Here is a 57,671-nt window from a genome sequence, read left to right on the forward strand (position 1 = left end):
TACGCATGCGTCTTCTCCGAAGACACCCCCCTCGAGATCATCAGCGCTCTTGTTCCGGATGTGCTTGTCAAGGGCGCAGACTGGAAAATTGACGATATCGTGGGGAAGGACGTCGTCGAGAGGGCCGGCGGAAAGGTTTCGGCCATCGAGGTCGTGCCCGACCGCTCTTCCTCGGGCCTCATCGCGCGCATTCTCGAGAGGTTCTCGCGATCGGGGGTTTGAGCATGAAGATGATCCTCAAACGCGCGCTCAGAATCGTCGCCTACGCCGCCGCGCTGACGACCGTCATGCTTCTGTTCGTCGCGGGAATGTCGCAGACGGATTTCTTCAGGGAGCGATTCAGGATCCTTCTCGTCTCCGCCCTCTCCAGCAAGCTGAACGGCTCGGTGCGCCTCGGAACTCTCGGCGGGAATTTCATCACCAGCTTTACGCTCGATTCGGTCGAGGTCTACTACCGGGACAAGTTGTTCGTCAAGACCGCGAAGGTCACCGTCCAGTACGATCCGCTGACGCTCCTGCAGAAGAAGCTGACCTTCAAATACTTCATCGTCGAGCAGCCGCGGATTCACTTCATCCGATCGGCGAAGGGCGACTGGAATTACGAGAAGCTGGTAAAGCCGAGCACCGACACCTCCAAGGGCACGTTCGGCTGGAACATCTACCTGACCGATCTCGAATTGAAGAACGGCATCCTCACGCTCTTCGATTCGACCTCGGCGACCGCGATGAGAGGCGAGCTTCCGGACACGCTGAAGCACTTTGATTACGGCCGTTTCTCTCTCAAAGACATCAATGTCCAACTTAAGGCTTCGATCCTGAAAGAGGATATCCAGACTCACCTGGTCCATTCGAGCTTCTACTCCGACCGGCCAGCATTCGAGCTGACGCATATCACCGGGGATTTCGCTCTCTCCCACGCTGGAGTCTTTGCGAACAACGTCATCGCGCAAACGAGCCGCTCCTACATCGAGCTGGACGGCGGGGTCCACCTGCTCAACCTGTTCGAGCCCCAAAAGACCGACGACCTCCGCCGCGACTCGACAAAAGTGACGTTGAAGGCCCGGAACATCGATCTTTCCGAGTTGAGAACCCTCGTTCCCCCACTCGATTTCCTTGCGGGCTCAGCCTACGTCGATCTCGCTGTCGACGGAGTATTCGGGGACCTGACGATCCGGCGTCTGAACGTGAAGGCGTACGACAACGCCATCAACGTCTCCGGGACGGTGCGAAACCTGCAAAAGGCGGAGCATCTCGATCTGGACGTCTTCGTCGGGGCTCCCTCGATCAACCCCTCCGACGCGTCCCGGTTGCTGCCCGGATTGAACCTGCCCCGTTACAGCAAAGTCGGCCGCTCCTCGCTCTTCGTTCAGTTCGTCGGAAAACCGCTTAATTTCCGGACCCGAACCATCCTCAGAGGGGGATTCGGCAATTGCGAGGTGGCGGGAACAATCAATCTTGAAAAAAAGGAGCCCTCCTACGGCCTGAAGTTCACCACAAGCCGGCTCGACATTGCCGCGCTCACAACGAACCCGGACCTGAAGGCGGTCCTCTCCTCGTCGGGGGGACTGAAGGGCGAAGGCATTTCGCTCAACGGGCTTAATTCGACGCTCACCATTCGGATCGATTCCTCCAGAGTCAGGAACATCACTCTCGATTCCGCCCGGATGACCGTCTCTGCCCGCTCCCGCAAGCTGGAGGGCGCGGTCATGCTCGCCGCCCAGAAGATGAAGGCAACGATATCGGCTCATGCCGACCTCTCCGCGCCGGCGCACCCCGAGTTCGGCGGCGACGTGGCACTCCGGGGAATCAACCTCGCGCGGCTTCTCGACAATCCCCGGTATGAGAGCGATATCACGATGGAGGGAACCGTCTCCGGATCGGGCCGCACGATCGACGACCTCAACAGCGACACGAAATTGACCCTCTACCCTTCGATATTCCAGGGACACAATGTTTCGGAGCAGGAGATCCGGGTGTTTCTCGATCAGCACAATATCGAGAGCAAACGGCTGTCGCTCCAATCTTCGATCCTCGACCTTGACCTGAACGGAAAGTTCGATCTCGATCTGACCGAGGCGGTCCTCGTCCACCAGACGGCCAACCTTCTCGAAACAATTCAGGAACACGCCCTCCCCGCGGAATCGATCAGGGTGAAACAGCCGGGGCTTGCCATTCCTCCGCACACCCCCGCGCAGCGGAGGATGGATTTCGATTACACGCTCCGGGTCAAAGACCTCGAGCCCGTCGCCACGCTCATCGAGGGAAAGCGGTTCGACGGGCGGGGAACCCTGACCGGCTCCCTCCACGGCACCGACGAACAACTGTCGTTTTCCTGCAACGGCTCAGTCGACGAGTTCTTCCTCGGTTCCTACGAGCAGGGCTTCCTCCTCAACCGGACCACCGTCGCGCTCAAGCTCGATTCCCTGGCCGACACCCGGACGTTCGATCAGCTCTCCGCGGGGTTGAAACTGGGCGTCGGAAACGCCCTGGTGAACGGGATGACCATCGACAGCTTCTCCCTCCGCCTTGAGTACCACAATTACAAGGGGACTATCGCGATCAACGGGTTCGTCGACTCCCTCTACTCCATCGTGATGGCGGGGCAAACGGCGGTTCAACCCCACACGTACGCGTTCGACTTCGACAGCCTGACGTTCAAGTCGGGCGAGTACCGCTGGAAGAACGACCAGGACGTCCAGTTCCGCCTGAATTCCGACGGGACCCGGGTCATGCACGCCCTGATGGTGAGGAACGGGGAGCAGTTTTCCCTGACGGGCGTCCTTCATCACAACGGGGAGTTCGATTTCGACGCGCTCCTGAACAACTATGACGTCGCTTCGCTCGGCTTCCTGACGCGCAACCCCGTCCTCCTGCGCCCGGACCAGGCGTTCCACGGCCACACGAGCGCGAAGCTCCACCTCGAGGGATCGACTTCGCACCCGGTCATCACCTTCACCGCCACGAGCGACAGCATTTTCTACAGGCAGACCCGGATCGGATCGATCGATGCCGGCGTCCGGTACCGCGACTCGATCGCGACGATCGACTTCGTGGTCAAGAAATCGCAGAAGGATTCGGTGCCGAGCCTCAGCGTGAAGGGAACCCTCCCCATCAACCTCGCGTTCGGAGGGGTGAAAGAGCGGTTCCCGGACGAGCCGCAGAACATTCAGGTCGTCTCCCAGGGGTTCGATTTGAGCGTGCTCGATCCGCTCCACAGCGAGTTTCAGAACGTCCATGGGACGTTGCACGCCGACATCTCGGTCGCGGGCACCCCCCGGGATCCCGAGTACTCGGGATCGATCACGCTCAAGGACGTCGATTTTACGTTCGCGCCGAACAATGTCCCGTACGCGCTCGCCGCCGATCTGGAAGCGACACGGAACAAGATCGTGGTGAAGAACCTTGCGGTACGGAGTCTCCAGCGGGCCGTCGCTCCCGAGGACATGCAGGTGACCGGATCGCTGAGCATCAAGAACTACCAGATCGACTCGCTCGACCTGACCGCAAACGGGCAGATCCTGCTGATGAGCGACGCCACGAAAAAGACCCGCGCGGCAATTTACGGCACGCTCCCGACCGCGACCGGTCCGGAAGGCCTCCATCTCGTCGGGACCATCAGCCATCCTTATCTGAGCGGTAATCTCTACCTCCAGGGCGCAAATCTGACCTCACCGCCGACCTACGAAGCGGAAGGATCGAGCTCCCAGCTCTCCCTCAACTACGTCGTCGTCGACGACACCTCCAAGCCGGTCGCGCAGACCACCCGGCCCTCGAAGTTCTATGCCGGGAATGAGATCAAGCCGATCGCCCGGCCGGTCGACGACCATGTCGTGAAGACGACGTTCCTGGACCGCCTCCGGTACGATCTCAGCATCGAGACGCGCGGGAACAACTCGATCAAGATGATCTTTACCCCGAGCACGAACGAAGAACTCTACGCCGAGCTCGAGGGGAGGGTCAGCCTTGTCAATAACCGGGGATACATGAGCCTCACCGGCGAGATCACCGTCTCTCCCAATTCCTACTACAATTTCTTCAAGCGGTTCGACGCGTCGGGAAAACTGAAGTTTGTGGGACAGTGGGACAATCCGGAACTTGAGATCGAGGCCAACTATGTGGGATACCGGGCCGATCCGGCCCACGATTCGCTGCTGCAGAAGGTCATCGTCCAGCTCAACATCACCGGCACCCGGAACGAGCCGAAGCTCGCCATGTCGATGAAAGTTCAGCTCCAGCCCGGCGAGGAGCCGGTCGACTGGTCCTCGGAGGCGCGCGGAGGCGACGTGCAGTCCGATGCGATCTCCTTCATCCTGACCGGAAGGTTCCGCGACGACCTCTCCTCGAGGGAACGGGGCGACATTGCGACGAGCGTGGGAGCCACCGCTGGATCGGGGTTCACCACGGGCTTGCTTTCCGGAGCCCTCTCGGATTTCCTTCGCGAGGAATTCCCGTTCATCAGGAGCGCGGAGGTGAACTACCAGGGCGGGAACGTCGGCCAGGGCGCGAACGTCCGTCTCAGCGGCGAGGCGTTCAAGGGGTACTGGCAGGTCGGCGGCAAGATTCTTAACGACATCGGGAACGCGAACGTCAGCTACTCGATGAGCCTCGGAGACGTGTTGAAAGCGTCTTCAATCCACAATCTCTTCCTGGAAATACAGCGGCGGGTCGAGGGAGACCTCTCGGAGGAGCGAAAACTAACGAACGAAGCCCGCCTGTTCTATCGATTCTCTTTCTAAACCGGAAACCAATGCCATCATACGATCTCGCATCAATCAAGGAATCCGTCGTCCGGTTCCTTGCGAAGCACCCGAACGAACTGTTCAAGTCGAGAGTCCTTGCCCGCCGGCTCTCGATGACCGGAGAGGCGGAGTACCGCCTTCTCCAGAAGGCCCTGAACGAACTGCATATGTCGAAGACGATCCAGCGCGGCGCCCACCGGCAGTACGGCCACGGCGTGGCCCCCACGGGAGAAACCGCCCGGGGCCGCCGGATGGTCGGAACGCTCTCGATGAATAAAAAGGGGGCGGGGTTCGTGAAACTGCTTCCGCCTCTCACGGGGGAACTCTCCATCCCCTCGAATTTCATCGGCACCGGGCTTGACGGCGACACCGTCGCGGTCGTTCCCCTCGCGCTCGAGTCCGAGCGCCTGAAGGAGGCGGGGGCGAACGCGATCCCGGAGGGAGAAATCGTCGAAGTGATCGAACGGAGCCGCCAGCCGGTCGTGGGCGTTTTCCAGAAGAGCAGAAACTTTTTCGTGGTCGTGCCCGACAACAGGAAGGTGCCGCGGGACGTCTATATCGCCCAGGGCAAGACGAAAGGAGCCCGGCCAGGCTCGAAGGTCGTCGCCGTGATCGACGAGTGGGAATCTCCGAACGTCAACCCCGAGGGGCATGTCGTCGAGATCCTGGGAAAATCGGGCGAGGTGGGCGCCGAGATGACCGCCGTTGCGCGCGAGTTTCAGCTTCCGCTTCACTTCCCACGCGAAGTCGACAGCGAGGCGGCTGCCATCCCGCACATCATCCCGAAAGAGGAGTATAAGAAGCGCCTCGACCTGCGAGCGTCCGATTGCATCACGATCGATCCGGAGGACGCGAAGGATTTCGACGATTCGGTTTCCATCGAGAGCCTCCCCGGAGGGAATTTCCGCGTGGGGGTGCACATCGCCGACGTGAGCCACTACGTGCGGGAGGGGTCGGTGCTGGATGCGGAGGCGCTCAAAAGGGGGACGAGCGTCTACCTGGCGGATGAGGTGATCCCGATGCTTCCCGAGCGGCTTTCAAACGACATTTGCAGCCTCCGGCCGGGCGAGGACCGCCTGACCTACTCCACGATCATGGACATCACGCCCAAAGGAACCGTCGAGAGCTACCGGATCGAGAAAAGCGTCATCCACAGCAAGCGCCGGTTCTCATACGAGGAGGTACAGAAGATTATCGAAACGCGCAGGGGCGATTTCGCCGCTCAGATCGGGCTTTTGCACGGCCTCAGCCAGACGCTTCTGAAGAAGCGTCTGAAGGAAGGAAGCATCGACTTCGAAACGGTCGAAACGAAGTTCCGGTTCGACGAGACGGGAAAGCCGGCGGAGATTCTCAAGAAAGTCCGGCTCGACGCCCATCGGCTGATCGAAGAGTTCATGCTCCTCGCCAACCAGGTGGTCGCGAAGCATATCGGGCTCGCGAAGAAGGAAGGGGATATCAACCCCTTCGTCTACCGCATCCACGATCAGCCGCCTCCCGAAAAGCTGAAGGACCTGGGATCGTTCGTCGATCATCTCGGATACAGCTTCAACCTCCATGGCGGGGTGACGAGCAAGGCGCTCCAGAAGCTGTTGAACGACGTGAAGGGGAAGGAGGAGGAAAACGTCATCAACGAAGTGGCGATCCGTTCGATGGCGAAGGCGATCTATTCCGAAACGAACATCGGCCACTTCGGGCTCGGTTTCCGCTACTATACGCATTTCACCTCGCCCATCCGCCGTTACCCCGACCTGATCGTGCACCGTCTTCTCAGCGAATACGCGGCGAAGATGCCGCACCGGAGAAGGCTCGAGGTTGCGGAGCAGCTTCCCCAGATCTGCAAGCAGGCCTCGGACAGGGAACGCGTCGCGACGGACGCCGAGCGCGCATCGGTGAAAGTCATGCAGGTGGAGTACATGAAGCGGCACATCGGGGATGTGTTCCATGCGATCATCTCCGGGGTCACCAATTTCGGAATGTTCGTCCAGATCGCCGACCTGCTCGTGGAGGGGCTCATCCGCATGCGCGACCTGGAGGACGATTACTACGTCTACGACGAGAAGCGTTACTCCCTCATCGGACGCCGGACGAAGAAGAGATACCGGCTGGGCGACAAGGTCACCGTGAAGGTGATCCGGGTCGATCCGGAAGAACGCCAGATGGACTTCGCTCTGGTGGACGAGAAGCCGGGCCGCTAGCCGCGTGGAATTCCTACATACAGTCGTCGATTTTCTCCTCCACCTCGACGTCCATCTCAACGAGCTGATCGCCGCCTACGGGCTCTGGACGTACGGGATTTTGTTCGCGATCATCTTCAGCGAAACCGGGCTGGTGGTGGCGCCTTTTCTCCCGGGAGACTCGCTTCTCTTTGCGGCGGGGGCGATCTCGGCCACCGGGGGCCTCGATCCGTTCTGGCTGTTCATGGCGCTTTCGGCCGCCGCGATCGCGGGAAATACGACGAACTACTGGATCGGTTACCTGGTCGGGCCCACCCTCCAGCAGAAACGAACAATCCGCTGGATCAACATGGCCTACCTGGAGAAGGCCCGCCGGTTCTTCGAACAATACGGCGCCAAGACCATCGTCTTCGCGAGGTTCCTGCCGATCATCCGGACGTTCGCACCGTTCGTCGCCGGGATCGCCTCGATGAAATACGGCCGCTTCATGACGTACAACATTGCGGCGGGGATAGCGTGGGTGGGTTTGTTTGTGTGGGGCGGGTACCTGTTCGGGAACATACCCGTCATCAAGAATAATTTTTCCCTGGTGATCGCCGCCATCATCGTGGTCTCGACGATCCCGGCGGTGGTGGAGTACCTGAAGCACCGGAGGGAGAGGAAGAAGTAGTTGTCATCCTGAGGGAGCGTAGCGACCGAAGGATCCCGTTCGTTCGGCCGGGAAGATCCTTCGCTTCGCTCAGGATGACAAGGGAGGCATCAGGATGACATTGTCGACTTCCACACCCCGTACGCAATCCAGATCCAGCCTCCGAGAAAGCAGAGACCTCCGAACGGGGTGATGATTCCCAGCGACCTGCTTCCCGTCACGCTCATCGCGTAGAGGCTCCCCGAGAAAAGAATAATCCCCGCCACGAAGAGCCATCCCGCCGCGTCCATATTCGATCCCGGGAACTGCGAACCCACCCATGCGACGACGAAGAGGGCGAGCGAGTGATAGAGGTGGTAGCGGACTCCCACTTCGAAGACGGCGAGCATATCGGCGGGAAGCTTCTCCTTGAGCGCGTGCGCGGCAAACGCCCCGAGCGCCACCGCGAGGAAGGCGGACAACGACCCGAGGATGAGGAAGGTTTTCATCCTCCCTTCCTCCCCGTTTCCGCGGTCGCGATCGAATGGACCCCTCCGCGGATCCTGTAATCGGCGACGACCTCCATCCACTTCGGTTTGCAGCAAGCCGCAAGATCGTTCAGGATCCTGTTGACAACGTGCTCCTGGAAGATGCCGACATTGCGGTACGAGAGGAGGTAATATTTCACCGAACGCAGCTCCAGCAGGCGCGTGCCCGGGATGTAATTGATCCGGACTGTCGCGAAGTCGGGCAGGCCGGAATAAGGGCAGACCGCCGTAAATTCGTCGGTGTCGATGTTGACGACGATCCTTCTCCCGGGGTATTCGTAGGGAAACGTCTCGAGAACCGCGACATCGATCGCGGCGACATCCTGGACGTCGTACCGCCGGTCGAGTCCGCGAAACGGACCGCGATTTGCGGGCGGGGTTTTCCGGGGGCGGCTATTTTTCGGCATCCTTTTTTATCACTCTGTTCGGTTATGAATGCGACCAATATAACAGAATTCCGGTCAAAATCCGACGATGTCGCTCAATCCGGTGCGAAGCGCGTACCACGCGAAGGCGAGAAACGCCTCGTCTTTTTTCCTCTCGTACTTTACCCTGCCGATCTTCATAGAGCCCGATTCATCCGGCAGATTGGTCGTCCGCAGCTTTATGTTATTCCCGATGAATGAGACGATCTTATTTCCTACGCCTCCTTCGTCCCCCGTGCGGTCCGAGATTGCGGCGATTTTCAGGTCCTTATAGATTGCGGTGACCGTGCCTCTCGCCCTTCCCGCCTCCGAATCGATATCGAACGTCGAGCCATGGAGGATTCCGGTCTTGAGCCTCTTCTGTTCGGAGATTTCGATGAACGGATTGAAATCGCTCAGCTCCATTTTGCCGAGGCGGCCCGAGTAATGGAACGAGAACCCCGGGGATGCGATGGGCATCGAAATACTCACATCGAGCCGGCCTGCGTTCATCAGCCGTCCGTCGGCCTGAAGGGTCGCGGTGTCCTGGCCTCCCTTTCCTTCGATCCATGCCAGTGTAAGTTGAGTGTCCTCGAGGGTCAAGATGGCGGGCTTCGAACCGGGTTGATACCGCTCCCCGTACTTCAAATGCCCGTTCGCGAGGTGGAGACTGTCGACTTGAAACGTCTTCCGTATCGAAGAGAGAATCTCATTTGGCGGGCTTGCGATTTCAGTCTCGGCGGGCCTGTCCCTGTTGATGAGGACGTCGAGGGAGCCCGATTCGATGTACGCCGTCCGCGTGCACCGGACTTCTCCTTCCAGAAGCCGGAGGCAGGCCGAGCCCATGACGTTGCACCTCGGGAGGAGAAGGCGGTAACGGGTTCTCCTCGTCTTGCTCGATGCGAAGAACTCCTCGTCGCTTCCGAGCGGACGATACTCGAGCTTTTCGAGGACCACCACCGAGTCCGGGACCGACACGCGAATGCGGTCGCAACTCAGCTTGTATCCCGACATCGGAAAGATCATCAGAATTCGTTCCACCCCCGCCGTGGAGCTCACGAGGTTGTCCGGAGCGACCCCCCCGCCCCAGAGGAGCTGTCTCCTGGTGATCCCGGCCACAAAAAACCTGCCGACGCTGCAGGAAATGGTGGAATCACGCTTCCCGATCAGGACGGAATCGCATTCGAGGCGATTGTTCAGAAGGGAGTAATGCAGCTTGCCGATCGCCAGCGTGTAATCCGGATAGGCCTCGTCAAAAGCACGGATGATCCGGCGGGCGACAAAACCGTCGAGATAGGCGTCCGGCACGAAAAGAAAAATCGACATGCAGACGAGTGCGACCCCCGCGACGGCGATACCCGCGTACCAAGCGACCTTCCGGGCAAACGGTGTTTTCGGGAATGATTTCAGCGGCATACTGATCCCGTGCACGGGGGAACCGCCGCGCTCGTCATGGCCCGGCCTCTATGGGGTCTTTTTCTCCCCCTCGTTCTTGTCGTCATCGTCCTTCAAGCCCTCGCCGACTCTATGGGCCACCTTTTTTGTTTTTTTCCAACCCTTCTTGGCAGCTTTCTCCGTCCACTTCGCGCCTTTCTTGACGCCTTTTTTCCCTTCATGGTACGCCGACTTCGCCCCCTCCTTCGTTTTCTCCCAGCCCTTCTCAGTTCCCTCCACGCCCTTGTTGGTTACTTCCTTTGTCTTCTCCCAACCCTCCTTTGTTCCCTCCTTCGTTTTCTGCCACCCTTCCTTTGTCCCCTCCTTTCCCTTCTCCAATGCTCTGGCGGCTTTTGCCACGGCCGTGTCCTGCTTCGATTGGCTCATGCCGAATGCCGGAGTCAGATAGAGGAAGACTGCCAGCCCGATGAGATAGCTTGATTGCTTGATCATGTGCGCTTCTCCTTTCTGTCGGTAATGGTGATTGAGTTGAAACAGAGATTGCATTGCGTACCTCAATTGATAATTATTCTCAGCGTGAGCGGATACGGGGAAGACAACCCGATGCGGCTCTCCTGCTGTTCATGAAGGTCGACCACCCATGTCGCGACGAAAAATCCGACCGCCGCGCCGAGGAGATTGTCGGACACCCAGTGCTGGTCCTGATAGATCCTGGAGACCGGAGTGAGGACGGCGGGCAGATAGACCAGAATCTTCAGCCAGAGCGGATGAACGTTCCTTGAAATGACGGTCGAGAGCGTGAATGCGACTGTGGCGTGCCCGCTTGAAAGCGAATGATAGTCGTCGTCAGAAATCGAGAAGGGATGATAGCTCCCGGCGCCCTCGCCGGTGTACGGTCTCGCCCTTCCGAACGCAAACTTCATCGTGTAGGTGATTGCCGCGGCATAGAGGGAGGCCTGGCCGATCTCATAGCCGATTTTTCGCGTCCCGATGTCGTCTTCGACCAGAGAATGGATTGCAAAACCCGTGAAGAGCGCGATCGGCATGTAGACCTCGCCCCAGACTCTGCCGGCCTCGATCGGAGCGCTGTTGTAATATCTCTGATCTCTCAGAACCCCGTCGCGGATGGGTTGGTCCGCCGCCATTGCGAGAATCGTCGCGGCGCCCGTCAATCCGAATTTGAGCCAGTCCGTTCCCTTCCAGCGAAGAGGCTGCGTGAAGAAGATCTGCGATTCGGCGCCGAACTGGGGAAAGTCGTACTTGTTCTGAGCATGGAGGGCCGATTGACAGGCAACCACGATGGAGACCGTCAACCAGAACTTGCGCCGGAAGGATCGGGAGCGGGGCTTCGAGGACGAGGCGACAATCATTCCGTGATTCCGAAGTTCTCCAGGTTGAGCATCACGTACACCTTCTCCTCGGAGTGGACCGAAAAGAATCCGGGAAACTCGTCGAAGTCGGCTGTTCGATGGTACAGGAGGTATTCAAATCCCGCGCTGATATTTCTGTGAAGCAGGACCGTGAGTCTCGGCTTGAAGATGCCGATCAGATTATTTCCGGACGCTCCGACGTAGGTATGGATCCAATATAAGAAATAGTCCGTTGTGAGGCTTCCCCACCCCAGGTCGAGAATATTCTCGACCTTCGCCTGCATGCCGCCTCCGTACACATACCGTCTGTCGCCGACATTGACATAGGGGGAGCTGACCGCTCCCAACGGTATGACCGCAAGATGGAGGGCCGATTCCAGCCGGGAGTTCATCATGAACGGCAACTGCGACATGATTCCTCCCCCGAAACCGAACGAGCTCACCTGGTAGGTGGTATTATTCCAGTAGTCAAAATGCTGGAACCCCCCGGCGATGATATTGAGATGCCCCGCCCGTGTGTTCGATCCGAACAGGAGTCCATATCCGATGATATTGTCGATCAGCGTCGGACCCGGCCCGAAGTCCATGTCGAATCGAAGCTTGAAGAAATCAAACGGCTTCCTCGACCTGAGTTCAAACGGATTTCCGTACACGAATTGGGCGGTCGTGGTCAGGTTCGTGATTCCCGTTCCGAAGATGGACCCCACATCGATGTTATGCGCCCCGAGGGAAAAGGTGACGTTCAGGGGCTCTTTCTGGTAGACCTCTTTCGAGCTCAACCGGAACAATCTTCCCTCGGTCAGCCTGCTGAATCCCCTTCTCGGGTTGATCACCGTCCCGAGCAACTCGCGAAAGAACCTCGCCGCCCCCGTCGCCCGGTCGTCCAGAATATTCGAACTCAACCGGTAGAGCACTTCTCCCCCGAACGCGCCGCTCACCGTCGTGTTGATCAGGTCATTATACGACGGCTGCGTATTCTCTCCGACCATCTCCCACATCAGACTGCTCCCGAATGCGAAAGGGACAGATTCGTAGAAACCATACCCGTTCGCCCGGCCGCCGGTAAACGCCATCGCCCCGCCGTACGGATGGAAAAAGTGGTTCATCTCGAATCCGTCCGAATCCCATTCGAACCCCTCCTGGAAGTTCTTTCTCCAGGATTGAAACCCGACCCTCGAGTAATCGGCATTTGAGATATACCTGTCCACCGCCCATGTGAAGACGTTGCCTCCGACCACCCCGAGAACAGGAATCCACACCGGGGATCGCGGGTTGGCCGCCGGATCGTCGTCGAGGAGGTCTCCATAGATATTTGAGACCGCGGGGTCCCTGTACGATACGTTCGGAGGCTTCGTGCTGACTCCCTCCGTATGCTGGGGAAGAGTGTCCGGCCGCGCGGCCGAAGGCGCGGTCACGCCGGAGCCCGCGCCACGGTTCTGCGCTCTCCCCGGGTGAACGGCGAGGAACACGACGAGAGAGACGATCGGATAAGTGGAATGCCTCGTAATTTTTATTTCCCGATCGGGTTGCGTCCCTGAATCACTCTGACCAGGACGATCACGATGGCAATGACAAGAAGGATGTGGATGAAACCGCCCATCGTGTAGGAGCTGATGAACCCGAGGAGCCACAATACGATCAAAACGAAGGCGATTGTGTATAACATAGGGGCACTCCTTTCTGCCGGAAGGCGTAAAGATCGGATTACGGATTTCACCAAACGCCGGGCATCTGCCGAACCCCCTACCATAATATACGACTTTGCCCCTCCGAGAATCAATCCCTTTTGAATGCAGGATCGCCTGCGCGGGTCGGGAAATCCCCGAAATTATGCTACAATTCTATTAAATGAAATTAATGCCTCGCTATTCATCCGGGTATGATCCTTATTGGTATGTCAGCTCACGGTGACCGGGATTCGCGCCATCCCAAGGGCGATGTTCACCGAGGATGTTTGGTCAATCAACGTTCGCTGCACTCCTACCCGGTTCGATTTCGTTCCTTCGCCTTTTCGCTGTTCCTCAGTTTGGTAAGCCGTCATATTGATTGGTTCGATAGCAGGTAACGTAGAGCGGCCGTCAGAACACATCATGAAAAGGAGATCATTATGTCAGTACTCTTAATCACATACGATTACGCAAGCCAGGGCGCAAAGACTGAATCCGTCCTTAACATCGTTAATCAATACAAGCATATTCAGCTTGCCGAAGGTTCCTATGCCATCGAAACGGATGAAAAGACACGGACGATTTTCAATAAGATCCTCCCGTTCCTGAGCAAGAACGTTCACCTCCTCGTCGTAACACTCATCAAACCTTTCGCCGGACCTGTCCTTGCTCCTGTGAGCGAGTGGCTCACGAAGCATCTTCCAGAAGATTGAGTGGGTGGGAGCCGCCACGGCTCCCACTATTATTCTCGATTTGCCGCGCCGGTGGCCGATTTACCCGTTTTTGAGGCATGACGCCCGATACCGCCTTATTGACATTAGGAGGTCATTTCTCTATATTTTGCCTGTTTCTTATTAGTCCACGACGAGAGGGTGATTTGGTGCCGGACCAGGGGGAAACGCAATTCAGGGAAGAGCTTCAGCGCAAAGCTGAAGAGACGAAGCGTCGCACCTTCGAGGAGGAATCGCGCAAAATCGCAAGGGAGGCGGACGAGCGCGCCCGCGAACACACCAAGAACCGTCTGGCAGAAGACTCCCAGGCCTACGCCAAGAAGCTTCGCGAGGCGCAGGAAGAGCGCCAGCGGCTGGAGGCATCGCTCAAGACTCAAGAAGAGGCAATTCTCGGCAGGATCCGGAAAGAGGCTTCGAAGAAGATCGAGGCCCGCCAGCGGCAGGAACAGGAACTCCGCCGCAAGGAGCAGGAAGAGAAGAGGGCGGTAGAAGAGGCCGAACGTAAACGGAGGGAAGAAGAGCTCCGTGCCGCCGCGGAGAAGGACCGGGCGCGCCGCGAGGAAGAGCGGGCGAAAATCCTCGAAGCCGAGAAAAAGCGGAGCGAGGAAGAACGCGCGCGCAAAGAAAACGAGATTAAGCGCAAAGAGGAGGCGCGCCGTCAGAAGGAAGAAGAAGCCCGGGCCCAGGGCCGCGAGCGCGAGGAACGGATCCAGTCGCTGATCGCCCGCGCCGAGGTATTCTTCGCAGACGGAGACCTCGAGCACGCTTCCGTTGAGGTGGCGAAGGCCCTCGTCAACGACCCCGCGAACGCAAAGGCCCTCGAGATCGAGCGCCAGATCAAAGAGGCGCAGGGAAAGAAAACCGGAGGAAAAGAGGGAGCCGAAAAACCAGCAAAGAAAGAACGCCCCCTCCACCTCGCAGGCTCCCCCATCACGGCGAAGAAAAAGGCTTACGCGTCCGCCATGATGGTCGTGGCCGTCATTGCCATCCTCGTCGTGAGCATACTGGTCATCCTCGAGCTCCGGAGAAGCAGTCCGACCAAGACAATTTCGATCGCCGTGCTGCCCTTGACCAGCCCGTCGGATGTCCCCGAAGACAGGGCGCTCGGATCTTCGCTCGGCGAGGTGACGGCTGCAGGGCTCCGGGGCTACAAATCGTTCATCGTCATGGATTTCGCCTCCGCCTATCAGCTTGCGCGGAAGTCCCCGGAACCGGATCAGGCCGCCTTCCGTCTCGGTTTCCGCTACGCGCTCCGGGGGTCGATCTTCCGGACTGCCACCGGATACGCCATCAACGTCAAGATGATCGATTCTCTCCGCAACCCTGTCTGGGAACAACATTTTGAGACACCCGCGGAAAGCCTGGCAGTCGTCGGAGAACAGATTCCGATGCAACTCGCCTCCGCGATGGGCTCGGAGCTCGCCGAGAGGCCCTCGGGGTTCGCCTCACGAAGAGGCCGGCCGAACAATGTGGCGTATGAGTTGTACATGCGGGGGTTGGAACTGACCCGCCGCGTCACCCCGGAAAGCACGCAGAATGCCCTCGTCCTGTTCCAGGAAGCGGCCCGGCAGGATGAAAACTTTCCTGAAGCGCTCGCCTCCGCCGGCGCCGTCCTTGCGACCCGCGTCGAACGGAACTGGGAGGGGACCGAGCCCGCGCTCTCCCAGGCCATGGACTTTGCGACGCGCGCCGTCTCGCTCGACCCGTCGATCAGCGAGGGGTACCGCGTTCTGGGCTCCATCCGTTCGCAGCGGAATGATAATAACGCCGCCCTCGCGGTGATTGATACCGCGCTCCGGTACTCGCCGAGCTCCGGAACGAACCTCTTAACCCGCGCCAAGGTCCTTTTGAAAGTGGGCAAGTACAAGGACGCCCTCGCGGTGCTCGGGAAAGCCTACGCGCTCGATCCGTTCGACCCCGACCTCCTGCATGTCTATGCGGTCGCGCACCGCCTCGCAGGCACCACGCGCGAGGGGAGGAGTTATTCGGTGAGCGCAGCCCAATGGTCCGGGGATTCAGCCAGCTATCTCGTGGGGCCTTTTGCGGACGCGGTGGTGCTCGACCCCGACCTTTCCCTCACGCAGAGCGACCGCGTGGCGGCCGCATGCCGGGAGAAGTTGCGGGCGGAACCGGGTGATTACTCGACGATGTACCGTTTGGCCCGGCTGCTCCAGGTGACTGGCAAGCCGGTCGATGCCGGCGCCCTCCTGGCAAAAGGCGAAACGATTCTCCGTTCCGCGGTCCAGAAGGACCCCAAGGACGTGCGGGCCATGACGTACCTCGCCCTGACGCTCACCCGCCAGGGGAAATTTACCGAGGCGGCCGATCTCGCGCTCAAGGCGGATAAGGCGGGAAAGGACAATCCCGAGGTGAAGTACCGGATCGCGCAGATGTACTCGCTTCAGATGTACTCGCAGAAAGAGAAAAAGATCGATGAGAAAGCGAAGGAGAACGCACTCCGCGCCCTGAGCGACGCCGTCAGGCTGAGTTACCGCCTCGACGAGCTTGCGAGCGCGGATTTTTACAACCTTTCGGACCAGCCGGAATTTCGGACAGCCATCGAACAGGCGATGTAGCATGAAAACAACGACCATGTTTCAGAAGCAATCTCCCCTGCCGTTATGCTAACGAAGAAAAAAGTCCTCAGCCCGGAAGACAACGCCAGAAAGAAACAGGCGAGCGAGCTTCTGAAGAGCGCAGACAAATTCATGAAGGCGGGAGACATCGACAGCGCGATCGTCGAGATCGACAAGACGATCGAGCTCGACCCGCAGAATTTTTACGCCAGGGCCTACAAGGAGCGCCTCCGGAACATGAAGAAAGGGGGCAGGGCCGGAGGACCGGACTCCCCCCAGACCGCCGGACCCCAGGCTGCCCTCCCGCAAGCCGCCGCTCCGCCGGCGGCGCAACAGCAACCGGCCGAGATCAAGGCCGAGAGAAGCGATGTCTCTGACGCGATCAGGAGGCGCGCGGAGGAAGCGAGGCTAAGGCAGGCCGAACAGCAAACCGCCCCGGAAACGGCGGCAACGCAGCCGGCGGACCCGGCGACGGCTGTTCCCGAACAGATGCAGAAAGCGGCCGAGGCCCCCAAACGGACCGACGAAGATCAGAAGAGAAAGGCGCTCGAGCTCGAGATCGTTCAACGGCGGGAACAAGATCAGCGGATGAAGGCCGAGCAGGACCGCGCCCTCGCCGCCGAGGCGCAGAAAAAACTCGTCGAGGATCTCCGGCGCCAGGAAACGGAATCGACCAAAAAGCTCGATGAGGAACGTCTGCGGACGGAGCTTGAGAAAAAGCGCATCGAGGAGGAAACCCGGCGGAAGGAAGAGCAGGCGAAGATCGTAGAGGAAACCCGCCGCAAGATTGAGGAACAAAAGCGGCGCCTGGAGGAAGAAACCCGGGCCAGGACGGAGCGCGAAGCCAAACTCAAGGCGGAAGAAGAGAAAAGGCGGCTGGAAGAGGAAGCCCGCCGGAAAATCGCCGCCGAGGAACGCGCGAAGCGCGAAGAGGAACAGCGAAGAGAGCTCGCCGCGGCGGAAGAACGAAGGCGCGTCGACGCCGAAAACCGCCGCCGCCTCGAGGAAGTGGCCCGCCAGAAGGTGGAGCTGGAGCTCCGGCGGCAGCTCGAGGAGGAGAAGACGCGCAAGCACGAAGAGGATGTCGCCCTGCAGGCCGCCCGCGAAGAGGGAAAGCGGGATGCTCGCGACGCGAAGATCCAGGAGTTCCTCAACCTCGCAAGGCAGCATCATGTCCAGCAGGCCTACGACAAGGCCCTGCTTGAGATCGCGAAAGTCCAGGCGATCGACCCCCGGCACGCGGAAGCGGGAGACCTCGAAGCGAGCATCAGAAGAACTCAGAGCGCGCTCCTCTCCGCGCACGTGGAAGCGTCGCGAAAGGTTCCCCCCGAGGTCTTATCGGGCATCTACACCCGGGCCCTCCGGGAAGCCTGGGCGGGGGGAGAGGCAACCACGGAGGTAAACCTCATCCTCCTCGAATGGCGCGGAGTTCTCGGGATCAGCGAGGAGGAACATCAGAAGCTCGAGGAGAAGGCAAGGGTTGAGATTTACACGCAGGCGCTGAAGCAGGCGTGGCAAGGAGGGTCGGTTTCGAGCGGCGCGGCGGATCAGCTCCAACAGCTCCGGACCGGGTTGAAGATCTCAACGGAGCAGCATCTCCAGCTCGAGCAGGCGGCCCGCAAAGGCGGCTAACCTGATGTGCCGGATTCGTCGGTAGCCGCAGCCTTCAGGCTGCGCTACGATCCCTGAGGCAAAGCAATCATCGGAGGAGGCGCGTCTTTTACCTTCGTCTCTCCGTTCCCCGCAGATCTCCTGATCGCAAGCAACCCCACCTGCATCGAATCGATCAACGGCTTCAAAGCGATTCCGCCATCGAGGTGCTCGAACTCGACGAACTTCTGTAGCGCCTTCTCGAAGAGATAGACCGCGCTGCCGGCCTTGTGGAGCTTGATGAAACTGTACGCGGCGGCCATCTGCACGAAACCCTGCACGTACGTCTTGGCGTCCGATTCCTGGTCGCGCCAGACGTCTTCGAACGCCTCGTGGGCTTCCCAATGGTACCCTTCGTTGAAGAGCCGCACGCCGTCCCTGAACCGTTCCGAGCGCACCACCTCGGTGATTTCGACCCTAAGATCGGGGTTTACCGGCTTGTGAAACTGCAGCTTCGGTATCAGATTATGATTGAACTCCTGAACGCCGGCGGGGCCGAGGCGTTCGGCCTCCTTCTTCCCTTCCTCGATGAACTTCAACAGCGGCTTGACCAGAACTCCCAGGTACTCGGGCTCGAAGACGGCAAGTTTTTCGTACGACTTGTCGAAGTTATTCAATAATCCGCGGTGGCTCGCCTTCGTCAGGAGTTGATGATACGCCGCGGCGAGTTGGATCAGCGCCTGGAAAAACAAACGCTCGTCTTCCTTGTGCCTCAGCCAGACCTGTTCCCACGCCTCGTGGGCGTTCCAGAACTTGCAGGCGTTGAATAATCTCACGCCATGTTCGAACTCCGCCCAATCTTCCGCGCTCATCGCGAGCTCCTTCAACGGAGCGCGATTGATCTCGGATGGTTTCTTCTTCTGAGGGCGCGTGCTTGCCATAGGGGATGATACGAAAAGGGGATGAAAATTCAAACAGTTTGATTCCCCGCGGGGACGTTCCAGAATCCGGGAATCGACGCGCTGCAATGCGGACACCGGCCGTCAGCGAGCGCGTTCCCGAGAACGGTGAATCCCCTCCGTTCGATGAGGAGACGCTTGCAGGAAGGACAGTAGGTGTTTTCATGACGGCCCAACTGGCCGGGGAGGTTTCCCGCGTACACGTAGTGGAGACCGCTTTCCTGCCCGATTTCCGCGGCCCGGACGAGCGTTCGGGCCGGTGTGTTGCCCGTGTCCATCATCTTGTAATCGGAGTGGAAGGCCGTCACGTGCCAGGGGATCTGCGGAGAAACGGAGGCGATGAACCGCGCGATGTCCCTGATCTCCCCCTCGGAGTCGTTGTATCCCGGGATCAGGAGAGTCACGATTTCGAGCCAGATCTTCATCTCGTGAAGCCGCCTGATCGTATCGAGCACGTGATCCAGCACGCCGCCGAGCTTCCGGTATCGCTTGTCGTCGAACCCCTTCAGATCGACCTTGTAGAGGTCCACCCACGGCCTGATATACTCAAGCACCTCGGGCGTCCCGTTCCCGTTCGAGACGTACGAAGTGACGAGTCCGTACCGCCTCGCCATCTTGAAAATCTCCACCGCCCACTCGCTGGTGATCAACGGTTCGTTGTAGGTGCTCGTGACGATCCTGGCGCCGCGCTCGATTGCAAGGGTTACGAAGTCTTCCGGGGTGAGGAATTCGGGGGGAGAAACCGCGGAGGGATCGCGGATCGCCTGGGAGGTGACCCAGTTCTGGCAATATCCGCAGTGGTAGTCGCACCCCAGCATGCCGAAGCTCATCGCCCGGCTTCCGGGGAGGGCATGGAAGAACGGTTTCTTCTCGACGGGATCGAGCTGGAGGGCGCCGACATACCCCCAGGGGACATAGAGCTTTCCGTCGCGATTGAAGCGGACCCGGCAGATCCCGTCCTTCCCCGGGCCGATGACGCAGCGGTGACCGCAGGCGAAGCACTCGAGTTTGCCGTCCCCCAGTTCCCGGCACAGCTCGCCCGACCGGGTATGCCTGGCGAGAAGTTCCTTGAGGGTCAGTTCATCAGTTTCCGGCATCGCATTTTTCCGCCGCCTCCCTCCTGCAATATAAATCTAAATCGGAGGATGTCAAATCAGGATCAACTCCACAACTCCCGGACTTTTATCTCCGCCCGTCATCCCGACATGTTTCAGGTCGGGATCTTTCTATCTTGTTCCCACACAGAGCACCGAAACGAGGGATAAGATGCTGACCTGAAGCATGTCAGCATGACGAGCTGGATAGCGCACTACTTCGCGAGCTTCCTGAGGAGTGCGAGGTTCATCCTGTCCTCCTTGAGGTCCTCCCCCTTCGGCGTCTCGAGGATCTTCGGGATTTGTGCCAATCGTTCGTCCTTCATCAGGCACCGGAATCCCTCCTTCCCGATCTCTCCTTTTCCGATATGTTCGTGCCGGTCGACTTTCGAGCCGAGCGGCTTTTTCGAATCGTTGATGTGAATCGCCACCAGGCGGCGCAATCCGACGATCTGGTCGAACTCGGTGATAGTCTTTTGGTAGGCCTCATTCGACCTGATGTCGTAGCCGGCTGCAAAAATATGGCAGGTATCGATGCACACGCCCATCCTGGCGGGATCGTCTACTTCGTCGATGATCGCCCTGAGCTGCTCGAACCGGTGGCCGATCGCGGATCCCTGTCCAGCTGTAGTTTCGAGGACGCTCATGACTTTAAAACCCTGAGTCGCTTCGTGCGCCTGGTTCAGGGACTCGACGATTTTCTTGATCCCCTCCTCCTCCCCCGCGCCCATATGGGCTCCGGGATGGAAATTGAGGTAGGGAATCCCGAGCGCGTCGCAGCGCTGCAACTCATCGATGAACGCCTCGCGGGATTTTTCCAGGATGGAGAGGTCGGTCGCGCAGAGGTTGATCAGGTATGAATCGTGAGCGACGACAGGCCTGATTGTTGATTTCGAAGCGGCGGTTTTGTAGTTTGCGATGGCCTCTTCGCTGAGGGGCTTCGCGCGCCACTGATTGCTGTTCTTCGTGAAGACCTGGAGCGTCCTGCAGCCGGCGCGGTCGCCTCGCTCGAAGGCCGTTTCGATTCCGCCGGCGATCGATTCGTGCGCGCCGATGAGAGGACCGTCGAGAGGAGTGGCGATATTCTTTTTGCTTTTACCGGGCATCGATGCCTAATATAAGAACCTCCCGCTAAAGTTCAAGAATCAAGATTACCAGAAGAGTGTCCGCCAAAAAGAAGAAATTGGTCGTCGGGTTGATGTCGGGGACGTCGGCGGATGGAATTGACGCAGTCCTTGTCGAAGTGACGGGCTCCGGCGCCGGAACGCGCGTCCGGGAACTGGAATTTCAGACCTATCCGTACCACCCCGCGTTGAAGAAATTCATTCTCAAAAACTCGGATCCGGACACGGCGCGCCTCGACGATGTGACGAGGCTTAACGTCCTTCTGGCGGAGTTGTTCGCCGACGCGGTAAAGAAGATCGTCAGGCGCTCGGGGAGGAAGTTGGAAAAGATTGACCTGATCGGGTCGCATGGGCAGACGATTCAACATCAGCCCCTTCTGAAAACGATGTTCGGACAAAGGATCCGTGGCACGCTCCAGATCGGAAGCCCGTCGGTGATCGCGAAGCTCACCGGCGTCGCCACTGTGGGCGACTTTCGCCTCGCCGACGTGGCGGTGGGGGGATCCGGGGCTCCCCTCGTTCCGTATGTCGATTACATTCTGCTCCGCTCGCGGAAACGGACCCGGGCGGCGCTTAACATCGGCGGAATCGCAAACCTCACGCTGCTTCCCAGGGGATGCTCGCTCAAGGACGTGATCGCGTTCGATACCGGACCAGGCAACATGGTGATCGATTCTCTCGCGCAGAAGTTTTTTGGAAAATCCTATGACCGGGGAGGAGCGATCGCGTCCCGGGGGCGGCTCCTCGCTTCGCTCTTGAGCTGGATGGTTCGGCATCCCTATCTGAAACGAAGGCCGCCGAAATCGACGGGTCGGGAGATGTTTGGCCGGCCGTTCATCCGGGAGATTCTGCGCCGATCAAAGGGGGAAGCAAAGGAAGATATCATTGCCACGGCGTCCGAGTTCACGGCCCTCAGCATTTATTTGGGGTACCGGCAGTTTCTCCGGCGAAGGGCAACGGTCGACGAACTTCTCGTAAGCGGGGGTGGATCTCGGAACGATTATGTGATGAATGCCTTGAGAAGGTACTTTTCCGGTGCGAAGGTTTCCACGACTGACAACACCCCTCTTCCCTCTCGGGCCAAGGAAGCGATCTGCTTCGCGGTGCTCGCGAATGAAACGATGAGCGGGAACCCTTCAAACGTGATGGGCGCGACGGGGGCAACGAGGGAGACGATCCTCGGGACGATTTGTTTACCTTGAAGAGGAAGAGCCCGCAGCCTAAAGGCTGCGGCTACCAAAAGAATGCAGCAGAGGCACCGGTAGCCGCAAGCTTTAGCTTGCGGGCTTTCTTGTCGGCGCAGAGCGCCGACGTATGCGTTCCCACGCAGAGCGTGGGAACGAGGAAAGAGAAAGGTCCAGAGGTATCGGTAGCCGCAAGCTTTAGCTTGCGTGAAACGTAACGCAGCCTAAAGGCTGCGGCTACCAAGAGAAAGGTCCAGAGGTATCGGTAGCCGCAAGCTTTAGCTTGCGGGCTTTCTTGTCGGCGCAGAGCGCCGACATACGCGTTCCCACGCAGAGCGTGGGAACGAGGAAACGGTAGGGGCATCGGTAGGCGCAAGCTTCAGCTTGCGCTCTTCAAGACTCGAACGCCGCTCGAGGTGGCCCCTCCTAAAAATCCCTCGTAAAGAAGAGATACAGGAACACTCCGCTCACTCCCAACTGAATCAACCGGTACACCGGCAGGTGATTTCTTCTCAAGAAATTCCAAACTGCTGCGCACGCGAAGAGAAAGGCCGTGAGAGCGAGCAGGACGCCCAGCGACGCCCCTATCCCCAGATCCTGGCCCAGTATTTCCTGGAGATCAAGCTGGGGATTCACCGCCGATCCGTAAAGCAGAAAGAGGTGAATCACATAGACGAAGAGCGATTCCCTTCCGAGAAGCGTCAGGTACCCCTCCTTCTGCCGGAAACGCCCCGCAATACTCCAAAACCCGCACGTTATTAATAGCAACGCACCGGTCCGGATCAGGAAGTACTCGGGGCTCGTGAACCAGAAATTGTAGCTCGGATAAATCTGGACCGGCATCACGTCGAGGACCACGCCGGCCAGGATGAAACCCGTCCCGACCATGGAAAGGCGCTGGGCGAATTGGACTTCGCTCCCCTTCTCCGCGGCGGCGAGGAATTCCCACGAAACGATCGCCCCTGCGAACAGGAATCCGACAAAGGGGAAGAGCGGAAATGCCGATCCGTGGAGCCCGTTCAGGAGCTGCGCCGCCGGAAGAGGAAGGAAGTTCAGGAAGTCGACCTCCCACAACAGCGGAGTCAGAACGCATATCAGTCCCGTTATAACGGAGACAGCCACATAGAATCGCGTCTCCGATTTGAACAAGAAAACCAGCCCCTGCAGGAAAATCAGTCCGAACCCGATGCATGCCAGGACATCCGACTGGAAGAGCTGCAGGAGGTCCGCCGTTGTCCCTTCTACCATGATCTTCCGGAGCGAAAAGAACGGCAGGTGCACGACCAGCCCGAGGGCGAGGATGAGAAGATACCTCCTGAGTCTCCTCGCAACCGGCTCCCCCCAATGATGGTATTCGGCCCACCTCCGGCGGGTGGAGATCACAAATGTCAGCCCGGCCCCGAACAGGAAGGCCGGCGCCGTCAACCCGTGAAAGAACTCGTGCAACTGGAAGAGGTCCGACTGCTGCAAATCCCTGCTGAGGAGGCTGCGGAAGACGTGACCCTCCAACATCAGGAGGATGACGGCGGTCCTGTAAAGGTCGATGAAGAGAAGTCGCGGTTTGTCCAAAATCGGGGGGTCTTAGCGGAGAGGTCCGCCGGGTGAGCTGCTCCTACGGAGCCAGTACACAGTTGATTGCGACGGTGTTGACGATGTCCTGTACGCTGCATCCGCGGGAAAGGTCGAAGGCCGGCTTCCGGAGGCCCTGAATGATCGGGCCGATCGCCTGCGCGCCGCCGAGACGTTCGGCGAGCTTGTAACCGATGTTTCCGGCATTGAGATCGGGGAAGATTAAGACGTTCGCATTTCCTTCGACGGGACTTTCGGGCGCCTTTGAGCGAGCCACGGACGGGACGATCGCGGCGTCAAGCTGTAATTCCCCGTCGACAAGGAGACCGGGCGCCTTTCGCCGCACAATCGCAGTGGCTTGCTGCACCTTTTCGATGAACGGGTGCGCAGCGCTTCCTTTCGTAGAGAACGAAAGCATCGCCACTCTCGGTTCCTCGCCGCTCAATTTCCGGTGATTCTCCGCCGTCGCCAGAGCGATGTCTGCGAGCTGTTCCACCGTCGGATCCGGCACGACTGCGCAATCGGCAAACGTAAATACCCTGTGGGGGAAGACCATCAGGAAGAAGCTCGACACGACGCCGATACCATCCTGCAATCCGATGACCTGAATCGCCGCGCGAAGCACGTCGCCGGTGGTGGACAGGGAACCGGCCACGCTCCCATGGGCCATTCCCTCCCTTACCATCATTGCTCCGAAAAAAAGAGGGTTCAGCATCGCCTTGCGTGCCGCGTCAAGATCGATCCCCTTCTGTTTCCGAAGGTTGAAGAAGAGGTTCGTGAAATCGCTGAGCTTATCCGATTTGGAGGGATCGACAATCCGGGTGTTCTTCAAATCGATCGAGAGCGAGCCGGCGTTCGAACGGATCGCCGTCTCATCGCCGACCAGGATGGGCTTCGCGAGTGCTTCTTCCGAGAGAATCGCAGCCGCTTCCAGCATCCTCTTGTCGAGGGCGTCGGGAAGGACCACGGCCTTCTTTAACTTTTTGGCCTGCTCCCGGAGGCTCTTAAGGAGATCAGATGGTAGCATGGGAGGGCAAAATACGAAAAAGGCCGCTCGTAATCCACATCGGCAGAAAAAAGCAGGCACCCCAGGTTGCTGCTAAACTTCTCTTTCCGGTGACAAAGGTATTTCGAGCGGAGCTTACACCATCTGATTTTAGCCGGATCCTTTGTTTGCCCCGTTTTGTGCCGGAGCCGCGGTTGTTCCATAGATTGACATTGTATATATAATGTCATATATTCAATCGTGGACTTTCTGTGGGACGAAGATAAGAACAAGAAGCTCAAAAAAGAGCGAGGTATTTCGTTTGAAGAAGTCGCCGATCTCATCATTCGGAAGCAATACGTTAAGATCGTCAAACACAACAAGCGTCCGCGACAGTGGATTTTTCTGATCCCTATTCGCGGATACATTCATGCCGTTCCGTTTGTACTAGACGATGAAAACAATATCGTACTCAAGACAATATTTCCAAGCCGAGATTTCCATCGACAATACGGAGAGCAAGCCCCATGAAGCTAAAACTTGACAAGGGAGAGAGGAAAATCGAGTCTTCCGCCAAAGACTATCGCCCCATTTCGAGAAAGGAACTCGCGAAGCTGGAAGGTGTTTTGGAAAGGATCCGAAAAACGCGGAATGTAAACATCCGAATCTCGGAGATGGTTCTTGAAGAACTGAAGAAACGCTCCCGTGAGGAAGGTATTCCGTATCAAACCCTGATTTCCAGCATTCTACATAAGTTCGTGACAAATCGGCTCGTTGATGAGAAGGCCCTCCGGAGATCGATCCAACTTCTCACAGAACGGCGAAAGAAAGCTGTCGTTTGAGGCCGAAAGGCGATGGCATCTTACAGGGCAAAACATAAAAAAGACCGGGCGTATTCCACATCCGGCAATAACAAACGCCCCCAGGGATAGATCCGACGCCCAATAGAACAACCCGTGCGGGGTATCCTATTTTAGAAGAATCATTTTCCTGATACCGCTATAGAGAAGCCTGCTTCCATCGAGGTTCTCCGCCCGGATCCGGTAAAAATAGACTCCGGACGAAACCCTCGAACCGTCGAACTCCACCTCGTTCGCGCCCTGATCGAAATGTTCTTTTGAAGCGAGGGTGGCAACCTTCACGCCCAGGATGTCATAAATGTCGATTGTTACCAGCGCTTCGTCCGCGAGTTCAAATTCGATCGTCGTCAGAGGATTGAATGGGTTTGGGAAATTCTGTCCGAGCGCGAAGCGATCGGGTTCATCGACGCCAAGTTCAGATCCCGCCCGATGCAGAACGGGGGGCGATGCGGAAGCATTGGGGTGTAGAAATAAGGGAAGCGGACTTCTACCCGCGATTCGAAGGGGTTGAAATGAAGTCGCAGTATAGGGTCCGTTGAAGGCGTTATTGATGCGGCTGATGACAGAGTCGACATGACCATAGAAGGACGGGTCGAAGTTCGAACAATAGGTCAGCGCCGAATCCGCCAGATGGGCAATCTGGCGAACGGTCAGATTGTTAAACGCTTCACCCGGATTACCGGGGTCGGAGTAGATCAGGTCACCCAGCCGCGTGGCAGGGGTGTCGGGTTCAGTCATCCCGTAATCGTTCGCGATGACCGCAAGCTTAAGGGCATGCAGGTCTCCAAGGAGGAGATTGTTGTGTTTCGGTACATGTGGATTCCTCAACTGGCCGACGAACGGCTTCACTCCCCCCAAACCGGTGACGATTTCATCGAGACAACGGGGAGTTGCGCTGTGTGGAAAGAACCTCCTGTCCGCATTTACATATCTGATCCATCCCCGCACCCGGGCGCTGTCGTGATCTCTTTGCTCGAGGCCAAGGATGAGGCCATCCGGCCTTGTGATGATCCTTTTATAGAGATAGTCGCGCACGTTTCCGGCATTGGGCCGAATATAGGTGTCAAGTATTCCATCAGCATGCATTCCGGCGTTGACGGGGCCGATCCGGCTTAACGGTGCGTTCTGCCAGTCGCTGTCCGGAATTCCTCCAAGCCACCACCACCATTCAACGGTCGTGTATTTCATAATGCTGTTGTGAATGAGCAGATAAAACGCGACAGAACTATCCGGGAGAATCGGGTCGGAGAGCGTTATCAGATCGAGACTGTCATTCCAGGGAATGCGTAAATGCATGTCGTGGGCGACGTCGAACGCCAGTGGCACCCTGGAGAAGTGAACATGAAGGCCCCAGACCGTGTCGGTCCGGGTATTGTGGAAGATAAAGCGGAGATATCTATTCCCAACTCTGCCCGCCTTCGTCTCCTTGGGGAGACTGAGCTCCGCCTGGTCGAAGGTGCGATAGTTCGGTTGCGCCTGGAGTAGAACGGAAAAGAGAATGGTGGACAACAGAGTGGATGTACGTTTCACATTATGCTTCCTTTCCTCCTGGAACTTCCCCCCAGATCAGTGGCGCCTCCCCATCGGCCGGTACAAGCAGGCACCCTATTAGTAGGAATAATTCTCGCTAAAGTCAACGGGATTATGAAGCTACGGACTGGCTGGCGACATCGAATGCCGATTGAGCCCTCCCCGCAATATGCACCCAATCAGGGATCCCCAACCGCCAGGCAGATTGATATGGGATCCAACCTCTGACTTCTTGTCAAACCGAAAAAGCGTCCAAGTTCTTCTAAATTGTGCCAATAGTATTAAATTCCTTTAACGGAAAGAAGATGCTTTGACTTTCTGTCAGTTTCTTGGTATCTTTCTCCCCAGACTGGGTTGACAAGTGGTTTTTACCCCCGAATCGGACCGTTGCTCCGAGCCTAATTCCAAAGCCCGATGGCTGAAAAAAAGAAGCGAATCTACATCGAAACATACGGTTGCCAGATGAACGTCTCTGACTCGGAGGTCGTTCTGGGCATTCTTTCCGAAGCGGGACACGAAGTGACTACCTCGCTTGAGGATGCGGATGTCGTTCTGGTCAATACCTGCAGCGTGCGCGAAAACGCGGAGCAGAGGGTCTATGGGAGGCTCGGGGAATTCAAGCGGCTCAAGGCGAGGAAACCGGAAGTCGTAGTCGGATTGTTGGGTTGTATGGCGGAGCGGCTCCGCGGCAAGCTGAGCGGCGTGAAGGCCCAGGGGGTGGGCCAGATCGTCGATGTGATCATCGGACCCGACGAATACCGCAAAGTGAACACGCTCATCGAGAACGCCTGGCACGGCCAGAAGGGAGTGGCCGTCCAGCTCTCGAGGGTTGAAACCTACGACGATATCACCCCGTTGCGGACGGACGGAGTGAGCGCATGGATTACCGTTATGAGGGGATGCGACAAATTCTGCTCCTTCTGCGTCGTCCCGTTCACTCGCGGCCGGGAACGAAGCAGGCAGCTCTCAACGATCGTCAACGAGGTCGAGGCGCTTTCCTCGCGGGGGTTCAAGGAAGTCACCTTGCTGGGGCAAAACGTGAACTCCTACCGTGACGGCAATGACGATTTCGCAGATCTCCTCGCAGCCGTCGCCGGCGTCGATGCATCCGTCCGCGTCCGATTCACGACTTCCCATCCGCAGGACATGTCCGATAAGCTCATCGGTACCATCGCAGGCAGGAAGAATATCTGCAATTATGTCCATCTGCCGGTCCAGTCCGGGTCAGACAGAATTCTCGGGCTGATGAACCGGACCTACAATCGCGCTCACTATGAGCGGCTGGTTCGGAATATCCGAGAGGCGATTCCCCGGGTCACGCTCACGACCGACACCATCACGGGATTTCCCACCGAGACCGAGGAGGATCACCGCCGGACGCTCGAATTAATGGAGCAGGTACGGTACGACGGCGCCTACACGTTCAAGTATTCCCCCAGAGAGGCCACTCCCTCGTTCAACATGGGAGACGACGTTTCCGACGAGGTGAAGTCGAGGCGGATCGGCGAAGTCCTCGAGCTGCAGAAATCAATTTCGGAAGAGATCAACCGGGGGCTCGTCGGGCAATCCTTCGAAGTCCTTGTCGAGGGCGAGAGCAAGAAATCGCCCGATGAATGGCAGGGACGCACGGACGGCAACAAAACCGTCATATTTCCGAAGAACGGTTATTTGGCCGGGCAATATGTCAACGTCACCATTCAGCGGGCGGGTGCCGCCACGCTCTTCGGCGTCGCCGATCCCGGGGGAGATCACCTTGCGCCTCGAAGAGACTTGTCACGTCACCCCCAACCTACCCGCCCATCCGAGATCGCAGCATGAAGCCAGTGCGGATCAATACCTTGGGGTTCATCAGACCCACGATCGTTTTGGGCATATTCCTCCTGCAGGTAACGGCATCGCTCCGCCTCACGGCGCAATCAAATTCCGATGAGGTGAAAAATTACATCCGGATGCTCGATCAATCCCGGACAGACGATGTGCGCCGCGCACTGCCGGATCTTGTGACCAAGTACCAGAACACGCCGGAACTCCTCTACCTCGAAGGCCGGCTCGCTGCCGACGGGATTGAGGCCGTCAAGTTCTACCAGAGCGTCGTCGATAATTTCCCGAAGTCGGAGTACGCGCCCGATGCCCTGCACCGGATTTACCAGTACTATTATGCGATCGGCCTCTACCGGACAGCCGAGAAGAAACTCGCCCAGCTCAAGAGCAGCTATCCGAATTCGAACCTCGTGAGCGGAACTGTCGCCGCGAAGCTCCCGAAGGACGAAGAACCAGCCATTAAACTGCCCCAGAAGGACACCGCGTCGAGCGATACTCCCGCGGCCCCCAGCGAAATCCCGGTCGCTCCAAGCAAAACCCCCGTGACTGCCACGGAGAAGCCGGCGCCGGTCGCCTCGAAAAAACCGTACACGCTTCAGGTCGGGGCCTTTTCGACCGTCTCAAACGCCGAAAAACAAAAGGGATATTTTGAAGAACTCGGGATGACGGCCGAGATTACGAACAAGATCCGGGGCGGCCGCAGCCTTCATCTTGTCTGGGTCGGAAGCTACACGAACGCCGATGAGGCAAAGCAGGCCGGCAGGGAGATTAAATCCAAGTACAAAATCGATTCGATTGTCGTCGAAAAGTATTGAAATGACGGACCGCAGCCAATTCCAGCAAGAGCACGGTATCATCGGAGATTCGATCGAGATCAGGGAGATCATCGACGTGATCCTCCAGGTGGCACCCACCGACATTACTGTGCTTATTACCGGGGAGAGCGGCGCGGGAAAAGAAGTCATCGCCAAGGCGATCCACCAGGCGAGCAAGCGCGCCGATAAGCCGATGATTTCCGTCAATGCCGGTGCGATTCCGGAAGGAATTATCGAAAGCGAGCTCTTCGGCCACGAGAAGGGGGCCTTCACGGGAGCCGGCGAAACTCGCAAGGGGTATTTCGAGCTGGCGGACGGCGGAACCATATTTCTGGACGAGATCGGCGAGCTCCCGATCGGAACCCAGGTGAAGTTTTTGCGGGTCCTCGAGAACGGCGAGTATATGCGTGTCGGGTCCGCGACTCCGAGAAAGGTGAACGTCCGCGTCATCGCCGCGACCAACAAGGATCTTGAGGCGGAAGTCCGACAGGGCGATTTCAGGAGCGACCTCTTCTTCCGGCTCCGGTCGATCAACATCCGGGTTCCCGCGCTCCGGGAGCGGCGCAACGACATTCCCGTGTTCGTCGATACGTTCGCGCGGCAGATCGCGGAAAAGAACAGGCTCACCTTCGCCGGATTTACGCGCGAGGCGGTCGAGCTCTTAAAGAATTACGACTGGCCGGGAAACGTGAGAGAGCTCCGGAACGTCATCGAAAGCATGCTCGTCATCGAGCGCGGCAAGCAGATCGATGCGGAAGACGTCCGGAAGTACCTGAGGAACCTCCACGAGGACGGCCGGAACCTTCCGGTCTATGCCCCGAAGAGCTCCGAGCAGGCGGAGCGGGAGCTCATCTACCGGGCCCTCCTCGAAATGAAGGGCGATATCATGGATATCAAGCATTACCTCCAGCGGGGAAACGGGCATTCCGTCTCCTCCGGCTCGAGCGTGATCGAGGCCAGCGTCGATACGGAGAGCTCGCCGGCGCAGGACAAGTTCCTCCCCCTCGACGAGGTGGCCAAGCGGATGATCATCCAGGCCCTCGAGCGGTACACGGGGAACCGCCGCCTCGCCGCGAAGGCGCTCAACATCAGCGAGCGAACGCTCTACCGGAAAATCAAGGAGTACGGGCTTGATTGAGGAGTACTCTTGCGGCGCGTTCTGATCTTCATCGCCGCCGCGGCTCTCGTCGGAAACTCAGGATGCGTCTATTCCTTCAAGGGATCGTCAGTTCCGGCGCACCTGAAAACGATCGCGATCCCGCTGTTCGACGACCAGAGCGGATCGGGCGAACCCGGACTGAGGGAACAGCTCACAAACAAGCTGATCGAGCGCTTCAAGCAGGACAACAGCCTCGAAGTGAGCGACAAGTCGCACTCCGACTCGATGATCGAGGGGACGATCTCCTCGATGACCGACCAGCCTCTCGTCGTGGTGGCGGGTGAGGCGGTCACCAAACGGCACATCACCGTCAATACGAATGTGTCATATCAGGATCTGAAGTTGCACAAGAAAATATTCGAAAAGCAGTTTTCCGACTGGGGCGATTACGACGTCAGCGGCGGTCCGGCGCAGAGGGCAAGCGCCGTCACCGCGGCGCTTGACAAGCTGGCCGAAGACATCCTGAACGAGACCGTTTCAGGCTGGTAATTCACTGATTCTTCACAAGTAGACAACGCAGCGTCTATGCAAGATTTCATTATCGGCACCTACTTCATCTCCCTCACGATCCTCTTCCTGTTCGGATCGAGCGGCTTCGTGATGATCTATTACTACCTGAAACACCGGCATAAGAAGGCCGAACAGCCGGGAGCCCTTCGGGAGTACCCGCGCGTCACCATCCAGCTGCCGCTCTTCAACGAGTATTACGTCGCCGTCCGGCTGATCGATGCGGCCTGCGAGATCGACTATCCGGTGGACCGGCTCGAAATCCAGGTCCTCGATGATTCGACCGACGAGACGGTGGAGATCGTCGGAGAGCGGATCGAACATTTCCGGAACCTGGGCTTCGACATCAAGCACGTCCGGCGGAGCTCGCGGGCGGGGTACAAGGCGGGAGCTCTCAAAGAGGGATTAGTGACGGCGAGCGGAGAGTTCATCGCAATGTTCGACGCGGATTTCCTACCGCAAAGGGATTTCCTCCTGCAGACGGTCCCCTACTTCTTCCTCGACCCGAAGATCGGGCTCGTCCAGACGCGGTGGGAGCATCTGAACCGGGATTACTCGTTCCTCACCCGTGTGCAGGCGATGGCGCTCGACGGGCACTTTGTGATCGAGCAGAACGTCCGGAACAAGGCCGGATTCTTCATCAACTTCAACGGGACCGGCGGAATCTGGAGGAAGGAATGCATCCTCGACGCCGGGAACTGGGAAGCCGATACGCTCACAGAAGATCTCGACCTGAGCTACCGCGCGCAGCTGCGGGGATGGCGGTTCAAGTTTCTCAACGACGTCACCTCTCCGGCGGAACTCCCCTCGGAGATCAACGCGCTGAAATCCCAGCAATTCCGCTGGACGAAGGGCGCCATCGAAACCGCCCGCAAGATCCTTCCCCATGTCTGGAAATCGAAGCTGCCTCTCGAGAAGAAGATCCATGCGACGTTTCATCTCACGAATAACATCGTATTTCCCTTCATCCTCGTCGCGGGGATTCTCAACGTCCCGCTCGTCTTCATCAAGCACCAGGGCGGGTATGAGATGTATTTCATGATCATGACCGTGTTTGTCTTCGCGTTTCTCGGTTCCTTCTTCTTCTACCTCTACTCGCAGAAGGATGTGTACCAGGACTGGCAGAAGCGGATGCTCCTCTTTCCGCTCTTCATGGCGGGAAGCATGGGATTCGCGGTCAACAACACGAAGGCGGTCCTCGAAGGGTTGATCAGGAGAAAGTCGGAATTCATCCGGACGCCGAAATACTCCGTGATGGATAAACGGGACAAGTGGCTCGACAAGAAGTATGCTTTGACCAAGGTGGACTACACGGTCGTCATCGAGATCCTTCTGGCTCTCTATTGTTTCTTTGGGGTGTGCGCCTCGGTCTACTACCTGGAGCTGGCGGCGGTTCCGTTTCAGCTTCTCTTCTCGTTCGGATTCGGGCTTGTGGCCTGGATGTCGCTGCGCCACGCCTGGCTCGCGCGATCGCTTGCGCTCCGGAGGCCGGCGATCCCCTTCGACCAGAGCGGTCCGCCGGCGGAAACATCCGTTCCTGAGGAACAGGTTGCGCTTCTCACCTGAGGCCCTCCCTCGATGAACTATTCCCAGATTGCCTCCCGTCTCGAGCGGTATCCTGCCTCACCGCTCTTTGCCCGGTTGGCAAGCGAGTACCTCGACTCCGGCCGTGTCTCCGACGCGCGAGCGCTTTGCACCGCCGGGCTCCTCGAATATCCTGAGTACTCGACGGGGCATCTGATCCTCGCCGAGTGCCATGCTGCGGAGAACCGGTACCGCGATGCGGTTGAATCGCTGAGGCGGGCGCTTGACTTGAATCCGGATTCCCTCCTCTTTTCCGGTTTGCTGGAAGAGTGGGAGGAACTCCTGGAAGTCGCGGGGGAATACGCAGAACCGCCCGAAGCGGAAAGTGAAATCACGTCAGGAGAGACTGAATCTGAGAGTACAATTCTACTGGAGGCCGCCCCTTCCGAAGCTATCCCAACCCAACCCGAACCGATCCAACCTGCCGATGACTGGGTTCAAGTAGCATTAGAATCCGCTGCGACGCCTCCCGGAGAGAAATCTCCGGAAATCGCGGACGCTCCTCCGGCGATTTCAGCGCCGCCGGTACGGGCCGAGGCCCCGCCTCCGGAACCGGTAACGATTCCACCACTGCAGTCCGCGGCGGTCCCTACGTTGATAGCGCAGGATCAGGAGGATGATGCAGCAACGGTGACGATCACACCTTCTCTGGGGGCTGGAGAAGAGTTCAGCGATGCGGGGAGGATCGTAAGCAAGACGCTCGCAGAGATCTACGTGACACAGGGAGCCTTCGATGAGGCGATTCTCACTTACCGGTTACTGAAGCGCACGCGGCCTGAATTGGTTCCGCAAATCGAGATGCGTATCGTTGAGTTGGAGGGACTCTCGAGGGGGAGGTAAAACCCATGAGGGAGATCCCGGCCAAAAGCGCGCCGGGATGACGTTGAAACCGTTACTTCAGGGTGGAGACGAACTTGGTGAGCCGGGACTTCTTGTTGGAGGCGTTGTTGCGGTGGATGAGACCCTTCGCCGCGAGCTGATCGAGGAGCTTCACAACCTGCTTTAAAGCTGCCGCTGCCTTGTCCTTTTCCTTCGATTGACGCACCCGTTTGATCGCTGTCTTCATTTTGGACGCGTATGCCCTGTTCCGGTCGCGGTGCTTCAATGCCTTGCGTGCCTGCCTGATTGCGGATAAATGTTTGGCCATTCTCTCCTGATCCTTCGAAATATGGTTAAAAAACGCCCTTCAATATAGCTAAAATTTCGGAGAGGAGCAATCAGAAACGTAGGGTCTCACTTACAAGAGACATGTCATCCTGAGCGGAACAAAGTGGAGCGAAGGATCTCCACACGACAATCTGTGAGATCCTTCGCTTCGCTCAGGATGACAAAGTGAGACCCTACTTTCAAAAGAGCGTATAACTCAGCCCAATCGCAATAGCCTCTTTGACCTGAGTCCGGGGGCTCACTCGCTGCTCATTGATCAACTGGAGGCCGAAGATGGCGGTCACGTACTTGTTCACCTTCCCCGTGATTCCTGTCGTGCTCCGTACCACGACCACATCGAGGTGCTTGAACGGATCGAAGAGCTCCAGTTGGGTCGTAAAGAGTATGTTCTCCGCGAGCTGGAATTCTATGTTCGTGACTGACTCCAATCCGCCGTCCACGGTGTTCTTCTCGATCTCGGTCGTCGCCGGATCATCCGTGTATTGATTGAAGTTACTCGTAATCACTTCGCGCAGGCCAACCCCGAGCCGCGTCCGGAATTGCTTGGAGGGCTCGTACCCCACGCCCGCGCTCTGAAGCAGATAGGCGGGATCGAAGAAATTAGAGACCTCGGTGCTCGTCCCGTCCGACTTGTAAGCATACCCCTTTGCGAACTGCGACTTGAAGCTCGCAGCAGCATACGGATTGAGATACTTATCGATCTTGTAGGTAAACACGGTGGAAAGATCGATGATGTCGTCGGTTTTCCTCAAACCCTGGTCGCCAAGCCGCGTCTGTCCGAACGCAAACTTGTAAAGCGTCGTCCAGTTGGTGCCCAGCTCGTCGTCTTCCGCCTTCCCATCGGCCGAGAGGGAGTAGGAGAGGGCGTTTTCACCCCCCTGCGCCCAATCCGTAAATGCGATTTGCGTAAGAGTCAGGCCGGCCACGAGGCTGTTCTTCATTCCGTAGACCGGAGGAGGCGGGGCTGGCGTCGAGTCGGGTGCCTGCGCGCAAAGCGTGCCCGCCCAGAGGATCAATACCCCAAGCGCTAGTCTCTTCATCGTAATTCCTTATTTACCGTTTTGCGACTTTTTCTTCCTTCAGGATTTTTTTCGCGAAATAGAAGACGATCAGCGCGACAATCAGAAAATCAAGGAGAGCCCCGAAGAAAGGCCCGAGCAGGAAGTGGAACGGGCCGACGTCGAGGGTCGCCTTTCTCCATTCCCCTCCCGGTATGAAGAAGGTGAGGATGGGCATGAGGATGCCGTCCACCGACGTACTCACGAGGGCATTGAGTTTTCCCCCGATGATGACGGCGATGGCCAGACCGATCACCCCATACTCTTTCAGGAATTCTACGAATTCTTTCAGCATGACGGTTCCCTCCTATGGTTGATGCGACACATGGATCAGGCAGGGGTCAATATACCCTCCGGATCGGTGAAAGTCAAAAGGAATTTGCATTCCACTGGCCCGCCTTGTATATTCCCATTGTCGTCCGTTAGGGGTGTCCCGCAAAAAAGGGACTGAGAACATACCCTGGAAACCTGATCTGGATCATGCCAGCGTAGGGAAACGGAAGGGAAATTGCTCAGCGCCGTTTTTCCCTCCATTTTCCGGAGGGGAAAACGGCGTTGTCATTTAATCGGAAAGAACCCATCGATGAAGTACCTCACACTTGTTTTGTCATTAGGAGCCCTTGCCCCGCCTCTCCCGGCGCAGGACACGCTTCTTGTGACCCGAGATTCCGTCTACTCATATCTCCCCGCAGTCATTGTGACCGCGACGCAGGCCCGGGAACGGGAGACTCCTGTGACATTCTCAACCTTGACGCAGGCTCAACTGTCAGAACGCTATTCCGTGCAAGATATCCCCGTTCTCCTTTCAGATCTCCCTTCCATGACGTTCTATTCCGAAAACGGGAACGGGATCGGCTATAACTACGTGAACCTCCGGGGATTCGACCAGCGCCGCCTCTCCGTGATGATCAACGGGGTGCCGCAGAACGACCCTGAGGATCATAATGTATATTGGATTGATTTCCCGGATCTCCTTGGAAGCACCGGTAGCGTGCAGGTGCAGCGCGGGGCCGGAAGCGCCTTCTACGGACCGCCGGCCATCGGCGGATCGATCAACCTGGTCACGGATCCCTTCAACAGAAAGCCGGGGATCACGGTCGAGTCGGAACTCGGCTTCCAGGAGTTCTCGGACAGCACGACGTCTCTTCCGATCGCGACGCGCAAATACGCCGTGTCCGTGAATTCAGGACTCGTCGGGAAACAATACATGGTGTATGGACGGCTTGGAAGAATCCAAAGCGACGGGTACCGCACCAACTCGTGGGTGAACCTCGATTCCTATTTTCTCGGAGCCATCAGGATCGACAGGGAGATGACGACCCGCCTTGAGTTTTATGGCGGGCCACTGACCGACGGCCTCGCGTACACCGGCCTCCCGAAGTTCGTCAACGACAACCCCCGGCTTCGACGGCAGAATCTCGCCGATTGGGGGCTCGACTCGACCGGTTCGGGATACTCCTATGCGACGCAGAGAAGGCCGCAGGAAAGCGAGAGTTTTTCACAGCCCCACTATGAATTGATCCACGACTGGCGTCTCTCTCCCGGGACAACGCTCCATAACACGCTCTTTTACTATACCGGGGACGGTTACTTCGACTACGACGCGTCGTGGGCCGACACATCGTTGCTTCGGATCGGATCATTGTACGGGTTTCCGACGGCCCAGAACCCGGCGAACGCCCTTGTCCGCGCGTTCGTGGGAAATAAGCAGTGGGGATGGCTTCCGAATATCGGGATCGATCATACTTCCGGGACATTGACCCTTGGGGCCGAGGTCCGCATTCATCGCTCCACACACTGGGGCAAGATCCAGTACGCGGAGGGCCTTCCGCCGAATTTCGACCCCGACTATCACTTTTATGAATATAACGGAGAGAAGGACATCCTCTCGGTTTTCGGGCACGAGCTCTATCGGCCGCAGGAGAATCTCACGCTGATGTTCGATCTTCAGCTGGTCCGCAACCGGTATGGAATCAGCAACGAAAAGTATCTGGGCGAAAACTTCAGCCTCCCCTACTTCTTCGCGAACCCGCGCGTCGGAGCAAATTACAATCTCAACCCTGAATGGAACGGATATCTGTCGCTCGCCTATACCTCGCGTGAACCGGTCTTGCGAAACCTCTACGCGGTAGAGGATTCCTATTTCGGGGCCACGCCCCAGTTCGAGGCCGACACGTCAGGCGGCACGGTGAGATATGATTTCACGAAGCCGCTCGCAAAGCCCGAGCGGTTGCTCGACATCGAAGCGGGAGCAGTGTACAGAGGGGCGAACGCGGAGTTCTCGGCCGATGTGTTCTGGATGGAGTTCAGCGATGAGCTTGTCAAAAGCGGCCAGGTGGACATCTTCGGCCAGCCCGTCACCGGCAATGCAGATCGGACGCGTCATATTGGGGTGGAGCTCGACGGAAGACTCTCAGCAGGCCCCATGTTCTCAATCAGCGGAAATCTTACGCTCTCTCACAATCGGCTCATCCGGTACAGCGTGATCGACGACGCAGGAATCATCCAGCAGGGCGCGCGGGTCGATCTCGACGGCAATTCCATCGCGGGATTTCCCGACGTACTCGGGAATCTCCGGGCCACCTTTAGGAGTGACGACGGGGAAGTCTCCTTTTCGGCAAAATACGTGGGGCCATTCTATACTGATAACTTCAAGATTGAGGATCACAGAAATGACGCGTATACCCTCATCGACGCCGAAGCGCTCGATCGGATCGCCACCATAGGCGGGGTGGAGCTCTCTCTCCGATTCGAGATACACAACGTGTTCAACAGATTCTTTTCCCTGAGCGGGGAAGGGAACGCCTTCTTCCCGGCAGCGGAACGAAGCTATCTCTGGGGGATGAAGGTCGATCTGTGACCCTCAGAAATCGTCCCACGAGAAAGCGCTACGCCCCGTCGGCTTTGCTCCACGCTCTGATTATCGCCAACGGCACCCTCCCTCCTGCCCCGATGGTCCGGCGGCTGCGCCAACGTGCAGACCTTGTCGTTTGCGCCGATGGCGGAGCAAACCGGGCGCGGAGCGCGGGGATAACGCCCGACATCATACTCGGCGATATGGACTCACTTACCGCCGCGACGAAGCGCTTCTATCGAGGTGTTCCACTTTTTAGGATCCCCGATCAGGAGAGCACCGACCTGGAGAAGGCGATCCTCTTCTGTATCACGCTGGGGACGGCTTCAGTCGATGTTCTGGGTGCGCTTGGAGATCGGATCGATCACATCACCGGAAGCCTGGGCTGCTTCAAAAGGTTTGGAGAAAGGATAGAGCTTCGCCTCATAGATGAGATCGGCGAGCTAACCCGCATCCGAAAGAGAGTGAGCTTGAAAACAAGAAAGGGGGAGAAAATTTCCCTCATTCCCGTGGACCGGTGTGCCGGCGTTACGACGAAGAATCTTAAATACCCGTTGAAGAACGCATTCCTGGAAACCGGCGTTCGCGAAGGAATCAGCAACGAGGCGACCGGCCGATCGGCATCGGTTTCGGTTGCGAAAGGGACTCTGCTTCTGTTCAGGTTTTGGGATGAGAGCCGGTAGTTTCGGGAAGGCTCGACCGGGATGATTCATCTCGCCCTTTCAGACGTCATCGTCATCCTCCTTTACTTCGGAGGCGTCCTGTTCGTCGGTTTTCGGTCCGCCCGGAGAACGGCGGATTCCGAGGAAGATTTCCTGCTGGCAGGCCGTTCACTCACCCTCCCCATCTTCGTGATGACGCTCGTTTCCACCTGGTACGGCGGCATTCTTGGCGTCGGAGAATTCTCCTACCGGTACGGAGTGTCAAATTGGGTGGTTCAGGGGGTCCCCTACTACATCTTCGCAGCGATCTTTGCGTTTATCCTCGCGAAGAAAATCCGGGCGACAAACCTCTTCTCGATCCCGGATAAACTTGCCGCCTCGTACGACCGGAAGACCGCCGTTCTCGGTTCGGTGCTGACTTTCGTTCTCATGACGCCGGCCCCCTATATCCTGATGCTCGCCGTATTCATCCAGATGCTGTTCGGGTGGAGCCTGGTGGTGAGCCTCCTTGTCACCGCTATTGTCGCGGTTTCGTACCTTTTCGCCGGGGGATTCCGGGCGGATGTTGAAACCGACGTCCTCGAATTCTTCCTGATGTTCATCGGCTTCGCGGTCATCCTTCCATATTGCGGCATCCGGTTCGGCGGCTGGGAGTACCTCCAGTCGCACCTCCCGCCGTTACACCTGACGTGGCACGGAGGAAACTCGATCCAGTACATCCTGGTCTGGTTTTTCATCGCGCTCTGGACGCTTGTCGACCCGGCGTTCCACCAGCGGTGCTATGCCGCAAAAAGCGGGGATGTCGCCCAAAGAGGCATTCTCATATCAATCGCGTTCTGGTTTCTGTTCGATTTCATGACAGCAACGGCGGGACTCTACGCCAGGGCCTCACTCCCCGCTCTGCAGGAACCGATGATGGCGTATCCGATGCTCGCCGAAGAGGTCCTCCCCCCGATCGCAAAAGGACTCTTCTACGTGGGGATGCTCGCGACGATCATGTCGACGCTGAATACGCTCGCGTTCGTGTCCGCGCAGACGCTGGGGAGAGATATCCTGTTACGAATGGGATTCGGCGGGGGGATGAGAAACGGTGCCGAACCCGTGGGCCTCGAAGGGTCGAGTCTCTCGAAGCGATACACGCAGATGGGCCTCATCCTGGCATTCGTCGTTTCGGTGGCCATCGCACTCGCGATACCGAGCGTGATCAAGATCTGGTATACGATCGGCACGGTTATCATCCCGGGTCTCCTGGTGCCCCTGATCGCGAGCTATTTCGAATCGTTGAAGATATCCGCCCGGTATGCGTTTCTTGCGATGGCGGCAGGATGGCTCACGTCGCTCGTGTGGCTGATTGCCGGGTTGGGTGAGAGTTCGGGAAAATATCCTCTCGGAATCGAGCCGATGTATCCCGGGTTGGCATTGAGCGTTGGGATATGGGGGGTGGGAAGGGCGAGCATGGTAAGGACGGCCGGGCGAAAGAACGCGGCCTGAAGGCCGCGCCTACCGACTATCAAGGTTTCGGCGCGGAGCGCCGATGTATGCGTTCCCACGCAGAGCGTGGGAACGAGAAGGCCTGAAGGCCGCGGCTACCTGCCGCGGCCCCAGCCAGTCTTGCGTAGTGGTTACTTTTTCGTATCCTTCTTCGCGTCCTTCTCTGCAGCCTGCTCTGCCGCGGTCCAGGGAGGGACCACTTTGTTCATCCTGGCATACGCAATCGATTGACCCAGGTGTTCATGCAGGTGAAGCGCGGCTTCGAAGATCACCCCCCGGTAGGTCGCGTCATCGCCGAACATCTTCGTCGCCTTGTCAAGATCCGAATCGGGCGTCTGGAGCACGGCGGTGCGAAGATGGTTAAAGGACACCTTGAGAGCCTGTATCACCTTCGCCTTTTCCGTCACATTCTTCTCCAGGTTCTTTTCCAGTCCTTCCGGCTTCTTGACACCGATGAACGTCGGAAAGAGATAATTGGCACCGGCGATATGCATATAGACTTCGCTGACCGACCGGACACCCTCCATCGGCCTCCAGGAGTAGGAATTCTCGGGCATGGCCCCGGCCAGTTCTTCGATCTTCTTCTCCACATCGTTTAACTGGCCAATGAACTCTCCCCGGAATCCTGTGGGGGCGGGAGGTTTTTCGATCGGATCTTTCTGCTGCGCCCGGACCGGCTGCATGAGCAGGAAGGCGACCGTGAGGACGGCAATCAGAGCGTGGATTGTTTTCATGTTGATTCTCCTTTGGTTGATGTAATGTAGTGAACTAACAATTAGCATGACGGGATAATGAATAGCCTCGGCCTATTACCTCTGCTCGTCATCCCGACATGTTTTAGGTCGGGATCTTTCTAAAAGATTTTCAAGATGCTGACCTGAAGCATGTCAGGATGACGAGATGGAAAGAAAGATGGCAAACTGAGACACGACCGACGAAACAGACTTATTTTTTGGGCAACAAGACATCGTACACATTCGGATCGTCCGGTTTCGGTTTGCCGCCCCCCACCCACTCGCCGGCGACGGCCTCGACACTCCTGAAGTCCCCGATCCCGGCGCCGCCGTGATCGTCCTGCGCGCCGATCAAGACCGCGTAACGCCACTTCGCCTGCGGGGAGCCCAGGATTCTCTGGGGGATGCCAAATTGAATCGTCTTCGTTCCGGCATTACCGAGCGGATCCCTTTCGTCACCGGGGGCGGGCATATACTCCGCGAGGACCTTCCCCTTCGAATCCTCGATCCGGATTCCTCCCCCCACATAGATGATCTCCTCGAAACCAAAATCCTTTGAGAATGTATATTTCGAGTTCATTCCGACTTTCGTTTGGCCCGAGCCGGGCTTCCCGTCCTTGTCGATGGCGATCGCCGCGTAGGTCAGCTGGAATCCGTACTCGGGGTGCCATCCCGGATCGGAGAGCTCTCTGAACTGCAATCGAAAATAGAGGTTGCTTTTGTCGGCAGAAACCGAGAAATGAACGATATCCAGGCTTCCCGGTTTCAAGCTGGGAGTCTTTGGATAGGTATACGTGCCCGGCCCGGTATCGTCACCCTCCGGATCTGCGGCGTCATACAGGTTCACCGCCGACGGGTCTTTCGGCTTGATGTCAGCGAGGGTGAGGAGCGGGTAGGGCGGCGGACGAAGCGCCTTGAGCCACGGCCTCACAAGCGGAGAGGCGAGCTTGAGCCCCGCGAACCGGCGGGGATCGGGCACGGAAATCGAATCTTTCTCCGGGAGGCGCGACGTGCCGCTCCCATCCGCCTGCGTGACGCCGTTCTTATCGATCTTCAGCTGAATCGACCCTCCCGGCGGAAGCTGGGTCCGGATCCCCCGCAGCAGCAGGTCGCTCATGCCGGTTGAGCCGGCGGGGAGATCGTTCCGGACTGTCGCAAATTCAACGGGGGGATACACGACGACATTCAGATTCGCCGCCTTTGGCTGCGAGGAAAGGGTGATGCTGAACGAGCCGGGCTCCGCTTCGTATCCGACCGCGACCGTGCTTGATCCGATCACCGCATCGAAATCGGCGTGCGGGATCGCCGACGGGAGCCGGGGTTTCAGGGTGAGGGTCGAGCCGGGCGCGTCAGCCTCCACGCCAAGGTACGCCTGGTAAAAACTGCGGACGAACTCGGCGAGACTCCATGCCTGGGAATATGCCCCCGAGAGGCTCGGTTCGGTCTGACCGGGGCGCGGAGCGGCGTCCAGCAACTCGGAGAGGGTGCCCACGGCACCGCGATCGAGCAGCTGATGCGACATATTCCCGGTCACCTCGAACGCGGTGTTCGACAACCCATACGATGCGGCAAGATCGATCCACCGGCCCGCGAGCCAGGGCCACACGATTCCGTTATGGTATGCTTCATCCGGCACATAGAACGGCGGATAGTGGTGGTACGGATGAAAATCTTCGTCCTCCTGCGACAGAGTCGCGACGCCGTGGGAATAGACGAGTTCTCGCGTCACGTTCTCAAATACGGTCCTCCGGACGGTCTCGTCGCGGACGAGGCCGATTGCGAAGAGCTGGTTCGGGCGCATCCGGAGGTCCGGCGCTCCGCCCGGGCGAAGGTGGTCGTAGACCTCGCCTCCCCCTGCCCTGAGAAACTGCCTGTTGAAATTCGCGGCGAGCGTGTCGCTGATCCGGGACCACCGGTCCGCCGACTCGCGTTCCGGTCCGCCAGCGCCTGCCATCCTCGCAAGCTCCGCCCCTACCCGAAGCTCGTCATACCAGAGCGCCTGGACGTCGTCGGCGCGATTTCCCCGGGGGGACCATCCTCCGCGCGGGCCGACCGCATCCATCCAGGTTTCCGCATCCCCGTGCGTCAAAAAGTAGTTTCGGTCGGCGTGGTATTTCAGAGTCCCTTCGATCGACCGGCTCACAACGCGGTACATCTCCTTGGCGAACGTTGTGTCACCCGAATAGCGGATATACTCGCCGAGAGCCCGGACGAATCGGGGCGTGCCGTCGGCGCTGTTGTAGGAAATCGAGTTAGTGGTGACGGTATTGGGAATCCGTCCGTATGTCGGGCTGGTCGGAAGTGTATCCTGCCATTCCGCGAACGACCGAAGGATCGATTTCGCATCGGCAAAATTACCTGTGACAAGCGTGGCCCCGGGGAGAGAGATGAACGAGTCTCTCCCCCAGTAATCATCGAACCAGGGGAGCCCGGCGAAGATGCCTTTCTTCGTTTGATTCATGATCAGAGCGTCGAGAGAGACTCTCGCCCACGCCAACGCTTTGTCGAGAGGTCCGTTGCCGGTCCGAAGATAGGACCGGTTCAGGAGTTGCTCGATCCTTTTCTTGCGCCCGGAAACCGGCTCTTTCGTCTTGTAATTCCCGACGATGGAGGAGGCGAGGTCCGCGGCCGCCTCGGCGGAATCTCCGGCGGCGATCACGGCGGCAAATCCGGTGCTCCTGAGGCCGGAGCGAAGCGCCGCGGGCGAAAAATTGCGCCCGTATTCCTTCCCCTCGTAAATCGAGAGCGCGAATTCGGAAGCGGGAAGAATCGAGACCGCAATCCATCCGGGATAGCGCTCCGCCGGAGTCGGAGCGAGATGGCCGTTCCGGCCTATCATGAGACCGCCGTTCAGGGTCTTGAGGGTGAAATCATCCGCGCTGTGAAGATCGCTGAAGATCGGCCTGACCGCGATGTGATCGCCCCTGACGCTGTCGATCTCGATCCAGATCGCGTTGACGAAATCGAGAAGCGTGACCGTTTCGCGCACCCCGTTGGCGTATTCCCGGACAATCTGATGGGGATAGACGACCGCCCGAACGATGTCCGAGCGGCGAAGCTCCACGCCGTCGATCTCGACGGAATAGTCCTCCATGATTTCCCTCGACATGACGCGCCAGCCCTGCCATGCGGAACGGTGGGAGGCGTTCGTTTCGGTATAAAACACACCTGCTTCCTTATTCGTATATGCCACCTCCCGTGAAGCCCCTTTCACCTCGATGCCGAGTTCTTGCAGGGTCATTGGGGTTCGTTTGGGGGGTTGCTGTCCGTACGCAAGGAGCGGGAGACAGAGACACAAAACCAGGAATTTCATCGACTAAAAGTACGGATTTTTACGATCAAAAGTGTGTCATTCTGAGGAGCGGAGCGACGAAGAATCTGTTTTTTTTCATATCTCAGGCGATGAGATCCTTCGCTTCACTCAGGATGACAATGAGGTGCTCAGGATGACAATTCGGCGTTAGGTCTCGTTCCCACGCTCTGCGTGGGAACGAGGAAGATCCCGACCAGAAACATGTCGGGATGACGAGCAAAAAATATCGGGATGACGAGCAAAAAGAAATGCCGGGATGACGGGGAGAGGCGTGCCGGAACGTCACTGGCGGGGATAGAGCACGACGTCGACGTAGTTTTTCATGTCGAGGTAGCGGCGCGCCGCTTCCTGAAGTGCACCCGGAGTCAATCCGGCCACGAGCGCATCGTAGCGGTTGATGTTCGCCGGGTCCTCCTCGTTCTGATAATAGTAGCCCAGGTAGGAGAGCCAGAAGCCGTTGGTCTTCTTATCGGTTTCGCGCTCGCGCCGCTGCGTTTCCTTCACCTTGGCCACGTAGCTCTCCTCGACCCCCGATTCCTTGAACCGCTTGATCTCCGCGAACATCGACTTCGAAAGCTCCTCCACCCTCTCGGGCGCGCAGGAAAATCCGATCCTGAACGAATACCCGGGAACGGGGTAGTGCTCCGTCGACCCGGAGACCGATACGCCGTAGGTGCCCCCCTTCTCCTCCCTCAGAATCTCGCGGAGCCGGATTTCCAGCGTGCTGGAGAGGGAGTTGAGGATGTACCGGTTCCCCTGCGACCACTCGAAGGGGCCCGTAAAAATAATCTCCACCTGGCTCTTCGGCTCGATCCCCTTATGAACCGATTTCTCTATGACGCCTTTCGGAGGCCGCACTCCGATGTCCCTCCAGCGCTCATTCCGCCGGAGGGCGGGGAGGGAACCGAGGTACTGCAGAACGTACGGACGAATCTGATCGGGCGTGATATTCCCCACGAAGAGGAAGGTGAAATCGCTCGCGTCCGCGAACCGGTCGCGGTAAATGTCGAGCGACGATTGCAAATCCATCTGACCGAAGAGCTTCTCGGTCCAGGGCTGCCTCCGGGGATGGTATTGCGAAAGCGTCACCCCGACAGTGTCCTCGAACGCGGATTCCGGGCGGGAGCTCCGGTTCTGGAGATACGCTTTGATCCTCGACCTGTAGGCGAGATACGCGGAGCTATCCGCCCGCGGAGCCGTGAAATAAAGGTAGATGAGCTGGAACATCGTTTCGAGATCCCGCGGGGCGCTGTTGCCCGACAATCCTTCGTCCAGTTCGCCGATATTCGGGGAGACGCTCACCACCTTCCCGGCGAGCATTTTTTGGAGCATGATGGCGTCGAAGCCGGCGACTCCGCCCTCTTCGACGATCGAGGTGGCCGTCACCGCGGGAATATATTCGCTGTCGGGCACAACGGACGATCCGCCCGGGCTGAAGGCCGAAAAGATGACCTCGTCATTTTTGAAATCGGTGGGCCTCAGGATAACGCGGATGCCGTTTGAGAGACGCCATTCCGTCACGCCGACTGCGACGACTTCCTTCTGATCCGCAAGCGTCCCCGGAGCAGGCGGAGCCGCGAGAAGCGGCGCTCCCGAAACGGTATCCGCATACGCCTCGACGCTCGACGCGTTCGCCGAGTCGAAGACAGCGGCAAGTTGCCGGGCCTCCGGCGTTTCCAGCCCCCGCTTCTCCGGCGCGTTCACCAGGACGACCCTGTTTCTGTCGGTCATCCACCTCGCGGCGAACTGATCGATCTCGGAGAGGGAGATCTCCGGCAGGTATTTCTTGTACAACTCGAATTCAAAGGCGATCCCCGGGACCGGTTCCTTCTCCAGATAGTGCCGTATCAACTCGGAGGCAAGGCCCTCCGATTCCGTCTTGTCGCGCTCGCGGTACGCCTCCTCCATGAACCTGAGGAAGTCCTTCTTTTGCCGGTCCAATTCCGCCTGCGTGAATCCGTAGAGCTTGACTTTCCGGGCTTCCTTGAGAATCGTTTCCATTCCCCGCGGAATGCCCCCGTCCCTGACCCCCGCTTCGAGCGAGTAGGCGCTCTTCGTCCGGACGAGATTGCCGTAGGAGGAGGAAGCAAAGAGGAAGGGGGGATCCGGCTTCTTCGTCAGTTCGCCGAGCCGCTGGTTGAGCATGCTGTTGTAGAGCGCGCCGATCAGCGTCCGGCGATAATCGGCTTCCGTGCTCTCGGCCTCCACCTCGTGAAGATAATCGATGGAGACGCTCGAAAGCGTGGCTTCGGAGTCCGTGGCGATGGCGTAGAGGGTCTGATCGTGATCCGGGACAGGAAACGAAGGGGGGGATTGCGGCTGTTTGGCCGGTTCGATACCGGAGAACTGCTCCCGGATAAGCTGCTCGATCGACGATCGGTCGAAATCGCCGACCGCGATCACCGCCATCTGCTCGGGGCGGTACCACGTCCTGTAGAAGCGCCGGAGGGTTTCCGGGCGGCATTTCTCGATAATCGGTTTCAAGCCGATCGGGAGGCGTTCCGCGTACTTCGAATCCTTGAACAGAAAAGGGAATTGCTTGTCCCGCATCCGCGCCCCGGCCCCGCGTCCCAGCCGCCATTCTTCGATGATGACTCCGCGTTCCTTCTCCACCTCGTCGTCGTCGAAGCTGATCGTGTGCGCCCAGTCCTCGAGGATGACGAACGACTTCTTCACGATCTCGGCGGAATCCGTCGGAATCTGAAGCATATAGACGGTCTCTTCGAACCCTGTGTAGGCGTTGACGTCGGGTCCGAAGCGCATCCCCGCCGATTCAAGGTAACTGACGAGCTCCTGCTTCCTGAAATGAGCCGTTCCGTTGAACGCCATGTGCTCGACAAAATGCGCGAGCCCCCGTTGGTCTTCGTCTTCGAGAACCGAACCCGCGTTGACGACGAGCCGGAGCTCCGCCCGCTTTTCCGGCTTCCTGTTGGTCCTGATGAAATACGTCAGGCCGTTTTTCAACCTCCCGCTCGTCACCCCGGTGTCGAGCGGAAGCGGCCGGCTGAGATCGGCGGCCGGAGACGCCTCCCCCGTTTTCACACCCTGGCGTGGTTCCCCTGGAGCGGGAGCCGGGTGGAAAAAAAAGAGGGCGGCAGCTGCGAGGAGGGTGGATGCGGGGATGACGGGGCGGCCGCGGCGGAGGTCTTTCGACGGCCGTTCAACGGGCGTACTCCGCCACACGAGCGATTTCCGGATGAATGATGAGATCGAAGCTGCTTTCAGACGAATAAGACGGGTCAAACTGCCGATGAGCTGCTTTCCGGGCTGGACCTGCTTCTTTTTTCGAAATGCTGTTTCTTGTACCGTTCGGTGCACTCGGGGCAAATCCCATGGCTGAAATCGACTTCGGAGTTCTCGTGCAGGTAGGCCTCGACCTCGAGCCAGTACCCGTGGTCGTCGCGTATCCGCTTGCACCAGGAACAGATGGGGAGAAGGCCCTTGAGGGATTTCACCTGCGCGAGCGCCTGTTGGAGCTCCTGGATGAGCTTTTCCCTCGCCGCCTGTGCCTGTCTCCGTTCGGTGATATCCCGTGCGATCGAAAGGACGACTTCCTCCCCCTTCATGTTGAAGATGCGCGTGTTCGTTTCAAAGGGAATCACTCCCCCGAACTTGGACTTCAATGCGGTTTCGAACGTGAAGCTCGCATGTTTTTGCTTGTTATGGAGGAGCTTCTTGAGATACTCAATTCCTTCCTTCGACTCGATATCCGAGCGGCTCATCTCGAGAAGTTCATACCGCTCGTAGCCGAGGATCCGGCACGCGACATCGTTCACTTCCAGGATGCGGCCGGGGTTGTGGTCTTTCGTCAATTCGTTCAACAGGACCGCGTCGTTCAGATTGTTGAAGAGTTCGCGGAATTTTTTTTCGTTTTCCCGGAGGGCCTCCTCCATGAGACGGCGTTTCACCCGCTCCTCCGATTCGCGGAGAGCGCGGTGGACGACGGGGATCAGCCTCGACAGGCGCTGCTTGAGGACGTAGTCGGTCGCGCCCTGCTTGAGCGTCTCGATGGCGAACTCTTCCCCGATCACTCCCGAAACGACGATGACGGGCGTGTCCGGACACTTTTTCCTGCAAATGTCCAGGGCGGCCATGCCGCCAAATGAGGGGAGCGAGTAGTCGGCGAGGATCAGATCGGGATCGAACTGATCGAGTTCACGAAGAAACGCCTCCTTGGTATCGACCCGGCGGGTCTCGAGAGAGACGCCAGCGCGCTTCAGCGCGTTTTCGGTAAGTTCCGCGTCGTTCGGATCATCTTCCAGTATCAGAACATGCAGTTTAGCGTCCACGAATCCCCCGATTCGGTGTTCTTGAATGCCGCAGGTTGTTCCTGCGGATCATCAATCCCGACGTCGGACGCTCCCGCCTTATAACGAGACTACGACGTAGCGATCGCAGATTAATTCAATACAAGTTCAGAAATCATCTTCCGCCGAAGTACTTCTTCAGCGGCATCCAGTAATAATCAGTCCATCCCTTCCTGTAATTGCCGGCCTGTACGGTTGGAACGTCCTTTTGAACCATCGTGACGACGGTACCCTCGCCCTTCGGCCTGAAGGTAAACTCGATCAGGGATGGCCTGCATCCCGACGGCCACTCTGTCGTCTTCCACTCCTGCACGATCCTTCTGCCGTTCTCGAGCTTGAGGTTCCTTCCGGAAATGTAGCCGTCCCAGGCCGTAAATTTGCCTCCGACCCTGCGGTCGCACGTCGCCCTGGCGCCCGTAAACGCGGTATGCCTCTGCTCATTGAGAAACGCGTCGTAGATCTCCACGGGTTTTGCGGGAATGAATTCCTTCTGCCTGATGGTTGTGGTCTTGAGGGGGGTCGCTTTCTCCTCGGGTGCTCTCTTCCCTGCCGATTTCATCTCCATAGCCTTCATAGTAGATGCTCCTTCTCAGGTTGATTCCCGGACCTCAAATCGACTTCGAACGTCGCGAGGTCGATTTATCTAATTCCAATATAAACAGTTCCATGTCAATATCAAACGTTTACTGCCCTACTGTCATGGTCTGCCAATTAGCCCCGATATTGGTCAAAATTCATCATTTATTGACAAATAAGCGAGAATCTGCGAATACAGGCGCCATGTATAGAAGAAACAGACCTGAGCTCGAAAAGACTCCCGACCCCCTATCATGGGCGGGGAATGCCGGGGAAGGGGGGGACTAAGGTGGGGCTGGCTATGGCAGCGCGTTGAGCAGGTCGCCGGCGGTCTGCAGGATCTTGTCGGGGTAGACGACTCCTCCCGTAACATGTTTCGTGTCGTCCCAGATGATGTCGCCGCTTTTCGCGTCGATGATGTAGAACATCATCGAGAGCCGGGAGACACCCTGAAGCGTCTGAATCCCCATCGTCAGGCTGCTGTTCGGCGTGGCGGTCCCGATTCCCTTGCCGACCGGAACGTTGACGCCCCCCACGAGAACAACCATGATTGTGCTGCATTCAACCTGTCTGCCCACCGCCACCGCATCGGGGATCGTGTTGACGACACCCTCCTTTCTCTCCGGGAGGTTGATCAGGGAATTGTAGGTGTTCACCAGAGCTCCGAGGATCGAGTCGGGCAAAAATACCTCGTCGACGTAGAAGGGCGGATTTCCGAGCGGGAGCTCTTCCGCGTCGGCGTTCCGGCCCTCCGGCGTCCGGACGACTCTGAACGGCTTGTCGCGTTGCATCATCAGGCCGATGGAGGAGTATATCGTTTTCGTGACCGGGTACCCTTTCCGGCTCAGGCTATCCGCGCAAAGTGTGAGGAGGGCGCCCCCCACTCTCCGGTTCTCAATCAGGTCTATCTTGCTGGTGTCTCCCAGGAGGGCCTCGATCATGACGTAATCCATCACGATGGCCATGCCGCCAAAATGAGTCTTTTGTTCCTCGAAGGAACGGTAAAGATTGGAGGGGGAATTTCCGCAACCGTTCAGGGACGCAAGGGAAATGAGGAGGCCGATCACCCCCGCCGTGACAATTAGATGCAGGCTCCTCTGTACACGGAGGGAAGACGGGATACGGCCGGAAAACCCGCTATTCACGAGAGGATTCACCCCCCGGCGGCGGAGTTGCGTACATGCGACAGGAACCGGGCTTTGATCTCCGCCACGACTTCGTCGACGCTTCTGTGCTCGTTCGCGACCACAAGATCGTATAACGGCTCAAACCGCGCCGAATCCGCGGCGTTGCCGAGACGCTCCTCGATCTGTCCGGGGGGATGCGTCTTCCTGGCCAGGAGACGTTCTCTGATCGTGTCGAGGGAAGCTGAGATGAAGACACCATAGGCGTCATGTAATACGGATTTGACGGAGCTGATGTTACCGAGGTTGATCATCGCGAGGGCGTGGTGCCCCTTTCCGAGCGATGCTCTCGCTTCCTTGCCCGGCAACCCGTAGCACATCCCGAACTTGTAGCACTTGTGCTCGATGAAGAACCCCTCCCCCACCAGCCGCTTGAATTCCGGGTGGCCCACAAATTCATAGAGATCGTCGTCGTTATCCGATTCCCGGCGGTGGCGCGTCGTGTACCTCTTGACAAGGTCGAAATGCAGATCGGGGAGAGCGAGGAGGCCTCTGACGATTGTCGACTTGCCGGATGCGCTCGGACCGTCGATGACCAGGAGTTTGCCCGTAGCCTGTCCTTGCCCTCGGGACGTTTCGCCCGGGATGCCTGATGATGATGTCACGATCGGGATCGCACTAGAAATTCGCGGAGGAGGGTGGCATGAGGGGGTAAATATAGAGAATTCGCCTGTCAGATCAAACTGGGGGCGAGGCCTCCGGTGCGCCTCGGTTTGATGATGACGTCCGCGACCTGAAGGTCGCGGACCGCAGGCTAAAGCCTGCGGCTACCGAACCCGAAGCATGGGTATAACCACCAAGCTCGACACATCGGTAGGCGCGACCTTTAGGTGGCGTGCAGCCTAACGCAGGCTAAAGCCTGCGGCTACCGAACCCGAAGCATCGGTATAACCACCAAGCCCAATACATCGGTAGGCGCGACCTTCAGGTCGCGCTCGCTCCCACGGTCTACGTGGGAGCGGATATTTGGACGCTCCAGCCTCCACGGCCGCGGAGCGGCCGAAATACGCGTTCCCATGCAGAGCATGGGAACGCGGTAACGTCCGGCAAGGTGAACCCCCCTCTCAATTGAGGTGCGGCGTTATCTTCTCCATCAGATGCCGTTTCGGCACGGCGCCGACGATCTGCTCGACGATCTTTCCCCCCTTGAAGACCAGGAGAGTCGGGATACTCCGGATGCCGAATTCCATCGCCGTGCGAGGGTTCGCATCGACATCCATTTTCGTCACTTTCAATTTCCCGTCGTACTCGAGTGCGATCTCGTCGACGGCGGGCGCAATCATCTTGCACGGGCCGCACCATTCGGCCCAGAAGTCGACCAGCACCGGCCGGTCGGCTTCCAGGACTTCCTGCCTGAATTCTGCGTCGGTTATCGATCTCGGTTTCACGCCTGTTTCCGGATTCATGCCGTCACCGGATGTTTTGTGCGCGTGATGTGCACCCTGCGGGCGCTCAGCACCGAGTCGAGGCTCAACGGGCCTGAACCAAAATACGAGATGAGAAACGCGCTGCCGAGCATCGCAAAGTTCTTAAAGAACATCGCCTGCTGCATGCGCGCCATCATCGGATCCGGAACGGCCCAGAAATTGTGCATCATGAACGTTACGGGGATGAGGAACAGCGCCAGAACCACGGCTCCGTACTTCGCCTTGAATCCGAACGCGACGCTCAACCCTCCCAGGATCGCCATGACCCCGGAAAGAGGAACCGCGATCGAGGCGAAGGGAACGCCCACCGAGGCGGCATAGCCGATCGTCTGACTGGAAAAATGGCCAAAGGCCGACATCACGAAGATCGACGAATAGAGGATTCTTCCCAGCAACACGAGGTACTTCATAGTCTAAATCTCCTTTCTTCTTGAATGTTTTATTTGAGAACTATATTGATATATCTAAATATCGAAATATATCGATAGATAGATCAAAAAAAATGTTCACTTCTTTCCCGAAAGCGCAACCAGCTCAGCGAACTCATTCAGCACCGCTTTGTTGATCTTAATGTTTACATGCCTGCCTTTCTTCTCCGTAACCACCAGCCCCGCATTTGCCAGCACCTTCAGATGATGCGACACTGTCGGCTGCGAAAGACCTGCGAGGTTTTCGGCATCAGCGCAGGAAACGCTCCCGCATTTTGCTATTTCCTGGAGTATTTTCACCCTCGTCTTATCCGAGAGCGCCTTTGCTACTTTAACAATATAATCTTCCGGGGTGTTCATATTGACGTATGTAAATATATCAATACATTATGCAAAAGTCAAGTCCCTTCATCCTTTTTTTTCACTCCTATAAGCTCTTGTGGCATAAAGGGTTACAGGATATCAGATGAGGCGGGCATAGATCTCCCTGGTGAGCTCTGCCACCCTGTCCCAGAGGTATTTCGTCCGGATACGCTCCCTCAGAGCGGGATCCTTCTGCTTGTTCAAGGAAGAGATTATCGCGTGGTGGATCAGCTCCACGGAGGTGGGTTCGATGTATTCCGCGTACGGCCCGAAATAATCCTCCGTCCCGCCGTACTTCGTGATCGCGATCTTCGCACCGGCGAGCCCCGCCTCGAGCGCGGCGATTCCCGGAGTTTCAAAGAGCGACGGAAGCACGAAGACGTCGCACGCCGCGTACGCGGAGGCGAGAAGATCCGATTCGTTCGGAAGAGCGTCAATAATAACAAGGCGCGGATTCTGTTTTGCGCGCTCCAGACACTTTAACCCGTATTCGTTCTGTTCGATCCTGCCGATGATCACGGCGGGGACGTTCACGTCTTCGAGCGCCCGGATGAGCCGCAACACGTTCTTGCGGGGAGGCCCGATGTGCCCGACGTTCAACACAAAATCCCGGATCCCGTATTTCTCCCGGAACGGCCCCGGGTCGGCCTCATGAAACCTCTGCTCCACGCCGTTCGGAATGACTTCGATTTTCTCCCCTGGGACGCCCAGTCCGTGCTCCACCAACTCCGCCTCTCGCTGCGTATTCGGCAGCACGGCTGCGGCCCACGAACAGATTTCCGAGGCGATGCCGTAATCGGTCCAGGTCCCGCGCGCGAGGTTGCGAATCATCCCGTGCATCCCGACGATCGATCGGACGAACGGCCACGAATGGCGGGTGAAGAAGATCGGCGTGACCACGGTCGGAATTCCCAGCTTGTGAACCTCGCGGGCAAAGTGATAGGTGCCGAGGTTGGCTCCGAAGATGTGGATCAGATCGACATCCTCCTTCTGGATCTCCTCCCATGAATTGAAGAGGCTGACCTCCACGCCGCGCCGCTCAAGGCAGCTCTTCATCTGGAGGATCTGCGTCCGTGGCCCGCCCTTCAGCATCATGACGGAGTGATATGTCGCGAGGCAAACGTGCATTAGGCACACACTCCCGCTGTCATTCTGAGGAGCGGAGCGACGAAGAATCTGAGATCCTTCGCTTCGCTCAGGATGACAAAAATGTGATGAAGTTGACCTGGTTCGATCATGTTTTGAAGAGACTCGTAATCTTATCCTGTGTACGAATAACCGGTATCCACGGGTTGAATCGCCTCGTGCGTCCGATGTCCGAGGGAAGCGGCGGCCAGGCGGGGGGCGCTTTCCAGTCCAACGAGTCGAGCTCCACGCCGGACCCCGGCTCTGTGAAAGCCTCCATCCCGTCCGGACGGATGATGTGTAACCACGGAACCTGTGAGTCTGCGGCCGCCTCTCCCCCAACCCGGACCGATGATCCGTCAATTGAAATCTGGCACTCGTCCGAGCCCCTGCGCATCCACCACGATGCGAAATCGATCATCCGGACCGCTTGGAGAGACCGCTCGTGTATCATCTCAAACACCTTCTCAAGAACCCGGGGGTGCGCGTTCTTCGGATGATGATAGAGGAAGACCGGCTCCCGTGCCTGAATCTTGCGATCGATGAGAGCGCGATAGTATGCCGTCATCTCCTCTTCGCGGAACCCCTGGCGCCGAAGGCTTCCGATGCTGATCGGATGAACCGGGACCTGCAATGTGGAAATGAACCCCGCCGGGAGGTGAGGAACCGACGGGAGATCGTCATAATCGTACGAAAATTCCGAAGAGTAGACAAACTTGAATTGTTCGACCGCTTCTGCCAGGCGCTCGCTCCAGAGGCCATAGGGCGCCGCGTAGCTCCGGGCGCGCAAACCCGCCGATTCAAATGCCCGGACGGCCTTCCGAATATTCTCTGCGTGGGCCGCGGGTTCGGAATAGGTGCGGTGGTGAAAACAATGGACCCCCACCTCGTCTCCATTCTCGTCTCCGGCCATTTCACCGAACAACGAAAGGAATTCCTTTTGACTCCCCACGTCGACGAACCAGGTGAGAGGGATCTTCGAGCCGCGGGCAAGGTCTCGGAGGGCTTCGACTTCCGGCCGGGCCGCATAATCGGTGTCGATCCGGAAGGCGAACAGAGATTGCCGATCGGAGGGATAATACCACCGATGAACGTAGGGTAAACCACGCCGGTGGTGGAGGATCGTCAGAGCCCTGGAGACGATCCTCAGAAGCCCCCCTTTTGAGACGAGCGACACCCGCTCGAACGGGAGGCGCCGGTTCACCGCATAAAACGATTTGGTCGCCACCCTCCGGTCATTCGCAAGAGCGGCCGGATCGAACGGAAGGACCACAAGGTGCCCTCCTCCGAATTCCCCGACGTAGCCGGAGGGCGCTCCGGATCCGGGCAGGGAGTTGGCGTTCACCGGAATCTCGCCTTCCGTAAAAAGGTCGGTCAGCTCGGGGTTAAAAACCCTGCCGCTCTCGTCCCCGAGCAGATGCCGGATGAAGGACCTCTTCGTCCTGCCCCCGGAGAGCGGGCCAAACACGCTTCCCGGACAGAGCACCGCGCCTCCCCCTGCAAGAAACGACCGGACGATTTCAAGATCCTCCGGTCCAATCCCGCCCGAAACGGCCATGGCGCTGATTTCGGCGGCTGAAGCGCTGCCGGTAAGCGGAGAATGAGGTATTCCCTCCTGCCTGAGAAGTATCCGCCAGCCGGGATCTGCGCCGAGAATGCCGACATGGATCCGCATCAGACCGACCCCCGCAATTCCGCAAGATCGTCGCGCCGGATCGCTCCGGTGGCGACAAGGAGCGCCGCGTAGGCCGCCGCCGCCGAAGCGATCAAAAGCCAGAGAGAGACGGATGGAAGCAGAACGAGGACCAGGGCCATCCCCGCAGTGGCGATGAGCGCCTTTGCCGCCGATGGAGGAAACCCGACGCGCACGAACGGCGCGAGCCGCCTCGCCATGATGACGACCGCGATGGCCTCGGAGCAAACGACCGCGGCTGCCGAACCAACCGGCCCGTAGAGGAACGTAAGCCCGACCGTCAGAAGAAGGTAGATCCCGGCGCTGATCATCATGATCCTGCCGTACAGCTTTTCCTGCCCGGAGGCGATCAATCCCGTCGTGTAAACGGTATGAAGAAGGGTGGCGAGAAAGAACCAGACGAGAACGCTGAACACTCCCCCCGAGGCGATGAACCGGTCGCCGAAAATAAGCCCGATAATCCGGCTGGCGAGCAACGATCCCCCCGCGCAGAGCGGGAGCGCGATGAGGATCATCCACTTGAGGGAACGGTTCAGTATCCGCGAGAGCGCCTCCGGAGATTGGCCGAACGACCGGGCCGAGGCCGGGAGGAGGAGCGTGGAAACGACGCGATCGACCACGAGAAGGAATGTCACAAGCTTCCCCGCGGCGCTGTAGATCCCCGCGTCGGCGTTCGTCATCAGGATGCCGAGAACAAGCGGAGGGAGATTCACGCTCAGGTGAGCCAGAAGGGAGCCCAATCCGAGCGGAAAGGACTTCAACACGAGGGTTTTCCACCCGGAGAAGGCGGGCCTTGCCGGCTCGGCCGGAAATCGCCTCCGGAAACTCACCCCAAGGTAGGCCGCCGCGGCCGAGTCTCCCAGCACCGCCGCGACCGCCACCAGCAAAAGGTCGGCGGGCGTCCGGACGAGCGCCACCACGAGGATGAAATAGGTGGCGGCCGACAGGGTGCGGGCGGCTCCGATGGAGGCCATCTCCTCCTTCCCCTGGAAATACCAGTCGAGATTCAGCGCATTGGGAATCAGCGAGAGGCAAAAGAGAAGAATCAATGCGGCGGTCGCGGCGTTCGGGACAGCGAACATGATGCAGCCGACGATTGCAAGGAGGGCGAGCGAGTTCAGGAGCCGCGCTCCGGCCACGGGGCCGGCAAGCGCCGCGCCTTCGCCCCGCGCGACAGCCCGCGTGCCGAACACGGTGAGGCCCCCCGCGGCCGTCATGGCGGCGTACGAAAGGACGGTGAACCCCACGTTGATCGCGCCGAAGTCCGAGGGACCGAGCTTCCGCGCGAGGTACGCAAATGTCAGGAAACCGAAACCCCTGCGACCGATGTCGCTCAGGACGATCGAGAGAGCGTTTCCGGTGTGCTGCTTCATTGCGCGAACGAATCGAGCAACGTGAGCAATTCGGCGTCCCGCTTTTCCCGCGGAAACATCGCCACGATCCGCGCCCGCGCCCGGAGGCCCGCATCGCTTGCGGCGCCGATCGCCTTCTGCAGCGCTTCGACAAGCGATTCGATCTCCCCCGGCGGAACAAGGATTCCGGTCTCTCCCACGGCGGTCCTGATCCCGCCGGTGTCCGAGCCGACCGGCAGGCAGCCGCAGAGCATCGCCTCGCAAAGGGTGTTCGGCAACCCCTCCCTCAAGGAGGGCTGGCAGTAGACCTTCGAGCGCTGATAGTACGGGAGAAGCTCGGACCTCGCCATGATCGGGAGAAAGCGCATGTTGAGGGGAGGCTGGAGTGTCCGCCAGAAGCGCTCGTCGACTCCGATCACGGTGAACGTCATTCCGGGCAGCCGGCGGGCGGCCTCCACCAGCGAATCGATCCCCTTTACCTTCAGGCGGCTCCGCTCGTTCACGACCGCCACGGTCAAAACCTCCGGCTCCTTCTCACCCGCCGGTTTCCACGCCATCGGATTGTAGCCCGTCGGAAGGTACCGGATGTTCCCGCCGTCATAGGCGGCAAGCCGGATCGCGTCGTCCTTCAGGCTCGGGTCGACGACCAGGACGCGGGATGCGCCGCGAAGCGCAAACCGGACGAGCCGCCCCCTCCATGGACTCAACCAGAGGCCGTACTTCAACTCCTCGTCTCCGGCGACATCCACGCCCCCGACGACGACGACCGATTTCATCCCGAACAACTTCCCGAAGGCCACGCCGATGAACGCATAGACCGAAGCGAACCAGCAAAAAACAACGTCGCTTCCGAACGCTCCCACCGCGATGCTCAGCGCGGCTCCGAGCCCGTGCCCGATCTTCTTCCGGACGGTGAAATGCCGT

At 58.4% G+C, this 57,671-nt stretch carries 48 protein-coding genes and 1 riboswitch (2 of these 49 cut by a window edge); of the genes, 18 read left to right on the forward strand and 30 right to left on the reverse strand.

Features of this window, described 5'->3' with window-relative positions:
* The 4 genes in view from rfaE2 to VI215_03700 are tightly spaced (at most 11 nt apart) and all read left to right on the forward strand, a layout consistent with a single transcriptional unit that may run on beyond the window.
* A protein-coding gene (gene rfaE2, locus VI215_03685) for a D-glycero-beta-D-manno-heptose 1-phosphate adenylyltransferase (GenBank protein HEY6191408.1) crosses the window boundary here: on the forward strand, positions 1-222 show its end. It extends 267 nt beyond the left edge of the window; the window shows 222 of its 489 coding nt (coding positions 268-489); its start codon lies beyond the left edge, outside the window; the stop codon is at positions 220-222.
* A gap of 2 nt (positions 223-224) precedes the next feature.
* Positions 225-4,736 carry a translocation/assembly module TamB domain-containing protein gene (locus VI215_03690; GenBank protein HEY6191409.1) on the forward strand — a complete coding sequence of 1,504 codons (4,512 nt, stop codon included), beginning with the start codon at positions 225-227 and terminating at the stop codon, positions 4,734-4,736.
* An 11-nt stretch (positions 4,737-4,747) separates the two neighbouring features.
* Positions 4,748-6,934 carry a ribonuclease R gene (gene rnr, locus VI215_03695; protein HEY6191410.1) on the forward strand — a complete coding sequence of 729 codons (2,187 nt, stop codon included), beginning with the start codon at positions 4,748-4,750 and terminating at the stop codon, positions 6,932-6,934.
* Positions 6,935-6,938: 4 nt separating this feature from the next.
* Positions 6,939-7,583: a DedA family protein gene (locus VI215_03700; protein HEY6191411.1), complete on the forward strand. Its 645-nt coding sequence runs from the start codon at positions 6,939-6,941 to the stop codon at positions 7,581-7,583.
* Between the two features lie 89 nt (positions 7,584-7,672).
* Here VI215_03700 and VI215_03705 read toward each other — a convergent pair whose 3' ends face one another.
* The 7 genes from VI215_03705 to VI215_03735 form a co-directional block, all read right to left on the reverse strand.
* Entirely contained in the window at positions 7,673-8,050 is a 378-nt protein-coding gene (locus tag VI215_03705) for a DUF423 domain-containing protein (protein HEY6191412.1), read from the reverse strand.
* Positions 8,047-8,496, reverse strand: coding sequence for a preQ(1) synthase (gene queF / locus VI215_03710; protein ID HEY6191413.1), 450 nt, complete (start codon positions 8,494-8,496; stop codon positions 8,047-8,049). Before queF ends, VI215_03705 begins: the two co-directional genes overlap by 4 nt.
* Before the next feature lie 54 nt (positions 8,497-8,550).
* The gene (locus VI215_03715; GenBank protein HEY6191414.1) at positions 8,551-9,909 is read right to left on the reverse strand and encodes a hypothetical protein; all 1,359 of its coding nucleotides are present in this window, start codon (positions 9,907-9,909) and stop codon (positions 8,551-8,553) included.
* A gap of 48 nt (positions 9,910-9,957) precedes the next feature.
* Complete coding sequence (locus VI215_03720; GenBank protein ID HEY6191415.1) at positions 9,958-10,380, reverse strand: hypothetical protein; 423 nt, start codon at positions 10,378-10,380, stop codon at positions 9,958-9,960.
* A gap of 62 nt (positions 10,381-10,442) precedes the next feature.
* Entirely contained in the window at positions 10,443-11,258 is an 816-nt protein-coding gene (locus VI215_03725; GenBank protein HEY6191416.1) for a phosphatase PAP2 family protein, read from the reverse strand.
* Positions 11,255-12,727 (reverse strand): DUF3943 domain-containing protein, encoded by a 1,473-nt coding sequence (locus VI215_03730; GenBank protein ID HEY6191417.1) that lies wholly within the window; start codon positions 12,725-12,727, stop codon positions 11,255-11,257. The genes VI215_03725 and VI215_03730 overlap by 4 nt, the downstream gene beginning before the upstream one ends.
* A 41-nt stretch (positions 12,728-12,768) precedes the next feature.
* Positions 12,769-12,924: a lmo0937 family membrane protein gene (locus tag VI215_03735; protein ID HEY6191418.1), complete on the reverse strand. Its 156-nt coding sequence runs from the start codon at positions 12,922-12,924 to the stop codon at positions 12,769-12,771.
* Between the two features lie 441 nt (positions 12,925-13,365).
* Here VI215_03735 and VI215_03740 point away from each other — a divergent pair, with 441 nt between their 5' ends.
* The 3 genes from VI215_03740 to VI215_03750 all read left to right on the forward strand — a co-directional run bounded on the left by VI215_03740 (position 13,366) and on the right by VI215_03750 (position 17,864).
* A complete protein-coding gene (locus VI215_03740; protein ID HEY6191419.1) occupies positions 13,366-13,638 on the forward strand; it encodes a hypothetical protein in 273 nt (90 codons plus the stop codon).
* Positions 13,639-13,805: 167 nt separating this feature from the next.
* On the forward strand, positions 13,806-16,232 hold the full coding sequence (locus VI215_03745; GenBank protein HEY6191420.1) for a hypothetical protein: 2,427 nt from the start codon (positions 13,806-13,808) through the stop codon (positions 16,230-16,232).
* A gap of 45 nt (positions 16,233-16,277) precedes the next feature.
* Complete coding sequence (locus VI215_03750) at positions 16,278-17,864, forward strand: hypothetical protein (protein HEY6191421.1); 1,587 nt, start codon at positions 16,278-16,280, stop codon at positions 17,862-17,864.
* A 44-nt stretch (positions 17,865-17,908) separates the two neighbouring features.
* Here the strand turns inward: VI215_03750 and VI215_03755 are convergent, their stop codons facing one another.
* The 3 genes from VI215_03755 to nfo form a co-directional block, all read right to left on the reverse strand.
* Positions 17,909-18,694 carry a DUF309 domain-containing protein gene (locus VI215_03755; protein HEY6191422.1) on the reverse strand — a complete coding sequence of 262 codons (786 nt, stop codon included), beginning with the start codon at positions 18,692-18,694 and terminating at the stop codon, positions 17,909-17,911.
* 98 nt (positions 18,695-18,792) lie between these two features.
* Positions 18,793-19,878, reverse strand: coding sequence for an AmmeMemoRadiSam system radical SAM enzyme (gene amrS / locus VI215_03760; protein ID HEY6191423.1), 1,086 nt, complete (start codon positions 19,876-19,878; stop codon positions 18,793-18,795).
* 212 nt (positions 19,879-20,090) lie between these two features.
* Positions 20,091-20,981: a deoxyribonuclease IV gene (nfo, locus tag VI215_03765; protein ID HEY6191424.1), complete on the reverse strand. Its 891-nt coding sequence runs from the start codon at positions 20,979-20,981 to the stop codon at positions 20,091-20,093.
* Between the two features lie 56 nt (positions 20,982-21,037).
* Here nfo and VI215_03770 point away from each other — a divergent pair, with 56 nt between their 5' ends.
* Positions 21,038-22,201 carry an anhydro-N-acetylmuramic acid kinase gene (locus VI215_03770; protein HEY6191425.1) on the forward strand — a complete coding sequence of 388 codons (1,164 nt, stop codon included), beginning with the start codon at positions 21,038-21,040 and terminating at the stop codon, positions 22,199-22,201.
* 408 nt (positions 22,202-22,609) lie between these two features.
* Here the strand turns inward: VI215_03770 and VI215_03775 are convergent, their stop codons facing one another.
* Positions 22,610-23,752, reverse strand: a complete 1,143-nt coding sequence (locus VI215_03775; protein ID HEY6191426.1) for a heparan-alpha-glucosaminide N-acetyltransferase domain-containing protein — start codon at positions 23,750-23,752, stop codon at positions 22,610-22,612.
* 43 nt (positions 23,753-23,795) lie between these two features.
* Positions 23,796-24,779, reverse strand: a complete 984-nt coding sequence (pta, locus tag VI215_03780; GenBank protein HEY6191427.1) for a phosphate acetyltransferase — start codon at positions 24,777-24,779, stop codon at positions 23,796-23,798.
* Between the two features lie 485 nt (positions 24,780-25,264).
* Here pta and VI215_03785 point away from each other — a divergent pair, with 485 nt between their 5' ends.
* Positions 25,265-25,579, forward strand: coding sequence for a CopG family antitoxin (locus tag VI215_03785; GenBank protein HEY6191428.1), 315 nt, complete (start codon positions 25,265-25,267; stop codon positions 25,577-25,579).
* A 126-nt stretch (positions 25,580-25,705) separates the two neighbouring features.
* Here VI215_03785 and VI215_03790 read toward each other — a convergent pair whose 3' ends face one another.
* Positions 25,706-27,127, reverse strand: coding sequence for a T9SS type A sorting domain-containing protein (locus VI215_03790; protein ID HEY6191429.1), 1,422 nt, complete (start codon positions 27,125-27,127; stop codon positions 25,706-25,708).
* A gap of 414 nt (positions 27,128-27,541) precedes the next feature.
* On the opposite strand from VI215_03790, the gene miaB reads away from it, so the two are divergent.
* The 6 genes from miaB to VI215_03820 are packed head-to-tail and all read left to right on the forward strand — an operon-like array spanning position 27,542 to position 33,853.
* Positions 27,542-28,945 (forward strand): tRNA (N6-isopentenyl adenosine(37)-C2)-methylthiotransferase MiaB, encoded by a 1,404-nt coding sequence (miaB, locus tag VI215_03795; protein ID HEY6191430.1) that lies wholly within the window; start codon positions 27,542-27,544, stop codon positions 28,943-28,945.
* Positions 28,942-29,763 (forward strand): SPOR domain-containing protein, encoded by an 822-nt coding sequence (locus VI215_03800; protein ID HEY6191431.1) that lies wholly within the window; start codon positions 28,942-28,944, stop codon positions 29,761-29,763. The genes miaB and VI215_03800 overlap by 4 nt, the downstream gene beginning before the upstream one ends.
* Before the next feature lies 1 nt (position 29,764).
* Positions 29,765-30,901, forward strand: coding sequence for a sigma-54 dependent transcriptional regulator (locus VI215_03805; protein HEY6191432.1), 1,137 nt, complete (start codon positions 29,765-29,767; stop codon positions 30,899-30,901).
* A gap of 9 nt (positions 30,902-30,910) precedes the next feature.
* Positions 30,911-31,411, forward strand: coding sequence for an LPS assembly lipoprotein LptE (gene lptE / locus VI215_03810; protein ID HEY6191433.1), 501 nt, complete (start codon positions 30,911-30,913; stop codon positions 31,409-31,411).
* A 36-nt stretch (positions 31,412-31,447) separates the two neighbouring features.
* Positions 31,448-32,995: a cellulose synthase family protein gene (locus tag VI215_03815; protein HEY6191434.1), complete on the forward strand. Its 1,548-nt coding sequence runs from the start codon at positions 31,448-31,450 to the stop codon at positions 32,993-32,995.
* A 12-nt stretch (positions 32,996-33,007) separates the two neighbouring features.
* Complete coding sequence (locus VI215_03820) at positions 33,008-33,853, forward strand: tetratricopeptide repeat protein (protein HEY6191435.1); 846 nt, start codon at positions 33,008-33,010, stop codon at positions 33,851-33,853.
* Between the two features lie 52 nt (positions 33,854-33,905).
* Here VI215_03820 and rpsT read toward each other — a convergent pair whose 3' ends face one another.
* From rpsT to VI215_03835, 3 genes are all read right to left on the reverse strand, one after another.
* Positions 33,906-34,160, reverse strand: a complete 255-nt coding sequence (rpsT, locus tag VI215_03825; GenBank protein ID HEY6191436.1) for a 30S ribosomal protein S20 — start codon at positions 34,158-34,160, stop codon at positions 33,906-33,908.
* Between the two features lie 199 nt (positions 34,161-34,359).
* Entirely contained in the window at positions 34,360-35,220 is an 861-nt protein-coding gene (locus VI215_03830; protein HEY6191437.1) for a DUF3078 domain-containing protein, read from the reverse strand.
* 13 nt (positions 35,221-35,233) lie between these two features.
* On the reverse strand, positions 35,234-35,533 hold the full coding sequence (locus VI215_03835) for an MscL family protein (GenBank protein HEY6191438.1): 300 nt from the start codon (positions 35,531-35,533) through the stop codon (positions 35,234-35,236).
* 119 nt (positions 35,534-35,652) lie between these two features.
* Positions 35,653-35,750, forward strand: a riboswitch (TPP riboswitch).
* 71 nt (positions 35,751-35,821) lie between these two features.
* On the opposite strand from VI215_03835, the gene VI215_03840 reads away from it, so the two are divergent.
* From VI215_03840 to VI215_03850, 3 genes are read left to right on the forward strand one after another with little or no spacing between them, the layout of a single operon-like run.
* Complete coding sequence (locus tag VI215_03840) at positions 35,822-38,098, forward strand: TonB-dependent receptor (protein HEY6191439.1); 2,277 nt, start codon at positions 35,822-35,824, stop codon at positions 38,096-38,098.
* The gene (locus VI215_03845; protein HEY6191440.1) at positions 38,095-38,775 is read left to right on the forward strand and encodes a thiamine diphosphokinase; all 681 of its coding nucleotides are present in this window, start codon (positions 38,095-38,097) and stop codon (positions 38,773-38,775) included. The genes VI215_03840 and VI215_03845 overlap by 4 nt, the downstream gene beginning before the upstream one ends.
* Before the next feature lie 21 nt (positions 38,776-38,796).
* Positions 38,797-40,245: a sodium:solute symporter family protein gene (locus VI215_03850; protein ID HEY6191441.1), complete on the forward strand. Its 1,449-nt coding sequence runs from the start codon at positions 38,797-38,799 to the stop codon at positions 40,243-40,245.
* Positions 40,246-40,376: 131 nt separating this feature from the next.
* Here the strand turns inward: VI215_03850 and VI215_03855 are convergent, their stop codons facing one another.
* From VI215_03855 to VI215_03920, 14 genes are all read right to left on the reverse strand, one after another.
* Entirely contained in the window at positions 40,377-40,979 is a 603-nt protein-coding gene (locus tag VI215_03855; GenBank protein HEY6191442.1) for a DinB family protein, read from the reverse strand.
* 211 nt (positions 40,980-41,190) lie between these two features.
* Positions 41,191-44,220 carry an amylo-alpha-1,6-glucosidase gene (locus VI215_03860; protein ID HEY6191443.1) on the reverse strand — a complete coding sequence of 1,010 codons (3,030 nt, stop codon included), beginning with the start codon at positions 44,218-44,220 and terminating at the stop codon, positions 41,191-41,193.
* Positions 44,221-44,574: 354 nt separating this feature from the next.
* Positions 44,575-47,475: an insulinase family protein gene (locus VI215_03865; GenBank protein ID HEY6191444.1), complete on the reverse strand. Its 2,901-nt coding sequence runs from the start codon at positions 47,473-47,475 to the stop codon at positions 44,575-44,577.
* A 56-nt stretch (positions 47,476-47,531) separates the two neighbouring features.
* A complete protein-coding gene (locus VI215_03870; protein HEY6191445.1) occupies positions 47,532-48,581 on the reverse strand; it encodes a PAS domain S-box protein in 1,050 nt (349 codons plus the stop codon).
* 133 nt (positions 48,582-48,714) lie between these two features.
* Positions 48,715-49,173 (reverse strand): SRPBCC family protein, encoded by a 459-nt coding sequence (locus VI215_03875; protein ID HEY6191446.1) that lies wholly within the window; start codon positions 49,171-49,173, stop codon positions 48,715-48,717.
* Positions 49,174-49,474: 301 nt separating this feature from the next.
* Positions 49,475-50,242, reverse strand: a complete 768-nt coding sequence (locus tag VI215_03880; GenBank protein ID HEY6191447.1) for a hypothetical protein — start codon at positions 50,240-50,242, stop codon at positions 49,475-49,477.
* 86 nt (positions 50,243-50,328) lie between these two features.
* A complete protein-coding gene (locus VI215_03885; protein ID HEY6191448.1) occupies positions 50,329-50,964 on the reverse strand; it encodes a hypothetical protein in 636 nt (211 codons plus the stop codon).
* A 459-nt stretch (positions 50,965-51,423) separates the two neighbouring features.
* Positions 51,424-51,765 (reverse strand): thioredoxin, encoded by a 342-nt coding sequence (trxA, locus tag VI215_03890; protein HEY6191449.1) that lies wholly within the window; start codon positions 51,763-51,765, stop codon positions 51,424-51,426.
* Positions 51,762-52,196, reverse strand: a complete 435-nt coding sequence (locus VI215_03895; GenBank protein HEY6191450.1) for a DoxX family protein — start codon at positions 52,194-52,196, stop codon at positions 51,762-51,764. Before VI215_03895 ends, trxA begins: the two co-directional genes overlap by 4 nt.
* Positions 52,197-52,292: 96 nt before the next feature.
* A complete protein-coding gene (locus VI215_03900; protein ID HEY6191451.1) occupies positions 52,293-52,574 on the reverse strand; it encodes a metalloregulator ArsR/SmtB family transcription factor in 282 nt (93 codons plus the stop codon).
* Between the two features lie 102 nt (positions 52,575-52,676).
* Positions 52,677-53,705 (reverse strand): glycosyltransferase family 4 protein, encoded by a 1,029-nt coding sequence (locus VI215_03905; protein ID HEY6191452.1) that lies wholly within the window; start codon positions 53,703-53,705, stop codon positions 52,677-52,679.
* A 106-nt stretch (positions 53,706-53,811) separates the two neighbouring features.
* Positions 53,812-55,377 (reverse strand): polysaccharide deacetylase family protein, encoded by a 1,566-nt coding sequence (locus VI215_03910; GenBank protein HEY6191453.1) that lies wholly within the window; start codon positions 55,375-55,377, stop codon positions 53,812-53,814.
* Positions 55,377-56,768 carry a flippase gene (locus VI215_03915; protein HEY6191454.1) on the reverse strand — a complete coding sequence of 464 codons (1,392 nt, stop codon included), beginning with the start codon at positions 56,766-56,768 and terminating at the stop codon, positions 55,377-55,379. Before VI215_03915 ends, VI215_03910 begins: the two co-directional genes overlap by 1 nt.
* Positions 56,765-57,671 carry the 3' portion of a glycosyltransferase family 4 protein gene (locus VI215_03920; protein HEY6191455.1) on the reverse strand. The gene runs 83 nt beyond the window's last position, so 907 of the gene's 990 nt are visible here — the last part of the coding sequence; the start codon falls outside the window, past its right edge — the gene reads right to left on this strand; the stop codon is at positions 56,765-56,767. The genes VI215_03915 and VI215_03920 overlap by 4 nt, the downstream gene beginning before the upstream one ends.

It is taken from the genome of Bacteroidota bacterium (assembly GCA_036522515.1).
In the GTDB taxonomy this organism is placed as follows: Bacteria; Bacteroidota; Ignavibacteria; order UBA10030; family SZUA-254; genus VBOC01.

Bases quoted from the DNA above. Each gene is read 5' to 3' on its own strand.
- VI215_03690 (HEY6191409.1), top strand. From the start codon at position 225: ATGAAGATGATCCTCAAACGCGCGCTCAGAATCGTCGCCTACGCCGCC.
- rnr (HEY6191410.1), top strand. From the start codon at position 4,748: ATGCCATCATACGATCTCGCATCAATCAAGGAATCCGTCGTCCGGTTC.
- VI215_03705 (HEY6191412.1), bottom strand. From the start codon at position 8,050: ATGAAAACCTTCCTCATCCTCGGGTCGTTGTCCGCCTTCCTCGCGGTG.
- queF (HEY6191413.1), bottom strand. From the start codon at position 8,496: ATGCCGAAAAATAGCCGCCCCCGGAAAACCCCGCCCGCAAATCGCGGT.
- VI215_03715 (HEY6191414.1), bottom strand. From the start codon at position 9,909: ATGCCGCTGAAATCATTCCCGAAAACACCGTTTGCCCGGAAGGTCGCT.
- VI215_03720 (HEY6191415.1), bottom strand. From the start codon at position 10,380: ATGATCAAGCAATCAAGCTATCTCATCGGGCTGGCAGTCTTCCTCTAT.
- VI215_03725 (HEY6191416.1), bottom strand. From the start codon at position 11,258: ATGATTGTCGCCTCGTCCTCGAAGCCCCGCTCCCGATCCTTCCGGCGC.
- VI215_03735 (HEY6191418.1), bottom strand. From the start codon at position 12,924: ATGTTATACACAATCGCCTTCGTTTTGATCGTATTGTGGCTCCTCGGG.
- VI215_03740 (HEY6191419.1), top strand. From the start codon at position 13,366: ATGTCAGTACTCTTAATCACATACGATTACGCAAGCCAGGGCGCAAAG.
- VI215_03750 (HEY6191421.1), top strand. From the start codon at position 16,278: ATGCTAACGAAGAAAAAAGTCCTCAGCCCGGAAGACAACGCCAGAAAG.
- VI215_03755 (HEY6191422.1), bottom strand. From the start codon at position 18,694: ATGAGCGCGGAAGATTGGGCGGAGTTCGAACATGGCGTGAGATTATTC.
- amrS (HEY6191423.1), bottom strand. From the start codon at position 19,878: ATGCCGGAAACTGATGAACTGACCCTCAAGGAACTTCTCGCCAGGCAT.
- nfo (HEY6191424.1), bottom strand. From the start codon at position 20,981: ATGCCCGGTAAAAGCAAAAAGAATATCGCCACTCCTCTCGACGGTCCT.
- pta (HEY6191427.1), bottom strand. From the start codon at position 24,779: ATGCTACCATCTGATCTCCTTAAGAGCCTCCGGGAGCAGGCCAAAAAG.
- VI215_03785 (HEY6191428.1), top strand. From the start codon at position 25,265: ATGAAGCTAAAACTTGACAAGGGAGAGAGGAAAATCGAGTCTTCCGCC.
- miaB (HEY6191430.1), top strand. From the start codon at position 27,542: ATGGCTGAAAAAAAGAAGCGAATCTACATCGAAACATACGGTTGCCAG.
- VI215_03800 (HEY6191431.1), top strand. From the start codon at position 28,942: ATGAAGCCAGTGCGGATCAATACCTTGGGGTTCATCAGACCCACGATC.
- VI215_03805 (HEY6191432.1), top strand. From the start codon at position 29,765: ATGACGGACCGCAGCCAATTCCAGCAAGAGCACGGTATCATCGGAGAT.
- VI215_03815 (HEY6191434.1), top strand. From the start codon at position 31,448: ATGCAAGATTTCATTATCGGCACCTACTTCATCTCCCTCACGATCCTC.
- VI215_03820 (HEY6191435.1), top strand. From the start codon at position 33,008: ATGAACTATTCCCAGATTGCCTCCCGTCTCGAGCGGTATCCTGCCTCA.
- rpsT (HEY6191436.1), bottom strand. From the start codon at position 34,160: ATGGCCAAACATTTATCCGCAATCAGGCAGGCACGCAAGGCATTGAAG.
- VI215_03830 (HEY6191437.1), bottom strand. From the start codon at position 35,220: ATGAAGAGACTAGCGCTTGGGGTATTGATCCTCTGGGCGGGCACGCTT.
- VI215_03835 (HEY6191438.1), bottom strand. From the start codon at position 35,533: ATGCTGAAAGAATTCGTAGAATTCCTGAAAGAGTATGGGGTGATCGGT.
- VI215_03840 (HEY6191439.1), top strand. From the start codon at position 35,822: ATGAAGTACCTCACACTTGTTTTGTCATTAGGAGCCCTTGCCCCGCCT.
- VI215_03850 (HEY6191441.1), top strand. From the start codon at position 38,797: ATGATTCATCTCGCCCTTTCAGACGTCATCGTCATCCTCCTTTACTTC.
- VI215_03855 (HEY6191442.1), bottom strand. From the start codon at position 40,979: ATGAAAACAATCCACGCTCTGATTGCCGTCCTCACGGTCGCCTTCCTG.
- VI215_03860 (HEY6191443.1), bottom strand. From the start codon at position 44,220: ATGACCCTGCAAGAACTCGGCATCGAGGTGAAAGGGGCTTCACGGGAG.
- VI215_03875 (HEY6191446.1), bottom strand. From the start codon at position 49,173: ATGAAGGCTATGGAGATGAAATCGGCAGGGAAGAGAGCACCCGAGGAG.
- trxA (HEY6191449.1), bottom strand. From the start codon at position 51,765: ATGAATCCGGAAACAGGCGTGAAACCGAGATCGATAACCGACGCAGAA.
- VI215_03895 (HEY6191450.1), bottom strand. From the start codon at position 52,196: ATGAAGTACCTCGTGTTGCTGGGAAGAATCCTCTATTCGTCGATCTTC.
- VI215_03900 (HEY6191451.1), bottom strand. From the start codon at position 52,574: ATGAACACCCCGGAAGATTATATTGTTAAAGTAGCAAAGGCGCTCTCG.
- VI215_03905 (HEY6191452.1), bottom strand. From the start codon at position 53,705: ATGCACGTTTGCCTCGCGACATATCACTCCGTCATGATGCTGAAGGGC.
- VI215_03910 (HEY6191453.1), bottom strand. From the start codon at position 55,377: ATGCGGATCCATGTCGGCATTCTCGGCGCAGATCCCGGCTGGCGGATA.
- VI215_03915 (HEY6191454.1), bottom strand. From the start codon at position 56,768: ATGAAGCAGCACACCGGAAACGCTCTCTCGATCGTCCTGAGCGACATC.